This is a genomic window from Pseudomonas sp. D5(2026) (assembly GCF_057766845.1).
Window position 1 is genome coordinate 4552157 of sequence record NZ_CM173421.1, and the last position, 57671, is coordinate 4609827.

50 protein-coding genes, 1 other RNA gene and 1 pseudogene are annotated in these 57671 nt (G+C 61.7%); 15 read left to right on the forward strand and 37 right to left on the reverse strand.

All coding sequences use genetic code 11. The features are described 5' to 3' along the window. Positions 1–130 precede the first annotated feature (130 nt). Positions 131–1477 carry a 4-hydroxybenzoate transporter PcaK gene (gene pcaK / locus AC3B5Q_RS21050; RefSeq protein WP_021785789.1) on the reverse strand — a complete coding sequence of 449 codons (1347 nt, stop codon included), beginning with the start codon at positions 1475–1477 and terminating at the stop codon, positions 131–133. Between the two features lie 320 nt (positions 1478–1797). Further along, a complete protein-coding gene (gene pcaR / locus AC3B5Q_RS21055) occupies positions 1798–2673 on the reverse strand; it encodes a pca regulon transcriptional regulator PcaR (RefSeq protein ID WP_021785790.1) in 876 nt (291 codons plus the stop codon). A gap of 478 nt (positions 2674–3151) precedes the next feature. On the opposite strand from pcaR, the gene AC3B5Q_RS21060 reads away from it, so the two are divergent. After that, positions 3152–3352: a hypothetical protein gene (locus AC3B5Q_RS21060; RefSeq protein ID WP_021785791.1), complete on the forward strand. Its 201-nt coding sequence runs from the start codon at positions 3152–3154 to the stop codon at positions 3350–3352. Positions 3353–3665: 313 nt separating this feature from the next. Continuing rightward, positions 3666–5138 carry an inorganic phosphate transporter gene (locus tag AC3B5Q_RS21065; protein WP_028697497.1) on the forward strand — a complete coding sequence of 491 codons (1473 nt, stop codon included), beginning with the start codon at positions 3666–3668 and terminating at the stop codon, positions 5136–5138. Positions 5139–5259: 121 nt separating this feature from the next. Here the strand turns inward: AC3B5Q_RS21065 and AC3B5Q_RS21070 are convergent, their stop codons facing one another. Next, positions 5260–6735: a helicase HerA-like domain-containing protein gene (locus tag AC3B5Q_RS21070; RefSeq protein WP_084850839.1), complete on the reverse strand. Its 1476-nt coding sequence runs from the start codon at positions 6733–6735 to the stop codon at positions 5260–5262. Between the two features lie 169 nt (positions 6736–6904). On the opposite strand from AC3B5Q_RS21070, the pseudogene AC3B5Q_RS21075 reads away from it, so the two are divergent. The 5 genes and pseudogenes from AC3B5Q_RS21075 to gpgF all read left to right on the forward strand — a co-directional run. After that, positions 6905–7921, forward strand: a pseudogene (locus tag AC3B5Q_RS21075) (cache domain-containing protein); the annotation flags it as partial. A gap of 93 nt (positions 7922–8014) precedes the next feature. Continuing rightward, entirely contained in the window at positions 8015–8779 is a 765-nt protein-coding gene (locus AC3B5Q_RS21080; protein ID WP_373604725.1) for a methyl-accepting chemotaxis protein, read from the forward strand. A gap of 165 nt (positions 8780–8944) precedes the next feature. Further along, entirely contained in the window at positions 8945–10066 is a 1122-nt protein-coding gene (gene gpgS, locus AC3B5Q_RS21085; protein WP_488392731.1) for an N-acetylglucosaminyl phosphatidylglycerol synthase, read from the forward strand. Beyond that, complete coding sequence (gpgD, locus tag AC3B5Q_RS21090; RefSeq protein WP_274101206.1) at positions 10059–10823, forward strand: N-acetylglucosaminyl phosphatidylglycerol deacetylase; 765 nt, start codon at positions 10059–10061, stop codon at positions 10821–10823. The genes gpgS and gpgD overlap by 8 nt, the downstream gene beginning before the upstream one ends. After that, complete coding sequence (gene gpgF / locus AC3B5Q_RS21095) at positions 10820–11812, forward strand: glucosaminyl phosphatidylglycerol flippase (RefSeq protein WP_021785797.1); 993 nt, start codon at positions 10820–10822, stop codon at positions 11810–11812. The genes gpgD and gpgF overlap by 4 nt, the downstream gene beginning before the upstream one ends. Positions 11813–12043: 231 nt before the next feature. Here gpgF and purU read toward each other — a convergent pair whose 3' ends face one another. Then, positions 12044–12895, reverse strand: a complete 852-nt coding sequence (gene purU, locus AC3B5Q_RS21100; RefSeq protein WP_003251921.1) for a formyltetrahydrofolate deformylase — start codon at positions 12893–12895, stop codon at positions 12044–12046. A 284-nt stretch (positions 12896–13179) separates the two neighbouring features. Here purU and mvaT point away from each other — a divergent pair, with 284 nt between their 5' ends. Further along, a complete protein-coding gene (gene mvaT / locus AC3B5Q_RS21105) occupies positions 13180–13557 on the forward strand; it encodes a histone-like nucleoid-structuring protein MvaT (protein ID WP_003251920.1) in 378 nt (125 codons plus the stop codon). 72 nt (positions 13558–13629) lie between these two features. Here mvaT and sbcB read toward each other — a convergent pair whose 3' ends face one another. The 3 genes from sbcB to AC3B5Q_RS21120 all read right to left on the reverse strand — a co-directional run bounded on the left by sbcB (position 13630) and on the right by AC3B5Q_RS21120 (position 15990). Then, positions 13630–15063: an exodeoxyribonuclease I gene (gene sbcB / locus AC3B5Q_RS21110; protein ID WP_028697493.1), complete on the reverse strand. Its 1434-nt coding sequence runs from the start codon at positions 15061–15063 to the stop codon at positions 13630–13632. A gap of 57 nt (positions 15064–15120) precedes the next feature. Continuing rightward, complete coding sequence (locus AC3B5Q_RS21115; protein ID WP_012053641.1) at positions 15121–15480, reverse strand: PilZ domain-containing protein; 360 nt, start codon at positions 15478–15480, stop codon at positions 15121–15123. A gap of 123 nt (positions 15481–15603) precedes the next feature. Continuing rightward, positions 15604–15990, reverse strand: a complete 387-nt coding sequence (locus AC3B5Q_RS21120; protein ID WP_021785799.1) for a tol-pal system YbgF family protein — start codon at positions 15988–15990, stop codon at positions 15604–15606. Positions 15991–16170: 180 nt separating this feature from the next. Between AC3B5Q_RS21120 and pyk the strand changes: the two genes are divergently transcribed. After that, complete coding sequence (gene pyk, locus AC3B5Q_RS21125) at positions 16171–17625, forward strand: pyruvate kinase (RefSeq protein WP_021785800.1); 1455 nt, start codon at positions 16171–16173, stop codon at positions 17623–17625. Between the two features lie 126 nt (positions 17626–17751). Here pyk and groL read toward each other — a convergent pair whose 3' ends face one another. From groL to AC3B5Q_RS21150, 5 genes are all read right to left on the reverse strand, one after another. Then, positions 17752–19392, reverse strand: a complete 1641-nt coding sequence (gene groL / locus AC3B5Q_RS21130) for a chaperonin GroEL (RefSeq protein ID WP_021785801.1) — start codon at positions 19390–19392, stop codon at positions 17752–17754. Between the two features lie 50 nt (positions 19393–19442). Then, on the reverse strand, positions 19443–19736 hold the full coding sequence (locus AC3B5Q_RS21135; RefSeq protein WP_003251905.1) for a co-chaperone GroES: 294 nt from the start codon (positions 19734–19736) through the stop codon (positions 19443–19445). A gap of 243 nt (positions 19737–19979) precedes the next feature. After that, on the reverse strand, positions 19980–20441 hold the full coding sequence (locus AC3B5Q_RS21140; RefSeq protein ID WP_003251903.1) for an FxsA family protein: 462 nt from the start codon (positions 20439–20441) through the stop codon (positions 19980–19982). A 65-nt stretch (positions 20442–20506) separates the two neighbouring features. Then, on the reverse strand, positions 20507–21238 hold the full coding sequence (locus AC3B5Q_RS21145; protein WP_028697492.1) for a HugZ family pyridoxamine 5'-phosphate oxidase: 732 nt from the start codon (positions 21236–21238) through the stop codon (positions 20507–20509). 82 nt (positions 21239–21320) lie between these two features. Continuing rightward, complete coding sequence (locus tag AC3B5Q_RS21150) at positions 21321–22331, reverse strand: DUF481 domain-containing protein (protein ID WP_021785803.1); 1011 nt, start codon at positions 22329–22331, stop codon at positions 21321–21323. Between the two features lie 162 nt (positions 22332–22493). Here AC3B5Q_RS21150 and AC3B5Q_RS21155 point away from each other — a divergent pair, with 162 nt between their 5' ends. Together AC3B5Q_RS21155 and AC3B5Q_RS21160 are read left to right on the forward strand one after the other, a co-directional pair. Next, complete coding sequence (locus AC3B5Q_RS21155; RefSeq protein ID WP_014592266.1) at positions 22494–22847, forward strand: MGMT family protein; 354 nt, start codon at positions 22494–22496, stop codon at positions 22845–22847. Positions 22848–22890: 43 nt separating this feature from the next. Continuing rightward, positions 22891–24438, forward strand: coding sequence for an AmpG family muropeptide MFS transporter (locus tag AC3B5Q_RS21160; RefSeq protein ID WP_021785804.1), 1548 nt, complete (start codon positions 22891–22893; stop codon positions 24436–24438). Between the two features lie 465 nt (positions 24439–24903). On the opposite strand, the gene AC3B5Q_RS21165 is transcribed toward AC3B5Q_RS21160, so the two are convergent. The 3 genes from AC3B5Q_RS21165 to AC3B5Q_RS21175 form a co-directional block, all read right to left on the reverse strand. Then, complete coding sequence (locus AC3B5Q_RS21165) at positions 24904–26148, reverse strand: MFS transporter (RefSeq protein WP_084850847.1); 1245 nt, start codon at positions 26146–26148, stop codon at positions 24904–24906. 129 nt (positions 26149–26277) lie between these two features. Continuing rightward, complete coding sequence (locus AC3B5Q_RS21170) at positions 26278–27120, reverse strand: mechanosensitive ion channel family protein (protein ID WP_021785806.1); 843 nt, start codon at positions 27118–27120, stop codon at positions 26278–26280. A 115-nt stretch (positions 27121–27235) separates the two neighbouring features. Next, positions 27236–27721: a YajQ family cyclic di-GMP-binding protein gene (locus tag AC3B5Q_RS21175; RefSeq protein WP_003251890.1), complete on the reverse strand. Its 486-nt coding sequence runs from the start codon at positions 27719–27721 to the stop codon at positions 27236–27238. A gap of 100 nt (positions 27722–27821) precedes the next feature. Here AC3B5Q_RS21175 and AC3B5Q_RS21180 point away from each other — a divergent pair, with 100 nt between their 5' ends. From AC3B5Q_RS21180 to AC3B5Q_RS21190, 3 genes are read left to right on the forward strand one after another with little or no spacing between them, the layout of a single operon-like run. Next, positions 27822–28739: a putative 2-dehydropantoate 2-reductase gene (locus tag AC3B5Q_RS21180; RefSeq protein WP_021785807.1), complete on the forward strand. Its 918-nt coding sequence runs from the start codon at positions 27822–27824 to the stop codon at positions 28737–28739. 37 nt (positions 28740–28776) lie between these two features. Next, positions 28777–30807, forward strand: coding sequence for a sensor histidine kinase (locus tag AC3B5Q_RS21185; RefSeq protein WP_021785808.1), 2031 nt, complete (start codon positions 28777–28779; stop codon positions 30805–30807). A 1-nt stretch (position 30808) separates the two neighbouring features. Continuing rightward, the gene (locus AC3B5Q_RS21190) at positions 30809–31375 is read left to right on the forward strand and encodes a cob(I)yrinic acid a,c-diamide adenosyltransferase (RefSeq protein ID WP_021785809.1); all 567 of its coding nucleotides are present in this window, start codon (positions 30809–30811) and stop codon (positions 31373–31375) included. A 78-nt stretch (positions 31376–31453) separates the two neighbouring features. Here AC3B5Q_RS21190 and AC3B5Q_RS21195 read toward each other — a convergent pair whose 3' ends face one another. The 4 genes from AC3B5Q_RS21195 to secA all read right to left on the reverse strand — a co-directional run bounded on the left by AC3B5Q_RS21195 (position 31454) and on the right by secA (position 37318). After that, a complete protein-coding gene (locus AC3B5Q_RS21195; protein ID WP_021785810.1) occupies positions 31454–32398 on the reverse strand; it encodes a Nudix family hydrolase in 945 nt (314 codons plus the stop codon). Further along, positions 32395–33027 (reverse strand): glutathione S-transferase family protein, encoded by a 633-nt coding sequence (locus AC3B5Q_RS21200; RefSeq protein ID WP_103463041.1) that lies wholly within the window; start codon positions 33025–33027, stop codon positions 32395–32397. The genes AC3B5Q_RS21195 and AC3B5Q_RS21200 overlap by 4 nt, the downstream gene beginning before the upstream one ends. Before the next feature lie 155 nt (positions 33028–33182). After that, positions 33183–34400, reverse strand: a complete 1218-nt coding sequence (argJ, locus tag AC3B5Q_RS21205) for a bifunctional glutamate N-acetyltransferase/amino-acid acetyltransferase ArgJ (RefSeq protein ID WP_021785812.1) — start codon at positions 34398–34400, stop codon at positions 33183–33185. Positions 34401–34582: 182 nt separating this feature from the next. Next, on the reverse strand, positions 34583–37318 hold the full coding sequence (gene secA / locus AC3B5Q_RS21210) for a preprotein translocase subunit SecA (protein ID WP_021785813.1): 2736 nt from the start codon (positions 37316–37318) through the stop codon (positions 34583–34585). A 372-nt stretch (positions 37319–37690) separates the two neighbouring features. Here secA and AC3B5Q_RS21215 point away from each other — a divergent pair, with 372 nt between their 5' ends. Further along, on the forward strand, positions 37691–38146 hold the full coding sequence (locus AC3B5Q_RS21215; protein WP_021784159.1) for a DUF721 domain-containing protein: 456 nt from the start codon (positions 37691–37693) through the stop codon (positions 38144–38146). Between the two features lie 47 nt (positions 38147–38193). On the opposite strand, the gene lpxC is transcribed toward AC3B5Q_RS21215, so the two are convergent. The 18 genes from lpxC to rsmI all read right to left on the reverse strand — a co-directional run bounded on the left by lpxC (position 38194) and on the right by rsmI (position 57633). Then, positions 38194–39105, reverse strand: a complete 912-nt coding sequence (gene lpxC, locus AC3B5Q_RS21220; protein WP_003251873.1) for a UDP-3-O-acyl-N-acetylglucosamine deacetylase — start codon at positions 39103–39105, stop codon at positions 38194–38196. A gap of 112 nt (positions 39106–39217) precedes the next feature. Next, a complete protein-coding gene (gene ftsZ, locus AC3B5Q_RS21225; RefSeq protein WP_003251871.1) occupies positions 39218–40414 on the reverse strand; it encodes a cell division protein FtsZ in 1197 nt (398 codons plus the stop codon). A 55-nt stretch (positions 40415–40469) separates the two neighbouring features. Beyond that, positions 40470–41732, reverse strand: coding sequence for a cell division protein FtsA (gene ftsA, locus AC3B5Q_RS21230; RefSeq protein WP_003251867.1), 1263 nt, complete (start codon positions 41730–41732; stop codon positions 40470–40472). A 14-nt stretch (positions 41733–41746) separates the two neighbouring features. Then, complete coding sequence (locus AC3B5Q_RS21235; protein WP_103443782.1) at positions 41747–42616, reverse strand: cell division protein FtsQ/DivIB; 870 nt, start codon at positions 42614–42616, stop codon at positions 41747–41749. A 5-nt stretch (positions 42617–42621) separates the two neighbouring features. Beyond that, positions 42622–43578: a D-alanine--D-alanine ligase gene (locus AC3B5Q_RS21240; RefSeq protein WP_021784157.1), complete on the reverse strand. Its 957-nt coding sequence runs from the start codon at positions 43576–43578 to the stop codon at positions 42622–42624. Beyond that, positions 43575–45023, reverse strand: coding sequence for a UDP-N-acetylmuramate--L-alanine ligase (gene murC / locus AC3B5Q_RS21245; protein ID WP_016713564.1), 1449 nt, complete (start codon positions 45021–45023; stop codon positions 43575–43577). The genes AC3B5Q_RS21240 and murC overlap by 4 nt, the downstream gene beginning before the upstream one ends. Beyond that, a complete protein-coding gene (gene murG / locus AC3B5Q_RS21250; protein ID WP_021784156.1) occupies positions 45016–46095 on the reverse strand; it encodes an undecaprenyldiphospho-muramoylpentapeptide beta-N-acetylglucosaminyltransferase in 1080 nt (359 codons plus the stop codon). Before murG ends, murC begins: the two co-directional genes overlap by 8 nt. After that, positions 46085–47299, reverse strand: a complete 1215-nt coding sequence (gene ftsW, locus AC3B5Q_RS21255) for a putative lipid II flippase FtsW (RefSeq protein ID WP_021784155.1) — start codon at positions 47297–47299, stop codon at positions 46085–46087. The genes murG and ftsW overlap by 11 nt, the downstream gene beginning before the upstream one ends. Further along, the gene (murD, locus tag AC3B5Q_RS21260; RefSeq protein WP_028697489.1) at positions 47296–48642 is read right to left on the reverse strand and encodes a UDP-N-acetylmuramoyl-L-alanine--D-glutamate ligase; all 1347 of its coding nucleotides are present in this window, start codon (positions 48640–48642) and stop codon (positions 47296–47298) included. Before murD ends, ftsW begins: the two co-directional genes overlap by 4 nt. Before the next feature lie 6 nt (positions 48643–48648). Further along, entirely contained in the window at positions 48649–49731 is a 1083-nt protein-coding gene (gene mraY, locus AC3B5Q_RS21265; protein WP_016498046.1) for a phospho-N-acetylmuramoyl-pentapeptide-transferase, read from the reverse strand. Continuing rightward, positions 49731–51098 carry a UDP-N-acetylmuramoyl-tripeptide--D-alanyl-D-alanine ligase gene (locus AC3B5Q_RS21270; RefSeq protein ID WP_021784153.1) on the reverse strand — a complete coding sequence of 456 codons (1368 nt, stop codon included), beginning with the start codon at positions 51096–51098 and terminating at the stop codon, positions 49731–49733. Before AC3B5Q_RS21270 ends, mraY begins: the two co-directional genes overlap by 1 nt. Further along, positions 51091–52581 (reverse strand): UDP-N-acetylmuramoyl-L-alanyl-D-glutamate--2,6-diaminopimelate ligase, encoded by a 1491-nt coding sequence (locus AC3B5Q_RS21275; protein ID WP_373939364.1) that lies wholly within the window; start codon positions 52579–52581, stop codon positions 51091–51093. The genes AC3B5Q_RS21270 and AC3B5Q_RS21275 overlap by 8 nt, the downstream gene beginning before the upstream one ends. Then, entirely contained in the window at positions 52578–54317 is a 1740-nt protein-coding gene (locus tag AC3B5Q_RS21280; protein WP_162149598.1) for a peptidoglycan D,D-transpeptidase FtsI family protein, read from the reverse strand. The genes AC3B5Q_RS21275 and AC3B5Q_RS21280 overlap by 4 nt, the downstream gene beginning before the upstream one ends. Beyond that, on the reverse strand, positions 54317–54610 hold the full coding sequence (gene ftsL / locus AC3B5Q_RS21285) for a cell division protein FtsL (protein ID WP_021784150.1): 294 nt from the start codon (positions 54608–54610) through the stop codon (positions 54317–54319). The genes AC3B5Q_RS21280 and ftsL overlap by 1 nt, the downstream gene beginning before the upstream one ends. Next, positions 54607–55554 carry a 16S rRNA (cytosine(1402)-N(4))-methyltransferase RsmH gene (gene rsmH / locus AC3B5Q_RS21290; protein WP_021784149.1) on the reverse strand — a complete coding sequence of 316 codons (948 nt, stop codon included), beginning with the start codon at positions 55552–55554 and terminating at the stop codon, positions 54607–54609. The genes ftsL and rsmH overlap by 4 nt, the downstream gene beginning before the upstream one ends. After that, a complete protein-coding gene (gene mraZ / locus AC3B5Q_RS21295) occupies positions 55551–56006 on the reverse strand; it encodes a division/cell wall cluster transcriptional repressor MraZ (protein ID WP_021784148.1) in 456 nt (151 codons plus the stop codon). The genes rsmH and mraZ overlap by 4 nt, the downstream gene beginning before the upstream one ends. A 308-nt stretch (positions 56007–56314) precedes the next feature. Then, an RNA gene (gene rnpB / locus AC3B5Q_RS21300) (RNase P RNA component class A) lies at positions 56315–56690 on the reverse strand. Positions 56691–56757: 67 nt separating this feature from the next. After that, a complete protein-coding gene (rsmI, locus tag AC3B5Q_RS21305; RefSeq protein WP_330508508.1) occupies positions 56758–57633 on the reverse strand; it encodes a 16S rRNA (cytidine(1402)-2'-O)-methyltransferase in 876 nt (291 codons plus the stop codon). Positions 57634–57671 lie beyond the last annotated feature (38 nt).

Sequence of the window (57671 nt, forward strand, 5' to 3'; positions counted from 1 at the left end):
CGATTATCGAACCATTTGTTCTACAACTATTCCCCCACCACCAGGCAGTTGTGCGCCCTGATCGCAGCACAACACCGCTCCTGCCGGAGCAGCCTTGTGCTGCGAATGGGCCGCGACGCGGCCCTCGCCCTCAGGTTGCGTCGGAGTGGCTGACCAGCCCCTTGACGACCACACCCACGGTCGCCAGCGCCGCCGGTACGAGCAAGGCCGTCAGCACCTGCTCGAAGTTCCAGCCCAGGCCCAACAGCGTTGCGCCACTCCAGGCCCCTAGAATCGCACCAAAGCGGCCAATACCCAGCATCCACGATACACCTGTGGCCCGGCCCTGGGTGGGATAGAAGCGGGCCGCCAGCGATGGCATTGCCGACTGCGCACCGTTCACACACATACCGGCGACGAGTACCAGCGTGGCTAGCACGGTGATGTTACCCAGGCTCTGCCCCACTGCGTAGGCGAACACCCCGGCCAGCAGATAGAAAATGCCGATCACCTTGTGCGGATTGAAACGGTCCATGGCCCAACCCACGCCGACTGCGCTTAGCACTCCACCAAACTGGAACAGCGCGCCGATGAACGCGGCCTGCTCCATGCTCGCGCCGCTGTCACGCATCAGGGTTGGCAGCCAGCTGGTCAGGAGGTAGACGATCACCAGGCCCATGAAATAGGTCAGCCACAGCAGCACGGTGCCCAGGCCGTAGGTGCCAGAAAAGATCACCGCAAACACGTTGCGTGCAGCCACCGCCTTTTGCTCCGGCACACTGAAACTACCGGCCTCGGCCACCACTTGCGGCGCGATTGGCGACAAGGTCTTGCGCACCTTGTCGGTGCCGCGGTTGCGCACCACCAGGAACCGCGCCGACTCCGGCAGCCAGACCATCAGTACCAGCGCCAGCAGCAACGGCAGCACGCCACCGATGACCAGCAGGCTGTGCCAGCCGTAGGCCGGGATCATCTTGGCGGAAATGAAGCCACCACCGGCCATGCCCAGGTTGAAGCCACAGAACATGCTGGTCACCAGCAGCGACTTGAGGCGCTCCGGGGTGTATTCGGACAACAGCGTGGTGGCGTTGGGCATGCCAGCCCCCAGCCCCAGACCAGTCAGAAAGCGCAGCACCAGCAACTGGTCGACGTTGGAGGCATAGGCCGAGGCCAGACTGAAGCCACCGAACACCAGCACCGCCCCCACCAGCACGCCTTTGCGGCCGAAACGGTCAGCCAGCGGCCCGGACCCCAGCGCGCCGAATACCATGCCGATCAATGCAGCACTCATGACCGGCCCAAGGCTCGCGCGGTCGATCCCCCACTCTTGCGACAGTGCCGGGGCGATGAAACCCATGGCAGCGGTGTCCAGGCCATCGAGGAAGACGATCAGGAAGCACAGCAGCACAACCCGCCACTGATACCGGGATAGCGGCTGCTGATTGATGAAAGATTGAACGTCGAGGCTTTTGCCGACGTTGGTTTGCGCTTGGTTCATTATTGTTATCCAGAATGTAGGGCACAGTCAGGCCGTTGCACACGGGTAACCGGTACAAGGGCGATGATTGGGGTAAATGGCCTGGGTCAGCCTGGATATAACGTTACTGCATGCGGGTGCGGCCGCAGCAGCGAGGTGACAGTATTCATGAGTAAGTGCCTCTTATGTTTTTCTTGTTCGGTCGGCTGGCCGACCGTTGCGAGAGACATTAATCAGCGTGCCGAGGTGAAGCAATTCACTCGGCACGACACTGTGCGTTTATCGCACAAGAAACGGTTTTGCCTGTTCCGATCCGGGGCCGCAAAGTGCTCCCTGCGGACTCAACCGAACAACTGATGGCAAAGGTCCCGGCTGGCCGCCAGCAAAATCGGCAAGAACCGCTGCTCCAGCTCACTGCGGGTCACCCGCCCGACATGGGTACTTACATTCAACGCAGCCAATACCTGCCCCGAAGCGTCATACACCGGCACCGCAATCGATCGCAGCCCCTGTTCCAATTCCTGGTCGACCACGCACCAGCCCTGGGCGCGCACCTGCTGGATGCAGGCGAACAACGATTCAGGGTCATTCAGGGTACGGCTGGTGCGCGCCTTGAGGTCGGCACGTTCCAGGTACTCACGCAGGCTGGTGTCGTCCATGGCCGCCAGCAGAATGCGGCCCATCGACGTGCAATAGGCCGGCAGGCGCCCGCCCACTGACAGATCGACCGAGATCAGCCGCTCGACCGTGGCCGAACGGGCTATATAAAGAATGTCGTCACCTTCAAGGGTGGCCATGTTGGCCGCCTCATGTAACTGGTCGCTGATGCGATCCAGGTACGGCTGGGCAGAAATTGCCAGTGGTGTGGACGACAGGTAAGCATGCCCCAGCGTCAACACTTTGGGCAGCAGCGAATAGGTACGCCCGTCAGTGGTGGCGTAACCCAGCTTGATCAGCGTGTGCAGGCAGCGGCGCACCGCTGCGCGAGGGATTTCGGTACGGTGGCTGATCTGGGCGATGGTCAGGTGCCGCTTGCGCTCCTGGAAGGCCTGGATCACGGCCAGGCCACGTGCCAGAGAGGTCATGAAGTCAGGGTCACCGGTAAAGGCCTGGATGCGCTTGGCCGGGGAAGCCACGATCGGCGGCGCCATGGCAGCCGAAGCAGGTCGCGCCACCTCCGCATTGCCGGAATCGTTGTCCAGGGTTTCGTCACTCATCGCACACCTCAAAAAAAACACCGGTTCGTGCGATTATCGAACAAACGGCCGATAATCGCAATTGACCGCCGACACGTTTGCTTATACCTTTCCTCTGCCACTTGTGGCTTCTTTGGAGAGACTGGTCAGGTACCCACCGTAAGAAGTCCCCAGGCAACGGCCTCGCCTTTCGGCGAGGCCGTTTTTCGTTACGGCCCGCCCTGACATTGCAGCGAACTTCTATCCTTCATTCCTTTCAAACTTGTACGAAAGGTCCAAACTGTTGGTGAACAGATCCTGCTACTTGCGCCAGATGATGTCAGTGCTGAGTAAATAACGATGTTCGGCGAATTATCGGTTGCTATAATCGACTGCGCAGGCCCTCCGCTTACCGTGGTGATGGAACCTTCCGCTTTAACAAGCCGTTGCGGCCAGCAAGGCAATATGCATGTGGCACAATGCATGACAACAGTCATTACACTTATTTCAGGTACTGCATGTGACGAAAGATGAACTGCGCGCGGAACTCGAGCGCCAGGCTGAACGTTACAAGGAAGTTTATGGTGGCGAAGTCACCACCTACGCCGCACAACCGGATCCGGAACGCAAACCTTGGCGCAAGCGTGCCAGCGTTCGCGACCAGGCCTTCAGCCAGGAACTGGAACGCATCGAAAAAGAACTGCGCAGCGACAATCCCTGAGCCTCGGGGGTCCTCTGCGCGTCGTCGCCCGGTCAACCCGGGCGAGGTCGATCTTTACTGTCTGGCCGATGATGAAATGGAATTACACAAATTTCATACGGCCGTTTGAAATTTTGAGAAATGGACATTTCACAACATTTAGGCCATTTTTCGCCATGATTTTCGACTTTTAGCCGCAATTTACCCCACTGAACGCCCCCCTCTGCACGACACGCTTGCACCATGAAGACTGTCATCTGTCTGTTGCAGGTGCATCGATTGCCAAGGTTTTCTGGCATAATCCCGCCCCCCTATGACCCGCCAGACAACCTTCATGATCGATTTATTCAGCGGACTGGATGCCTGGGTATTGGTGAGCCTACTGCTCGCCTTGACCTTCGTACTCGCCTTCGAGTTCATCAATGGCTTTCATGACACCGCCAACGCGGTAGCTACCGTCATCTATACCAAAGCCATGCCACCGCACCTCGCCGTGTTCTTCTCCGGCGTGTTCAACTTCCTTGGCGTTCTGCTCGGCGGTGTAGGGGTGGCCTATGCCATCGTGCACCTGTTGCCGGTAGAGCTGCTGATCAATGTGAACACCGGACATGGCCTGGCCATGGTCTTCTCGTTGCTGGCCGCGGCCATCACCTGGAACCTGGGCACTTGGTACTTTGGCATTCCCGCCTCCAGTTCGCATACGCTGATCGGCTCCATTCTCGGTGTCGGCCTGGCCAACGCCCTGATCAACGACATTCCGCTGGGCGACGGTGTCAACTGGCAGAAAGCGATCGATATCGCCATGTCACTGGTGGTCTCGCCAATGGCCGGCTTCGCCGTTGCTGCGCTGGTGCTGATCGGCCTGAAATGGTGGCGCCCGCTGTCGAAGATGCACAAAACGCCGGAACAACGCCGCAAGCTCGACGACAAAAAGCACCCGCCCTTCTGGAACCGTCTGGTCCTGGTGGTTTCCGCCATGGGTGTGAGCTTCGTGCACGGCTCCAACGACGGCCAGAAAGGCATCGGCCTGATCATGCTGGTGCTGATCGGTATTGTGCCGGCCAAATTCGTACTCGACCTGAACAGCACCACCTACCAGATCGAGCGTACGCGCGACGCTACCCTGCACATGAGCCAGTTCTACCAGCGTAACGCCGCCACCCTGGGCGAGTTCCTGGCACTGGGCAAGGCCAAGGCCAGCGACCTGCCGGAGCAGTTCAGCTGCAACCCTCAGCAGACCGAACCGACCATTGCTGCGCTGCAGACCTCGCTGAAAGGCGTGACGGACTACCACAGCCTCGACGCCGATAAGCGCGTTGAAGTACGCCGCTACCTGTTGTGCCTGGATGACACCGCGAAGAAGGTTGGCAAGCTGCCAGGCCTGGACGCCCGTGAAAAATCCGACCTTGAAAAGCTGCGCAAAGACCTCACCGCCACTACCGAATACGCCCCGTTCTGGGTGATCGTGGCCGTCGCCCTGGCCCTTGGCCTGGGCACCATGGTTGGCTGGAAGCGCGTAGTGTTGACCGTAGGCGAGAAGATCGGCAAACAAGGCATGACCTATGCCCAAGGCATGTCGGCACAGATCACTGCAGCCTGCGCCATCGGCATGGCCAACGTATTCGCCCTGCCGGTGTCGACCACCCATGTGCTGTCATCCGGCGTGGCCGGCACCATGGTCGCCAACAAAAGTGGCCTGCAAGGCGGCACTGTGAAGACCATCCTGCTGGCATGGGTCCTGACCCTGCCTGCCTCGATGGGCCTGGCGGCCGGCCTGTTCTGGCTGGCGTCCAAAGCCATTGGCTGAGTGACACCGCAATGAATGAAGGCGCCCCCGGGCGCCTTTTTCATAGCCGTCATTCCTGTGCTGCCCTGTTCTTTGCCGGGGCAGCCTTGTGCTACCGAGGGTATGGGCCTGCGCAGGAAGACTACCTTTTCTTGCTCCCTAACAACGACCCCATCAACCCGCGCACCAACTGCCGCCCCAACTGGTTAGCTGCCTGGCGCACTGCCGACTTGATCGCCTGCCCCGCTGCACTCTGCAAGAACTCGCCAGCCTTGTCGGCAAAGCTCTCTTCATCCGCCTTCGGTTGTGGCGCCGGCTCTACCGGTTCGCCCTTGCGCTGGGTCAGCATTTCATAGGCAGATTCACGGTCCACCGGCTTGTCATAGCGCCCAGCCAATGGCGAAGCGGCAATCAGCGCACTGCGCTCAACCGCACTCAGTGGCCCAATACGCGACTGCGGCGGTGCAACCAGCACCCTCTGCACGATGGCCGGCGTGCCCTTTTCTTCCAACGTACCCACCAGCGCTTCGCCAATACCCAGTTCGGTCAGCACTGCCAGGGTATCGAACGCCGGGTTGGGGCGGAAACCATCGGCTACCGCCCGCAGCGACTTCTGCTCCTTGGCCGTGAACGCCCGCAAGCCGTGCTGAATGCGCAAGCCCAACTGGGCCAGCACCGCGTCGGGCAAGTCCCCCGGCGACTGGGTAACGAAATAGACACCCACCCCCTTGGAGCGGATCAGCCGGACCACTTGCTCAAGCCGCTCCTGCAACGCCTTGGGCGTGCCGTTGAACAACAAGTGTGCTTCATCGAAGAACAGCGCCAGCACCGGCTTGTCAGCATCACCGCGCTCGGGCAACTGCTCGAACAATTCGGCCAGCAGCCACAACAGGAACGTCGCGTACACCTTGGGAGCCTCGTGCACCAATCGGCTGGCATCGAGCAGGTGGATACGCCCACGGCCATCCGAATCAGGGCGCAGCAGGTCCTCCAGCTGCAATGCCGGCTCGCCGAACAGTGCCTCGGCGCCCTGCTGCTCCAAGGTAGCGAGCCGGCGCAGCAAGGCCTGGGTAGAAGCCGTGGTCATCAGCGCGCTGTCTTCGCCGAGCAGCTGCGGGTTATCCTTCAGATGCGCCAGCAGGGCCTTGAGGTCTTTGAGGTCCAGCAGCAGCAGGCCTTCGCGGTCGGCCACCTTGAATGCTGCATACAACGCCGCCTGCTGACTGTCGGTCAGTTCCAGCAAATTGCCCAGCAGCAGCGGCCCCATTTCACTGAGGGTGGTGCGCAGCGGGTGGCCAGACTGCCCGGCGATATCCCACAGGCTCACCGGATAGGCCCGAGGCGTATGCCCCAGCCACGGCATGCCAGCGATGCGCTCAGCCACCTTGCCTTGCGGCGCACCGGCAGCGCCCAAACCACAAAGGTCGCCTTTGACATCGGCGGCGAACACCGCCACCCCCGCGTCGCTGAACACCTCCGCCAGATGCTGCAGAGTGACGGTCTTGCCAGTACCCGTTGCGCCAGCCACCAGACCGTGCCGGTTGGCCAGGCGCATTGCTTGACCGACTGGCTGGCCATCCGGGCCCGCACCTACAACGATGGTCGAAAATTCCGACATCTTTTTAATCCTCTGCTCAAGCTTTAGCTTAATTCGGCCGATACCTGTGGGTGATATTCGCCTTAATAGAGAGGAACAACCGAAAAGGGACTTCTCGGGATGTTGCACAACCTACGGCTCCACTCGTGCGAACGCCTGATATAGAACCTTAGCGGAATCGATTACGCCCATGAACAAAAGCCTTCGTTTCAGCCACAAGATTCTTTTGGCGGCATCACTGATCGTGATACTCGCCTTCAGCCTTTTCACCCTCTACAACGATTACCTCCAGCGTAATGCGATCCGCGAGGACCTGGAAAACTACCTGGCTGAAATGGGCGCCTCCACGTCGACCAACATTCGCAACCTGTTCGAGGGCCGGATAAAACTGGTGGAAAACCTGGCGCAGAACATTGCCCAGAACCCAGCCAGCGCCGAAACCCTGATGGGTCAGAATGCGCTGACCTCCAGCTTCCTCACGGTCTACCTGGGCAAGGTCGACGGCAGTTTCAGCGTGCGCCCGGACGCGAAGATGCCCGACGGCTACGACCCGCGCACCCGCCCTTGGTACAAGGACGGCATGAACGCCAGCGGCGCGACCCTGACCGAACCGTACATCGACATGACCACCAACAAGATGGTCATAGGCATCCTCAACAAGGTCTCCAGCAGCGTTGGCGTGGTCGGCGGCGACCTGGCCCTGGACGGCCTGGTGCAGATCATCAACTCGCTGAACTTCGGCGGCATGGGATACGCCTTCCTGGTCAACGACCAGGGCAAGATCCTGGTGCACCCGGATAAAGACCTGGTCATGAAGTCGCTGTCGGACCTGTTCCCGCAGCACACGCCGAAACTGACCGGTGAGCTGACCGAAGTGCAAAGCGATGGCCAGACTCGCCTGCTGACCTTCAGCCCGATTACCGGCCTGCCGTCGGCAAACTGGTACATCGGCCTGTCGGTGGACAAGGACAAGGCCTTCTCGATGCTCAGCACCTTCCGCACCTCTGCGGTGATCGCCACGCTAGTGGCGGTGGTGATCATCATCGGCCTGCTCGGCCTGCTGATCCGCGTGTTGATGCAGCCGCTGCACACCATGACCCGCGCCATGGAAGACATTGCCGAAGGTGAAGGCGACCTGACCAAGCGCCTGCATATCCACAACCACGACGAATTCGGTGTCCTCGGCAACGCCTTCAACCGCTTCGTCGAACGTATTCACAGCAGCATTCGCGAAGTGTCCTCGGCCACCGAGCAGGTCAACGAAGTGGCCCTGCGGGTGATCAGTGCTTCGAACTCGTCGATGACCAACTCCGATGAGCAGTCCAACCGCACCAACAGTGTCGCAGCCGCCATCAACGAACTGGGAGCAGCTGCCCAGGAAATTGCCGGCAACGCCGCCCAGGCTTCGCAGCACGCAAGCTCCGCGCGCCTGCTGGCCGAAGAAGGCCAGCAAGTGGTCGAGCGCAACATTGCCGCAATGAACCGCCTGTCCGACCTGATCGTCACGTCCAGCGCGCACATCGAAACACTGAACAGCAAGACCGTGAATATCGGCCAGATCCTGGAAGTGATCACCAGCATTTCCCAGCAGACCAACCTGCTGGCACTAAACGCCGCCATCGAAGCGGCCCGCGCCGGTGAGGCCGGGCGTGGCTTTGCCGTGGTCGCCGACGAGGTGCGCAACCTGGCGCACCGCACCCAGGAATCGGCGCAGCAAGTGCAGACCATGATCGAAGAGCTGCAGGTCGGGGCCCGCGAGTCGGTCGATACCATGGACCAGAGCCAGCGCCACAGCCAGGACAGCATGCAGATCGCCAACCAGGCGGGTGAGCGACTGGACAGCGTTACCGTGCGCATTGGCGAAATTGACGGCATGAACCAGTCAGTGGCCACTGCCACCGAAGAGCAGACCGCCGTGGTCGAGGCGATCAACATGGACATCAGCGAGATCAACATGCTCAACCAGGAAGGCGTGGAGAACCTGCAAGCGACCCTGCGCGCGTGCTCCGACCTCGAGCAACAGGCTGGCCGCCTGAAGCATCTGGTGGGCAGCTTCCGTATCTGATAGCTGCTACACCTTCGCCTGGCGCAGCCTTTGTGCTGCTCCAGGCATTGCGCACTCCCCCTCTCAAACTGATCGAACAAACTATCCTTCTGATAGGTCCACCTTTAGGCGTGTCATCGCCGGCATTCAACGCCGGATGACAGACCCGAAGACGATCCCGGAGGGATGCTGATCGTGCACATCGCCGACATCACCATGTTCTACGCCCCAGCCAGCGGTGGCGTACGTACCTATCTTGATGCCAAACATCACCGTCTCGACGCCATTCACGGCGTACGCCACAGCCTGTTGATTCCCGGTGCCAGCGCCCGACACGCCGATGGTATCTACCAGGTACCTGCGCCGCCCTTGCCGTTTGGCAAAGGCTACCGCTTTCCGGTACGCCTGGCCCCCTGGTGCAACACACTGCGCACGCTCAAGCCCGACCTGATCGAAGTCGGCGACCCCTACCTGACCGCCTGGGCGGCGCTGGAAGCACGGCGCCAGCTCGACGTGCCAGTGATCGGCTTCTACCATTCCGACCTGCCGTTACTGGTCAGCAACCGCATGGGCAACTGGTTCGCCCCCAATGTCGAGGCCTACGTCAGCAAGTTATACGGCAATTTTGACCGGGTACTGGCCCCCAGCCAGGTGATGGCCGAAAAATTACGCCGTTTGGGCGTGCGCGATGTCCATGTGCAGCCGCTGGGCGTTGACCTTGCCACTTTCCACCCCGCCCGGCGCGACCCACATGTACGTGCCGAACTGGGCATTGCCGATACCAGCCGCCTGTTGATCTATGCCGGCCGAGGCTCGCGGGAAAAGAACCTACCGGTACTGCTTGACTGCATGCGGCAACTCGGCGACCCCTACCACCTGTTACTGGTAGGCTCGAGCATGCCGGCCAACGTGCCGCACAACGTCAGCGTCATCGATCACTTCTGCCCGGCTGCAGAGGTGGCCCGGCTGATGGCCAGCGCCGACTTGTTGGTACATGCTGGCGACCAGGAAACATTCGGCCTGGTCATTCTCGAAGCGATGGCCAGCGCCACGCCCGTGGTGGCCGTGCGCGCCGGTGCCTTCCCTGAAATCATCAACGAACAGTGTGGCCGTCTGTGCGCGCCCAACGATGGTCGGGCGATGGCGTCGGCCGTGCGCGAGGCGTTCGAGGCAGGTATACGCGAGCTCGGTGTGCAGGCCCGTCACCATGTAGAGCATCATTATTCGTGGGATAACGTGGTGGCTGGCCTGCTGCAGCACTACCAGGCCGTGCTCGGCCACCAGCCACAGGTGCGCGCCCATGCTTGAGCCCTCCGCGAGCCAGCGCAGCCTCATGCTGGTGCTGCATGATGTTGCCCCGGAAACCTGGCCGGACTATGAACCGTTCGTAGAGGCCGTTGACGCGCTGGGCAACGTGCCAATGACATGGCTGGTGGTCCCGGACTTCCATCGGCGTAATCCGCTGCACCGGGCACCTACGTTCTGCCGCCTTCTGGACGCACGCCTGGCCAAAGGCGACGAACTGGCGCTTCACGGCTATGCCCATGCAGACGAAGGACCCGCACCGCGCAACCCCGTCGACTACTTCATGCGGCGCATCTATACACATGAAGGCGAGTTCTACAGCCTTGATGAGAGCGAAGCACTTACCCGCCTACAGGAGGGCCTGGCACTGTTCGAGGGCCAAGGGTGGCCTGTGGCAGGGTTTGTCGCACCTGCCTGGCTCATGAGCCAAGGCACGCGGCAAGCGCTGTGCAGCCTGCCACTGAAATACACCAGCACACCGCAGCATTTGTACCGTTTGCCGGACTTTACGGCCATTGATGCGCCAGGCCTGGTCTGGAGCGCCCGAAGCGCATGGCGTCGCAAACTGTCCCGCACGCTGTGCGACTGGCAATGCCAGCGCTGGCGGGACGCAAGCACAATACGCATGGGGTTGCACCCTGTAGACATGCGCCATCGCTCATCCCGTGATTATTGGCTGCGAACACTGGAGAAACTGTTGAAGGATGGTCGCGAACCATTGACCAAATCTGCCTGGCTGGAGCGCCAGGGGGCAGCATGAAGCGTTGGGCCTGGTTGGCGCTGGCATTGCTGGGTGCAGCGCTGGTGCCAGCGTTGCTGGGTGGTAGCGAGCTGCTGCCGCGACTGAGCCGGTTCGACCCGCACTTGCTGCTCATGCTGCTAGGCATGATTCTGTTGTGCTGGGTCATCAATGCGCTGCGCCTGCGCCTGTTGCTGGGTGAGCAGGCAAAACAGTTGAGCCATGCTCGCAGCCTGGGCGTGGTCATGGCCACTGAATTTGCCATCTGCACCACCCCTGGCGGCAGTGGTGGGCCGCTGACCCTGATGGCCCTGCTGGCGCGAGACCGCATCAGCCCGGCACGCAGCGGCGCCGTTTTTGCCATGGACCAGTTGAACGACCTGGTGTTCTTCTTCTGCGCAATGCTGGCGATTACCGGCTACGCGCTGTTCCACAGCCTGGGCCACAGCCAGGAAAGCATGTTGCTGGGCAGTGCGTTACTGCTGTGCACAGCGTTGGCCGGGGTGATCGGGCTGTCGCGCTATCGGCGTCCGATAATGCGCATGAACGGCAGGTTGCTGCAGCGCATGGGGATGGGTCAGCCGCGCAAACGCCGCTGGGCGCGCAAACTGCTGCACTTCGTCGCAGCACTGGCGCAGACCTGGCGCCTGCCCAAGCGCACGTTGAGCCTGGTATTCACCCTGACTTGCGCCCACTGGGGGCTGCGCTACAGCGTGTTGTACCTGGTGCTGCGGGGCTTGGGGGTGGACCTGCAGTGGATTCCCAGCTTCCTGGTGCAGATGCTGTCGCTCAGCGCCGGCCAATTCAGCCTGCTGCCTGGCGGAGCCGGGGCCGCCGAGCTGACGTCGGCCAGCCTGTTGACGCCATTGGTGGGCAGTTCGACCGCGGCTGCGGCAATCCTGATATGGCGGGCGGTTACTTACTACTTTTATCTGCTGGCTGGGGGGCCGGTGTTTGTGTGCCTGCTTGGGCGTCCGCTGCTGGAGCGCTGGCGGCGTCAGGCGGGTTGAGCTGTTGCCAGAGCTCGGCGGCGCCGGGGAATTCGGTGCCATCCGTGTCATCCAGGGCTTCAGGGTCGTAGCGGGCCAGGCAGCCTTCGCCAAGGGTCGGTGGAGGTGAGGCGGCGGGGTTGTTGCGTTGCCTGGCCATTGGCGTTTCACCCAAGATTGCCGGGGCGCTGTGCACCCCTGTCGCGACAGGGCTGCACCGCAGCCCAGAATCTCACAGCAAACCAAGTGGTGTCAGTCGAACACCACAGTCTTGTTACCATGCACCAGCACGCGGTCTTCCAGGTGATAACGCAGGCCACGGGCCAGCACCATCTTCTCCACATCACGGCCAAAGCGGACCATGTCCTCGATGCTGTCAGCATGGCTGACACGTACCACATCCTGTTCGATGATCGGGCCGGCGTCCAGCTCTTCGGTGACGTAGTGGCAAGTCGCGCCAATCAGCTTCACGCCCCGCAGGGCGGCCTGATGGTAAGGCTTGGCGCCGACGAACGACGGCAGGAAGCTGTGATGGATGTTGATCACCTTCTCGGCATAGTCCCGGCACAGTTGTGGCGGCAGGATCTGCATGTAGCGGGCCAGTACCACGACGTCGGCGGCATGCTCCTGCACCAGGCGCGACACTTCGGCAAAGGCCGGGGCCTTGTCCTTGGGGTCGACCGGAACATGGAAGAACGGAATACCGTGCCACTCGACCATGCTGCGCAGGTCGTTGTGGTTGGAAATCACGCAAGGGATCTCGCAGTCCAGCTCATCGGTGTGCCAGCGGTGCAGCAAGTCTGCCAGGCAGTGCGACTCACGGCTGGCCATCAATACCACGCGTTTTTTCTGAGCCGAGTCGGTAATGCGCCAGGTCATAGAGAACTCTTCGGCGATCGGCGCAAACGCTTCACGGAAAGCTTCGATACCGAACGGCAGCGATTCAGCGCGGATTTCATGACGCATGAAGAACCAACCGCTCTGCTCATCGGAGTGGTGGCTGGCTTCGTTGATCCAGCCATTGTACAAGGCCAGGAAATTACTGACTTTCGCCACGATGCCTACACGGTCGGGGCAGGCGATCACCAGACGATAGGTGCGCATGAATGAGACTCCAGAACTTCGCAAAGGCGCCTATTCTAGCGGCCCGCCAGAAAAAACGCAGTATTGATCGCTGCCACGATGGCATATGCAGGCGCGAAAACGCAGCAGGGGCTCTGTCTGACAGACATGACGAATCGTCTGGGCCGTATGTAAAATTTTGTTCACGTAGAGAAATGCTGTCACAGCTTAATTAACAGTTAATTGCCCATTCTTATGTTTACTTGCGAGTATTGCCTGTCTATTATTGGCCCACACATTTCTGAACACGCATTAAGGAACACTCCATGTCCCTGATCAACGAGTACCGCGCTACCGAAGAAGCCATCAAGGAACTTCAGGCCCGCCTGGCCAATCTGTCGCAGGATGACAAGCTGAAGAAAGAACTGGAGTTCGAAGGCAAACTGCGCACACTGATGGGCGAATACTCCAAGTCGCTGCGCGACGTGATTGCCCTGCTCGACCCAGAGTCGAAACTGAGCAAGGCACCTCGTGGTTCGGTCAAGACTACCGCCACCAAGCGCGCACGCAAGGTCAAGCAATACAAGAACCCGCACAACGGTGAAGTGATCGAAACCAAAGGCGGCAACCACAAGACCCTGAAAGAGTGGAAAGCCACTTGGGGCGGCGATGTGGTTGAAAGCTGGGCAACCCTGCTGGACTGATTATCCGCATACGCCTCTTGCTTCGCACAACAAAAACGCCGGCACACTGCCGGCGTTTTTGTTTACCTGCCATCAGCCGATTGAATAGTTTTCCTGCAATTGTCGAGCATGCATTTGCCAGGCCTCCAACACCCGCCTGCCCGCCTCGTCGGCGCCCTCCCAGGCTTGCTGGCGAGCCTGTTCGAAGTCGCCCAAGGTATTCGGCGCGCCCCAGTGCGGGTCGCTCAGGCGTTGCTGGCAGAAGCCATACCAACGTTGCCGCTCTTCGCCGGTCAAGGTTTCAGGGAAGTTACGTGCCCGGTAGCGGAACAACAGCTCCGGCAAACGCGGATCATCGAACATCCAGTGGCCATGGCTCAACTGCGCCGGTTCCAGCGCACGAACTTGCTCGCATAAGCGCCGGTCGCGGTCACCTATAAAACCCTCATACAACTGCTGTTCCGGGTCCTCACTCGGGGCGAACTCGTCCTTGCCATAGATGTGCTCCAGCTTTTCTTGCCATTGCGCCTGTTGATTGGCCAATTGTTCGCCGCGCGATTGTAACAACGTCAAGTCCAGGCCCAATCGTTGTTGATCGACCGGGCGCAATACCGACAGCGGCGCCACTACCGGGCAACGATTGATCTGCACCAATTTGAGCGGTACCGGCAATTCACCTTCAGCCAATTCATCATGCCGGGTGTACAAACGCTGACGCAAAACTTCAGCACTTTCCCGTAGTAACGGTAGGGTTTCCTGATGCAGGTCGCAGACAATCAGTGCATTGCGATTACGCGGGTGCCAGGCCAGTGGCAATACGACACCCAGGTAATTGCGCGCCGCCGAAAAACGTCCGGATATATGCACCAGTGGCTGCAACAAACGGATCTGCTCCATCACTTTATGCTTGCTGCGCAGCTGAAACAGCCAGTCATACAACTTGGGTTGTTTCTGCCGAATCAGGCGGGCCAAGGCAATGGTTGCCCGCACGTCGGAAAGCGCTTCGTGGGCATGCCCATGGTCAATGCCATTGGCCTTGCTCAGCAGTTCAAGACGCAGACTGGTGCGCCCGTCCTGTTGTGGCCATTGAATACCCTCCGGGCGCAGGGCATAGGCGGTACGCACAATATCGATAAGGTCCCAGCGGCTATTGCCTCCCTGCCATTCACGGGCGTACGGATCGAAAAAGTTGCGGTAAAGGCTGTAGCGGGTCACTTCATCGTCGAAGCGCAGGGTGTTGTAGCCGGCACCACAGGTGCCCGGTTGCGCCAGTTGGGCATGCACACGGGTCATGAACTCGGCTTCGCACAAGCCCTGCTCCGCCAGCAGTTGCGGCGTGATGCCAGTCACCAGGCAGGCCGCCGGGTGCGGCAGGATATCGTCCGACGGCCGGCAATAGAGACTGATCGGCTCGTCGATCTCGTTGAGGTCGAAGTCAGTGCGCACGCCGGCCACCTGCAGCGGCCGATCGCAGCGCGGGTTGATGCCGGTGGTTTCATAGTCGTGCCAGAAAATGCTGGAGGTCACGGGGTCGTCCTGTATCGAGGTCGACCCGATTCTAGCGCGATTCTGAAAAATGAACGTTCAGACGGGCGCGTTGGCGGGGCGGAAACTGAAATAGTCGCGCAATGAACGAACGAAATCATCGTACTCGCGCGGAGACTGCAGCAGCATGAAGCCCGAATCGTAATGCCCAGGTGTCTGGTCCTCACGGCACCACAGGCAACTGGCAGTGAGGTTGACGAACTGGTGCCCGCCGCCAGGCAGGGGCATACGCAGTTGCAGCTCGTAATCGGGCCCGACCAACACAGGTAGCTGGCTGATGACCATCAGCCCATTTTCAGAGGCATTGCCTAGCTGACCGATCTCCTGACCGGTAAAGCGGTTGAATACCTTGAGGACACAAGGTAGCTGATGACGTTCGATGTGGCGCTTGTTGAACATGATCGCGAGTGTATTCCGTACCTGATGCCAGGAATACAAAGTACTGGCGGTTGTTGTAACAACTGAGTTACAGATTAGCGCAGCACGCGCAGCAAATCTCGTGAAATTAACCACACCTTTGTGTTAGCGCCAAGGTACGCTCGTCACCGGGTTGGCCACGGCTGTTCCCGCACCGCGCAAATGGCCGAGTTTTTCCAGGGTCTGCAGGCGCGCCTGGGCGCGATAGGCATACTCGTTGCCCGGGTACTGCTGGATCAGGTACTGATAGGTCTGCGCCGCATCCACGTACAACGCCTGGCGCTCCAGGCACTGGCCGCGCAGCAATGACACTTCGGGGTGGATGAACGGCCGGGCACGGCTGGTGCGATCAACCTGCGACAGTTCGAGCATGACCCGCGCGCAATCGCCGCGGTCGTAGGCGCGGTAGGCATTGTTCAGGTGGTGGTCCATGGACCAGCGGGTGCAGCCGACGGTGCTGGCGGCCAGGGCTAAAACGATCAGGGCTCGCATGGGGATCTCCTTTGATGCCAGTGTATCGGCGTTTGCCTGCAAATCTTCACACCCTTTTGCAAGGATACCCTGCCCCGTTCAAATGCCACCCTGCCCTGGGCGTAGGTAGTGCAACGGAACAATGACTACAGCGAGATTCAGGAGTAGCCTTTCGCTGCGCTTCACTATAGGAGTCTGTGCATGAGCATCCGCCGCACCAAAATCGTCGCCACCCTTGGCCCCGCCAGCAACTCGCCGGAAGTGATCGAACAACTGATCCTCGCCGGCCTGGACGTGGCACGTCTGAACTTCTCCCACGGCACGCCGGACGAGCACAAGGCCCGCGCGCGCCTGATTCGTGACATCGCCGCCAAGAACGGCCGCCATGTTGCACTGCTGGGCGACCTGCAGGGTCCGAAGATCCGCATCGCCAAGTTCGCCAACAAGCGCATCGAACTGAAGATCGGTGACAAGTTCACCTTCTCCACCGCCCACCCGCTGACCGAAGGCAACCAGGACATCGTCGGTATCGACTACCCCGACCTGGTCAAGGACTGCGGCGTTGGTGACGAACTGCTGCTCGACGATGGCCGCGTGGTCATGCGCGTCGAAACCGCCACTGCAGACGCCCTGCACTGCGTGGTGATCATCGGTGGCCCGCTGTCGGACCACAAAGGCATCAACCGTAAAGGGGGTGGCCTGACCGCACCGGCCCTGACCGAAAAGGACAAGGCCGACATCAAGCTGGCTGCGGAAATGGACCTGGACTACCTGGCCGTGTCCTTCCCGCGTGACGCCAGCGACATGGAATACGCGCGCAAGTTGCGTGACGAAGCCGGCGGCAGCGCCTGGCTGGTGGCCAAGATCGAACGCGCCGAAGCAGTTGCCGATGACGAGACCCTCGACAAGCTGATCGCCGCCTCCGACGCGGTGATGGTTGCCCGTGGTGACCTGGGCGTGGAAATCGGCGACGCCGAGCTGATCGCCATCCAGAAGAAGATCATCCAGCACGCCCGCCGCAACAACAAGGCAGTGATCGTGGCGACCCAGATGATGGAGTCGATGATCCAGAACCCGATGCCGACCCGCGCTGAGGTGTCCGACGTGGCCAACGCCGTGCTGGACAACACCGATGCGGTGATGCTGTCGGCCGAAAGCGCCGCCGGTTCCTACCCGATCGAAGCGGTCCAGGCCATGGCACGCATCTGCCTGGGTGCCGAAAAGCACCCGACCAGCCAGAAGTCCAGCCATCGCCTGCACACCACCTTCGAGCGCTGCGACGAAAGCATCGCCTTGGCGGCCATGTACACTGCCAACCACTTCCCGGGCGTAAAGGCGATCATCGCCCTGACCGAAAGCGGCTACACCCCGCTGATCATGTCGCGCCTGCGTTCGCATGTACCGATCTTCGCCCTGTCGCCGCGTCGCGCTACCCAGGCGCGCGCCTCGATGTTCCGTGGTGTGTACCCGATTGCCTTCGACCCGGCCGCGCTGCCGGCCGACAAGGTGAGCCAGGCAGCGGTCGACGAGCTGCTCAAACGTGGCCTGGTGGAGCAAGGTGACTGGGTGATCCTGACCAAGGGTGACAGCTACCACACCATCGGTGGCACCAACGGCATGAAGATCCTGCACGTCGGTGATCCGCTGGTCGGTTGATCCACTCTTTTCACAGCACAAGGCTCAAGAGCAGCCTTGTGCTGTGAAGAGGCCCCGACAGGAACAACAAAAAGCCCCGGTTCTCGCGAACCGGGGCTTTTTGATGGTGCAGGGGGTAAGGCTGGCTTACATCATGCCGCCCATGCCACCCATACCGCCCATATCAGGCATGCCAGCAGCTGGCTTGTCTTCCGGCAGGTCGGCAACCATGGCTTCGGTGGTGATCATCAGACCGCCGATCGAAGCAGCAGCTTGCAGCGCCGAGCGAGTAACCTTGGCTGGGTCCAGGATGCCCATCTCGATCATGTCGCCGTATTCACCGGTAGCAGCGTTGTAGCCGTAGTTGCCCGAACCTTGCTTGACCTTGTCAGCAACCACGCTTGGCTCATCACCGGCGTTGGCTGTGATCTGGCGCAGCGGGGATTCAACAGCGCGACGCAGCAGCGCGATACCGACGTTCTGGTCTTCGTTGTCGCCTTTCAGGTCGACGATGGCTGCCAGGGCGCGAACCAGGGCAACACCACCGCCAGGCACCACGCCTTCTTCAACGGCTGCACGGGTAGCGTGCAGGGCGTCTTCAACGCGGGCTTTCTTCTCTTTCATTTCAACTTCAGTGCCGGCACCCACCTTGATTACGGCAACACCGCCAGCCAGCTTGGCCAGACGCTCTTGCAGCTTCTCACGGTCGTAGTCCGAGGAAGTTTCTTCGATCTGGGCACGGATCTGCTTGACGCGTGCTTCGATCTCGGTGTCAGCACCAGCACCGTCGATGATGGTGGTGTTTTCCTTGGACAGGATGACGCGCTTGGCGTTACCCAGGTGCTCCAGGGTAGCGGTTTCCAGGGACAGGCCGATTTCTTCGGAGATGACCTGGCCGCCAGTCAGGACGGCGATGTCCTGCAGCATGGCCTTGCGGCGATCGCCGAAGCCCGGAGCCTTGACTGCAGCAACCTTGACGATGCCGCGCATGTTGTTGACTACCAGGGTAGCCAGCGCTTCACCTTCAACGTCCTCGGCAACGATCAGCAGTGGGCGGCCGGCCTTGGCAACGGCTTCCAGAACTGGCAGCAGCTCACGGATGTTGGAGATTTTCTTGTCGACCAGCAGCAGCAGCGGGCTTTCCAGCTCGGCAACCATGGTGTCCGGCTTGTTGACGAAGTACGGCGACAGGTAGCCACGGTCGAACTGCATGCCTTCTACGACGGACAGTTCGTTTTCCAGGCCCGAGCCTTCTTCAACGGTGATCACGCCTTCTTTACCGACTTTTTCCATGGCTTCGGCGATGATTTCACCGATGGAGTTGTCGGAGTTGGCAGAGATGGTACCAACCTGGGCGATGGCCTTGGAGTCGGCGCATGGCTTGGACAGGTTCTTCAGCTCGGCAACAACGGCAGCAGTGGCCTTGTCGATACCGCGCTTCAGGTCCATCGGGTTCATGCCGGCAGCGACGGCTTTCAGGCCTTCGTTGACGATGGCCTGAGCCAGAACGGTAGCGGTGGTGGTGCCGTCACCGGCAGCGTCGTTGGCCTTGGAAGCAACTTCCTTGACCAGCTGGGCGCCCATGTTTTCGAAAGCGTCTTTCAGCTCGATTTCTTTGGCGACGGAAACGCCGTCCTTGGTGATGGTCGGCGCGCCGAAGCTCTTGGCCAGTACCACGTTACGGCCTTTCGGGCCGAGGGTCGCTTTTACCGCGTCAGCCAGAACGTTGACACCAACCAGCATTTTCTTACGAGCGGAATCACCAAATTTTACGTCTTTAGCAGCCATGATCGTTTAATCCTTGAAAAACTTTGGAGTAACGGGAAGTCGGGGGGAAATCAGCCTTCGACAACGGCGAGGATTTCGTTCTCGGCCATGACCAGCAGGTCTTCGCCATCGACTTTCACGGTGTTGCTGCCCGAGTACGGGCCGAAAACCACTTTGTCACCCACTTTCACGGCCAGCGCGCGAACTTCGCCGTTGTCCAGAACGCGACCGGTGCCGACGGCTACAACTTCGCCGCGGTTTGGTTTTTCAGCGGCCGAACCCGGCAGGACGATACCGCCAGCGGTTTTCGATTCTTCTTCGCTGCGACGGATGACTACGCGGTCATGCAGAGGACGAAGTTTCATTGTCGATCTCTCCCAAATTGTGGTTTTCATCGGCCGGTTCGACACCGGCGGTTTTGATGCTGTCCGGCGTTGCCGGGGGTGGCCCGCTGTGAGCGAACCACCTGTGTAATGTCTGGTGTTGCCACCAGAAACCTTGCGGTGACCACATACATGAGGCCGCCACATCCAATTACAAGGCTCGAGATAGAAAAATTTTCATCAGGCCAAAAAAAACCGGGGCCGCTTGCGCGGCCCCGGTCCTTTTTACTTGTCGCGGCGCTCGTACTCGCCTTCGATCACGTTCGGGCGGTGGCCGCCATCACGCGGCTGCGCCTGGAAGGGGTCGTCCTGGAATGCACGCTGGCGCATGGCCTGGGCCTCGGCACGCTCGCGCATCTTGCGCGCAGCCAGGCGACGGGTGAACGGCAGCAGGCACAGCACCCCCAACACGTCGCTGATGAAGCCGGGCAGCAGCAACAGGCCACCACCCACGGCCAGCATCATGCCCTGGAACATGTCCTCGGCGGGCAATTCACCGCGCTGCAGGCTTTCACGGGCGCGCAATGCAGTCGCCAGGCCGGCCACCCGCATGACCAGTACGCCCAAGGCGGAGCCGGCGATGATCAGCAGCAACGCCGGAAAGAAACCGATTGCCGCGCTGACCTTCACGAAGACGAACAGCTCCAGCACAGGAAAAATCAGAAACAGCAGTAGAAAAGCACGCATCAAGGGTTCCTCGACGGAAGATAACCTTCCAATAAGACCTCAGATGGATGCCTGCGCTCCGGATTTCAACCCTCGGTTTGCATCACAACCGGCCATTTGTCAGCGCGAGCCAGCAAAACCAAGGCCTCGCGGACTTGTGTCGGCGTGTTGCAAGTAGTGGGGAAAGGCAACCAGTGCACGGCCTGGCCGATGCGCAGGTGCATGCCTTCGCTGTCTACCCCGACCAACTGCGCCGGTACGTGCCGTGGCAACCCGGTCAATTCGACGTAGTGGGCAATGGCACTGGCGTGATCGCTGTTCATGTGTTCGATCATGCTCCCCTCGGCCTTGCCGGCGAACGGGTTGGCCAAGGTCACATGGTCCAGCCAGTGGATCGCACCGAAGCCGCCGATGTAGCGGTGGCGCACCGGTTGCAGCACCCAGAAATCGAAGTCGTGGGCCTTGTGGTAGTTGGCCGCGTCCGGGAAATAGCGGTAATAGCGTTCGGCGGCGGCCTCGATGACGGCCTCGTCGACCAGCTTGTGCGCTTCGGCCATCACCGTCAGGCGCCCTACCGCCTGCACATCCTCAGCCTCGCGCTCACCCACCAACAGCGAACACTTGGGGTCCTTCAGCAGGTTGTGGGTGTGCTGGGCAATGCGGCTGATCAGGATCAGCGGGTTGCCCTGGGCGTCCAGGCAGTACGGCACGACCGAACCAAAGGGGTAGCCAGGCATCGACCTGGAATGGGTCGAAAGCACGCCTCGATATTCCTTGAGCAGCAGTTCCCGGGCGGGGCGGATGGCGTTGGTACTCACTTGAAGGCAGCTCCTGGCGGACGGGTTGGGGACAAGATAAGCATTATCAGCTGCCTGTGCCACTGACCTGCATCCTGATGCCTTACCAGGTAACGCCAAAGCCCGCGGTATAGCGTGTCTTGTCCAGGTCACTTTCACGCGTGCCGGTGATGATATCCTTCTCCGCCTTGAGGTTGAGCGAGGCCCACTCGGTGACCTTGTAGCGCAGGCCAACCTCGGCATCCAGCGAGTAGTCGGCCACGCCACCCAGCGGCTTGGCGAACTCGCCGTTGGTGAACAGCTGCACGTTCTTGCCGATCAGGTATCGGGTGTAATCCCACTTCACGGCCGCAGAATAGAAATTATCCTTGCCGCCGTCCTGATACTCGAAGTCAGTACGGTTGATCAGTGAGCCCAGCGAGAACGCGCCCAGTTCATCGTCCCAGAACTGGTAACCCGGGCCGGTACCCACGGTGCGCTGGCGGGCCAGGTCTTCGATGTGATCGCGCTTGTATTCCGCACGCCCCTGCCAGAACCACTTCTCGGTCATGAAGCGGTCCAGAGCGTACTCGGCGCTCCAGTTGTCGGTGGTGGTAACGTCGTCCTTGGTCTCGCGGTTGTACTCACCCTCGGCGTTGTGACGCCAGCGGCCATGGCGGGCAGTGGTCTTGAAGCCCACGTCGTAATCGTCGGTGTCGTTCTCGGCGCGCTTGTAGTCCAGCGCCACGTCGACATTGCCTTTCCACACGAAATCCTCGACCAACGGCTTGGGCTTCATGATCTGCTCGATGCTGGCCAGCTCCACCGTCTTCGGTGAATCGCCATTGGCCAAGGTCACCTTGCCTGGCTCGGCGGCCTTGAGCGACTTGGCTTTCTCTCCGCTGTAGGCGTCCTGCTTGACCAGCATCTCCTGATCGCTTTCCAGCGTCTGGACCTGTTTCCAGTCCAGGGCGATTGACCCGCCATAAGGGGTTTCCAGCAGCAGCTTGCCGCCGTCGAAGACCTTGATCTTGCCACTCAGCCGGTCACCGTTCTTCATCCACACAGTGTCGGCGAACACCGGAGAGGCGCACAGGGAAACAGCAAGAAGGCACAACAAGGATCTAGAATTCATAAACAGGCTTTGTTTGCGGACTAAGGTTCGATTTGACGAAAAGCCGGGCATTATCCAGATACCCACGACCAGAGCAAGGACAGACCGGGAGCATGCCGTTGAGTTCAACTCTCATTTGCCGGACCACCGGTCCGGTTTCATCTGCAGCCCAAGGCGGGCGAGATGTCTGATGGATATGAGCACGCCCTTGATTCGGCCGAGGGCCGACGAACGGCGCTGTATTCCGTACTTGGCCAAGTACCACCTGGCAAGGTGGTGAGCTATGGCCAACTGGCCGAGCTGGCTGGGCTTGGCCGTGCGGCGCGCTGGGTTGGGCGCACTCTGGGGCAGTTGCCTGCAGACACTCGTCTGCCTTGGCATCGGGTGCTCGGCGCGGGTGGCCGGCTGAGCCTGGCGCTGGGTACCCCGTCAGGCGATGAGCAAAGGGCGCGGTTACGCGGGGAAGGTGTGAATGTAAGCAACAATCGTGTGGATATGACGCGCCATGGCTGGCGCCCAATGGAGCACAGCGGTTAGAGTGCGCGCTTTGTTTTCGAAAACTTGAGGCAGATGTTGGCCCATGCCCCGTAAAACCTGGCGCGCTGCGCTTGCTGCCTATGCCAGCCCGTCAACCTTGGTACTTTTGCTACTCGGTTTCGCCGCCGGCCTGCCGTACATGCTGGTGTTCTCGACCCTGTCGGTATGGTTGCGCGAAGCCGGCGTTGCCCGTGAAACCATCGGTTATGCCAGCCTGATTGGCTTGGCCTACGCCTTCAAGTGGGTCTGGTCACCGCTGCTCGACCAATGGCGCCTGCCGTTGCTTGGCGGCCTCGGGCGCCGGCGCTCGTGGCTGCTGTTGTCGCAAGCGCTGGTGGTGATCGGGCTGGTCGGCATGAGCCTGTGCGACCCGCAACAACACCTCTCCTGGCTGATTGCCATGGCCGTACTGGTGGCCTTCGCCTCGGCTACCCAGGACATCGCTGTCGACGCCTACCGCCTGGAAATCGCTGACGACCAGCGCCAGGCCGCGCTCGCTGCCAGCTACATGGCCGGCTACCGGGTGGCTGCCTTGCTTGCCACGGCCGGTGCCCTGTTCTTCGCCGAGTGGTTCGGCTCTACCGGCTTCAGCTACCTGCACAAGGCGTGGGCCGGCACGTATGTGATGTTCGGGGTGATGATGCTGCCCGCCCTGTTCACCACTTTGGTCATGCGCGAACCGCCAGTGCCCATGCGCACCCAGTTGTCGGCAGCGCGCTACGGGCTGGTGCACCAGATGGCCTCGGTGTTCGTGCTGATCATCCTGCTGGTCTCGGTACCGGCCAGCTTCACCCAGATGTTCAACACCGGCTGGTCCAGCGTGATCTCCGGTGATGCCACGCCGCTCGACCTGCTGCTGGAAGACCGCGCCTTCCTGCGCCTGATCCTGTACGTGCTGCTGTCCTGGGCCTGCCTGTCGAGCCTCGGTCGTCGCGGCCTGGCCCCCGTGCTGACCCCGATCAACGACTTCATCACCCGCTACCGCTGGCAGGCTCTGCTGCTGCTAGGCCTGATCGCCACCTATCGCATGTCGGACACGGTGATGGGGGTGATGGCCAACGTGTTCTATATCGACATGGGCTTCACCAAGGACCAGATTGCCAGCGTCAGCAAGATCTTCGGTCTGATCATGACCCTGGTCGGCGCCGGAGTTGGGGGCCTGCTGATCGTACGTTTCGGCATCATGCCCATCCTGTTCATCGGCGGCGTAGCCTCTGCCGGCACCAACATCCTGTTCCTGATGCTGGCTGACATGGGTCCGAACCTGGAAATGCTGGTGGTGACCATCTCACTGGACAACTTCAGCTCCGGCATGGCTACTTCGGCCTTTGTGGCCTACCTGTCAAGCCTGACCAATCTGAAGTTCTCGGCGACCCAGTACGCACTGCTCAGTTCGATCATGCTGCTGTTGCCGCGGCTGATCGGCGGGTATTCGGGCGTTATTGTGGAGAAGTTCGGCTACCACGACTTCTTCCTGATCACTGCTTTGCTGGGTGTGCCTACGCTGATCCTGATCGCCCTGCAGTGGCATCAGGAAGCCGGGCGGGGAACCCCGGTGGCGGAGGAACACTCCGCAGCTGAGCGGCCCTGAAGGTTTGTGTTGCCTGTGCAGGCCTCTTCGCGGGTGAACCCGCTCCTACACCGGGCCGCGTCGCCTTGTAGGAACGGGTTTACCCGCGAAGAGGCCGGGCCGCGTTGCCTTGTAAGAGCGGGTTTACCCGCGAAGAGGCCGGGCCGCGTCGCCTTGTAGGAACGGGTTCGCCCGCGAAGAGGCCGGGCCGCGTCGCCTTGTAGGAGCGGGTTTACCCGCGAAGAGGCCGGGCCGCGTCGCCTTGTAGGAGCGGGTTTACCCGCGCAGAGGCCGGGCCGCGTCGCCTTGTAGGAGCGGGTTTACCCGCAAAGAGGCCGGGCCGCGTCGTCTTGTAGGAGCGGGTTTACCCGCGCAGAGGCCGGGCCGTGTCGCCTTGTAGGAGCGGGTTTACCCGCGCAGAGGCCGGGCCGCGTCGCCTTGTAGGAGCGGGTTTACCCGCGAAGAGGCCGGCACAGGCAATACCGATTATCGAGCTACAGCCCCTTCCCCGGGCCGCCCACCCACCACAAACCACAGCGGCCACAGCGCCAACGCCCCTGCTACGCCCGCCGCCAGGGCAAAATGCAGCAAGCTGGCACCAGCGCCAATCATCGCCAGCAGCGCCCCGCCGAGCCCAAGCAAGGCAATGGTGATCATCCCCAGCATGGCCGAAACCAGCCCCTTGCTCTGTTCACTGGAGAACAGCGTCATGCGGTACAGCACCGCATTGGCCACGCCTAACCCCAGCGCGTACAGCGACATGCCGGCCACCACACTGGTCACGCTGGGCCAGTACCAGGTCGCCAGCACCATCAGGCACAGGCCGGCCAGGTATGGCCAGAGCGCACCACGCACCAAGGCTGGCAGCGGGTAGCGATCAGCAATACGGTTGATGATCAGGTTACCGAGGATCAACCCGCCAAACACAGGCAACTGCCACAACGCATACTCCAGGGTACTCAACCCCTCATCATGAATCAGCAGCACCGGCGACAGACCGATCCAGCCAATCAGCGGTAAACCGACCAACCCAAGGGCGGCGCTCCCTGCAACGAAGCGGCGGTTGGCCAGCAACTGGCCATAGCCCGCCAACAGTGGCAGCAGGTGAATCGGCGTGAACGCCAGCCGCGAGCCGTCACGGCGTTCCACACCCAGGGTTTCCGGCATCAGGCGATACAACAGCAGCCAGGCCAGCACTGCGCCGATGGCGAACGCCACGAACAGCCAGCGCCAGTCCAGCCATTGCAGCAGCAAGGTGCCCACCAGCGGCCCGAGCAGGGGCGACAGCAAGGCGATGTTGGCCAGCAGGGCCATCATGCGTACGGCATCAGCCTCGCTGAAAGCCTCGTTCAGGGCCGGGTAGCTGACAGTGACCACAAAACCCAGGCCAATGCCCTGCAACAGGCGCAACAGGTTGAACAGGCCGATGTCCTGGACCCAGAAAGTCGCCAGGCACGCCAAGCCAAAGAACGCGCAGCCGACCAGCAGCAGCGGGCGCCGTCCATAGCGGTCGGCCAGCGGGCCGATCAGCCATTGCAGTACCACGCCCCCCAGCAGGTAAAGGTTGAGGGCATGGGGAATGTACTCAGGGCTGGCGTCGAGGTCGCCGACCACAATCGGCATGGCCGGCATGACCGCGTCGCTGGCCAGGTAGGTCAGTAGCTCGAACAGGGCCAGCGTCAGGCCGAACAGCAAGGCGCGCAGAGGGGTGATATACAGCAGTGGTTTCATGATGGCGTATCGGGTGTGGCAGGCGGGGTCAGGCTATATGCCAGAAATGGTCGGAAATTGCTGTGAACAAGTGTAATCAGGGCAGGAAAAAAGTCGGGGCCGCTTTGCGGCCCCGGCTTTGACGCGGTATTACTGCGTTGCAGTCTCCTGCACCACGCGAATAACCCGCTGCGGAAACGGAATGTCGATCCCTTCGGCCTTCAACCGGTCACGCGCATACTCGTTGAGCATGAACATCACGTCCCAGTAATCGGAGGTCTTGGTCCACAAGCGCAGCGATACGGTGATCGAGCTGTCGCCCAGCGTCGACACGACCGCCTGCGGTGCCGGGTCTTGCAGAACACGTGGGTCCTTCGCCAGCTCCAGCAACACATTGCGGGCAGTCTGCAGGTCGGCCTCGTAGTCAACGCCCACATCGAACACCACCTTGCGCGTCGGCTGGCGGTTGGTGTTGGTAATGATGCCGTTGGACAGGCTGCCATTGGGCATGATGACTGTCTTGTTGTCAGCGGTGCGGAGCACGGTGTGGAAGATCTGGATACTGTCGACGGTGCCGGCAACGCCCTGCGCCTCGATCCAGTCACCGATACGGAACGGGCGGAACATCAGAATCAGCACACCACCGGCGAAGTTCGCCAGGCTGCCCTGCAAGGCCAGGCCGATGGCCAGGCCTGCGGCACCGATGGCTGCGACGAACGAGGTGGTCTCGATGCCGATCATCGAGGCCACGCTGACCAATAGCAGCACCTTCAGCACGATGTTCGCCAGAGAGCTGATGAAGCCCTGCAGCGCCAGGTCGGCGTTGCGCAGGCCAACCAGCTTGCCGAGGCGGGCGCTGACCTTGTTGATGATCCACCAGCCAACCGCCAGGGTCAGCAGTGCCAGCAGCACACGGCTGCCGTATTCCATGATCAAAGGGATCCACGTCTGGGATTGGCGGACGAGCTGATCGACCTCAGCGTTCAAATCCATATTCATCTCCTGATGCCGAGCGGCAAGTACACGGTAGAACAGGCCGCGCGTGTTATTACGCAACCCCGGCCCCCATGGACATCATTTGGCCATCGGGGTTCCGGGCGACCCCACATCAGTCGCGGAAGTTGTTGAACTGCAGCGGCATGTCGAATTCCTTGGTGCGCAGCAGGGCAATGGCTTCCTGCAGGTCGTCACGCTTCTTGCCGGTTACCCGTACCTGCTCACCCTGGATGGCGGCCTGTACTTTCAACTTGCCATCCTTGATGGTGGCAACGATCTTTTTCGCCAGGTCCTTGTCGATGCCTTCGCGGAACTTGGCTTCCTGTTTCTTTTCCTTGCCGGAGGCGTACGGGTCCTTGGTTTCCAGGCACTTCACGTCGATCTTGCGCTTGACCAGCGCCAGGCGCAGGATCTCCAGCATCGCCTCGAGCTGGAACTCTTCCTCGGCGGTGAGCATCACGGTCTGCTCTTTGTCCTTGAACTCGAAGGTGCCTTTGCCCTTGAGGTCGTAGCGGCGGTCCAGTTCCTTGATGGCGTTGTCGACCGCGTTCTGCACTTCGTGCTTGTCCAGTTCCGATACCACGTCGAACGAAGGCATGGTTGTTCTCCCAAAATAAAAGCGCGCTCAGGCTGAAGATGGAGCGCGCTGGGTTTGAAGGTTAAAATGCGGGCTCATTATAACGGGTTGCGAAACGCATATGAGCAGCACCTGGCATATTCTCGGCGCCGGTAGCCTGGGCAGTCTGTGGGCCTGCCGCCTGGCACGCGCAGGCAAGGCTGTGCGCCTGATCCTGCGTGACGGGCAACGGTTGCAGGCTTATCAGCAGGCTGGCGGCCTGACCTTGGTCGAGCAAGAGCAAACACGGCACTACGCCATACCTGCCGAAACCGCCCAGGCGCAAGGCCCGATCCACCGCCTGCTGGTGGCCTGCAAAGCCTATGACGCAGCCCCGGCGATTGCCGGTGTAGCGCCGCGGCTGGCCGAGAGCGCGGAAGTGCTGCTGTTGCAGAATGGCCTGGGCAGCCAGGATGAAGTCGCCGACGTTGTGCCGCACGCTCGCTGCATCTTCGTCTCCAGCACCGAAGGCGCCTTCCGCGAGGGGGACTGGCAGGTGCGTTTTGCCGGCCATGGCTTCAACTGGCTGGGCGACCCACGTAACCCCATGATCCCCGCCTGGTTCGATGACCTGCACGAAGCCGGTATCCCTGCTGAATGGACAGTGGACATACTCACCCGCCTGTGGCGCAAGCTGGCGCTCAATTGCGCCATCAACCCGCTGACCGTGCTTCACGATTGCCAGAATGGCGGGCTGCTGGGGCACCTGGGTGAAGTTCAGGCCCTGTGCGTCGAGCTGGCCCGGCTGCTGCACCGTTGCGGCCAGCCGCAAGCAGCCGAGGGGCTGGACGAAGAAGTGCAGCGGGTAATCCTCGCCACCGCAGGCAACTATTCTTCCATGTACCAGGACGTGCATGCAGGACGGCGCACCGAGTTGCACTACCTGCTCGGCCATGCTTGCCGCGCGGCCACACGTCATGGCCTGCAGCTGCCGCAGCTGGAACACCTGCTGCAGCGCTTGGTCGAAAACCTGCGCGTGCGTGGTTTGCCCTGCGACTGACGCGGCCCTTCAACCGGATACGGACATTGCCTTGCCCATGACCTTGCGCCAACGCCTGGAAAACCTCCCGGTCGGGCAGAAGCTACTGGCGGCCCTGCTGGTACTGCTGGTGACCATCTTGCTGGTGGCCAACCTCACCTTCATCAGCGCCGCCTACTGGATTACCCAGGAAAGCATGGCGCCGCAGGCGTTGCAGACCATCGGCCGGCTGGTGGCCAATCCACAGCTTGCAGCCCGCGCCGGCGACACCCCGGACACCGCCCGTGCCCTGCTCAAGGAACTGGACAATTACACACCGCTGCGTGCCGCCGCCGTCTACGGTGGCGATGGGCAGATGCTGGCGCAGTTGCAGCATGGTGAGCCGCTGGCCCTGCCCAAGCGTTTTCGAAACATCGACGGCTGGCGCCTGATGGAGTTTCGCAGCACTCAGTTGATCCGCATCCCCCGCGATGCCAACCCACCGGCACACTTGCTGCTGGTAGCCAGCAGCGAACTGCCCATGGCCTTCTACACCGGCACACTCAGCGCCAGCCTGGGTATCCTGGTATTCAGTGTCCTGCTATGGATCGTCATCGCCCGGCAGATCAAGCGCCTGATCACACAACCGATCAACCAGCTTGAGGAACTCAGCCGCCAGGTTACCCGTGAAGAGAGCTACGCCTTGCGCGCCCAGCGCGGCAACGACGATGAAATCGGCAGCCTGGCCGAGGCCTTCAACACTATGCTGTCGCGCATCGAGGCCCGCGAGCAGCAGCTCAAGAGCGCCCGCGATGAATTCCAGAGCGCCTACGACCAGGCTCAGGGCCTTGCTGAGGAAACCCGCCACACCAACCGCAAGCTGGAACTGGAAGTGCAGGTACGCAGCAAGATCGAGAAAAAACTCACCGGTTTCCAGAACTACCTCAACAGCATCATCGACTCGATGCCCTCGGCGCTGATTGCCCTCGACGAACAGCTTTACGTGACCCAATGGAACCACGAAGCCACGGTGCTTTCCGGCACGCCACTGGACGAGGCACTTAACCAGCCCGTGTTCATTGCTTTCGAACCGCTGAAGCCGTTCCTCCCGCAGCTGAAGGAGACCGTGGAAAAACATCGAGTGGCGAAGATCGAGCGGGTAACCTGGCCCAAGGGCGACGACCTACGCCACTACGCCCTGACCTTCTACCCACTGACCGGCGGCGGTGGGCGCGGCGTGGTCATTCGTATCGACGACATCACCCAGCGTCTGTCATTGGAAGAGATGATGGTGCAGTCGGAAAAAATGCTCTCGGTCGGTGGCCTGGCTGCCGGCATGGCGCATGAAATCAACAACCCGCTGGGCGCTATCCTGCACAACGTGCAGAACATTCGCCGGCGCCTGTCGTCCGACCTGCCGCGCAACCAGGAACAGGCCGAAGAGCTGGGCATCGACCTGGCCACGATCAACCGCTATCTGGACAGCCGCGAGGTGCCGCAACTGCTCGACGGCATTCAGCAGGCCGGAGCCCGGGCGGCGAAGATCGTCACCCACATGCTCAGTTTCAGCCGCCGCAGCGACCGCCAACTGGTGCCATGTGAGCTGCCGGCACTGATCGATCAGGCCCTTGAAATTGCCGGCAATGACTTCGACCTGGCCATCGGCTTCGACTTCAAGGGTCAAGCCATCGTGCGCCAGTTCGACCCCAACCTGGGGCCGGTGCCCTGCACCGCCAACGAGCTGGAACAAGTACTGCTCAACTTGCTGAAGAATGCGGCCCAAGCCATCCACCAGCGTCCGCAACCCAGCGAGCCCGGGCGCATCACACTGCGCACCCGGCTGAACCCGCCATGGGCGGAAATCCAGGTCGAGGACAATGGCGTCGGTATGCCCGAGGCAGTGCGCAAGCGCACCTTCGAGCCGTTCTTCACCACCAAGGAAATCGGCCAGGGCACCGGGCTGGGCCTGTCAGTCTCGTACTTCATCATCACCAACAACCACAAGGGGCAGATGGAAGTGCAATCCACGCCAGGCCAAGGCACCTGCTTTACCCTGCGCCTGCCCCTCAGCCAGCCGGCAGCGGCGGTGCCGGCCAGAACGGAGCAATGACATGGGCTACCGCCTTTCGAAGATCTATACCCGCACCGGCGACAAAGGCGAAACCGGCCTCGGCGACGGCCGTCGGGTGCCCAAGGACCACCCGCGGATCGAAGCGATTGGCGAGGTGGACAGCCTGAACAGCCAGTTGGGGTTGCTGCTGGCGGGGCTTGCCGAGCACGGGCTGAATGAAGTGACCGAGGTGCTGGCGCCGTGTCAGCACCGCTTGTTCGACCTGGGTGGCGAGCTGGCGATGCCCAGTTACCAGGCGTTGAACCTGGCGGAAGTGGAACGCCTGGAGGCGGCCATCGATGTGTGGAACGAAGAGCTGGGGCCGCTGAAGAACTTCATTCTGCCCAGTGGTTCGGCGCTGGTGGCGCAGGCGCATGTGTGCCGCAGCCTGGCGCGCAGTGCAGAGCGCCGGTGCCAGCAGTTGAATGCCATGGAGCCGCTGGAAGGCGTTGGGATGACATATATCAACCGGCTTTCCGATCTATTGTTCGTGGCGGCGCGGATCATCGGGCGGCGCCAAGGGGTGGCTGAGGTTTTGTGGCAGCCCGCCGAGAAACCCCAAGGCTGATACTTCTGGGGCTGCTTTGCAGCCCATTCGCGGGCTTGCCCGCGAATGGGCCCCGCAGCGGCCCCTGTTACAGGGGACTCAAACCTCGGGCCAGAACGCCCGGATGCCGGCCACACCCTGTGCACCCGCTTCCCAAGCCTGCTCGCGCTCACTCGGCCCTACCCCACCCAGCAGATACACCGGTTTGTTGAACCCGGCAATCACGCGCTGCGCCTCATCCCAGCCCAGCGGCACCGCATCCGGATGAGTCTGGGTTGCCTGCACTGGCGACAGGGTGACAAAGTCCACGCCCATCTGCTCAGCCAGCGCCAGCTCCTCGGCACTGTGGCAGGACGCGGCCAACCAGCGTTCCTTGGGGAACGGCCGGCCCCTGGCAGCGTACTTGCGCAGTTGCGCGGCCGTCAGGTGCCAACCTGCCGCTGGGAAATCACCCAGCCATTCCAGTGGCCCTTTAAGCATCAACTGCGCCTTGCCCGCACACAGCCCGACCGCATCCACCGCCACGTCGCGGTACTTGGGGTCGTACATGTCCGGAGCACGCAACTGGATAAGGCGAATGCCGTTGGCCACCGCCTTCTGGATGCCCTTGAGCAGCTGCGGCACCTCCAGGCCATCCGGGGTGATCAGGTACTGGTCCGGCAGGCGCGCAGCGGCGACGATCGGCTTGTTGGCCTCGGGGAATTCGTACTGCGGCAAATCGCGCGGGGCAACCCACTCCAGCGGCTGGCCTTCGGCACCATGGGGTTCGCCAGTGAACGCTTCGACCTCGCGCACATCCAGCAGCACCTGCTTGTCCGGGTAGTCATGGCTGACCTTGATCAGCGCACGCGACCGGGTTACCTCAATGCCCAGCTCCTCGCGCAACTCGCGGGCAAGCGCCGCTTCGACGCTCTCGCCTTCCTCCACCTTGCCACCGGGAAACTCCCACAAGCCGCCCTGGTGCTGGGTATCGGCACGACGTGCGATCAGAATACGGCCATCAGCACCGCGAATGACGGCCGCTACTACATGAATCCGTTTCACGCTTCACGCTCCTCCAGGCCTGCCTGTTGCCATGCCTGGAAGGCTGGCCACTGATAAATGGTCTCGATGTAGGCTGCCGCCTCAGCGGGGACTTCTACGCGGTAGGTGCGCAGGCGCACGGCCACCGGGGCAAAGAAGGCATCGGCCAGGCTTGCCTTGCCGAACAGGAACGGGCCGCTGTCCTTGGCCACCAGACGGCATTCGGACCACAGCGCAACGATACGGTCGATGTCGATTTGCACGTCCAGCGGCACGTTGTCCAGCGCCTGGTCGCGCGACAAGTCGAACGGCATGGCGCCGCGCAGGGCAAAGAAGCCGCTATGCATCTGCGCACAGGCCGAACGGGCCTGGGCTCGCGCCGCCACATCGGCAGGCCACAGCTGGGCTTCGGGGTGGCGTTCGTTGAGGTATTCGGCAATGGCCAGCGAGTCCGCGATCACACCGTGCTCGGTCTTGAGCAGCGGTACCTTGCCGGTGGCGGAGTAGGCGAGAATGCGCTGACGGGTATCAGGCTGGTTCAGCTTGATCAGGGTTTCTTCGTAGGGCATGCCGGCCAGCTCGAGGGCCAGGGCGCCACGCAGCGACCAGGAGGAGTACAGCTTGTCGCCGATGATCAGGTGATAGCTCATGGTTCGGCTCCATCAGGTTTGTATTGCAAAACCCGCAGGCCGCTGCGCGGCCTTTCGCGGGCAAGCCCGCTCCTACAGGGAGCGCACCGCTCCTGCAGGCATTGCAACACCTGTGGGAGCGGGCGTGCCCGCGAAGAGGCTTTCGGATCAGTAGATCAGGTACGGTACTCGGCGTTGATCTTCACGTACTCGTGGGACAGGTCGGTCGTCCAGATGGTTTCGCTGCACTGGCCACGGCCCAGCTCGATACGGATGGTGATCTCTTCCTGGGCCATCACTGCCGAACCCTGCGCCTCGGTATAGCTCGGGCTGCGGCCGCCTTGGCTCGCAATGCAAACGTTGTCCAGGTAAACGTCGATCAGGCTCACATCCAGCTCCGGCACACCGGCACGGCCAACCGCGGCGAGGATGCGGCCCCAGTTCGGGTCGGAGGCGAACAGCGCGGTCTTGATCAGCGGCGAGTGGGCCACGGCGTAACCGACGTCCAGGCACTCTTGGTGGTTGCCACCACCGTTGACCTGCACGGTCACGAACTTGGTCGCGCCTTCGCCGTCACGGACGATGGCCTGGGCCACTTCCATGCACACCTCGAACACGGCCTTTTTCAGCGCTTCGAAGAGCGCGCCGCTGGCTTCGGTCACTTCCGGCAGGTCGGCCTTGCCGGTAGCGATCAGCATGCAGCAATCGTTGGTCGAGGTGTCACCATCGATAGTGATGCGGTTGAACGACTTGTTGGCGCCGTCGAGCATCAGGTCCTTGAGTACCTTTGGCGCCACCTTGGCGTCGGTGGCGATGTAACCCAGCATGGTCGCCATGTTCGGGCGGATCATGCCTGCCCCCTTGCTGATGCCGGTGACGGTAACGGTCACGCCATCGTGCTGGAACTGGCGGCTGGCCCCCTTGGGCAGGGTGTCGGTGGTCATGATGCCGGTAGCGGCCTCAGCCCAGTTGTTTTCCGACAGGTTGTCGAGCGCGGCCTGCAGCGCGCCTTCGATCTTCTCGACCGGCAGCGGCTCACCGATCACACCGGTGGAAAACGGCAGTACCGACTCGGCCGGTACGCCAGCCAGTTCGGCCAGCTTGGCGCAGGTACGCTCGGCGGCGGCCAGGCCCGGCGCGCCGGTGCCGGCGTTGGCGTTACCTGTGTTGGTCAGCAGGTAGCGCACGGTGCCCTGTACACGCTGCTTGGACAGGATCACCGGCGCGGCGCAGAAGGCGTTGAGGGTGAACACACCCGCCACGCTGGAGCCTTCGGCACAGCGCATGACCACCACATCCTTGCGCCCCGGGCGCTTGATACCGGCAGAAGCGATACCGAGTTCAAAACCCGGAACCGGGTGCAGGGTGGGCAAAGGACCAAGACCAACAGCCATTAGAGCGCTCCTAGAAAAAACGATGATTTCGAAAAAGGGGCCGCTTCGCGCCCCATCGCGACACAAGGCCGCTCCCACAAGGATCGCGCCCGTTGATGGACGAGCGCGGTACCTGTGGGAGCGGCCTTGTGTCACGAAAGGGCCGCAAAGCGGCCCCAGGCTTGTACAACGTACGGTTCAGATCACTCGATCTGACCATGGCAATGCTTGAACTTCTTGCCCGAGCCGCACCAGCACGGCTCGTTGCGGCCCAGCTTCTGGTCATTGCGTACTGGCGCCGAGGCTACCGCTACTTCGGCCCCCTCCTCGCTCAGTTGCTCACTTTCCAGGCCCGATACAGCGGCGTGCTGGAATTGCATGCGGCTAGCCAGCTCTTCGGCCTCGCGGCGCAGGCGGGCTTCTTCTTCGGCTGGGTCTTCGCGGCGAACCTGTACGTGCGACAGCACACGGATGGTGTCGCGCTTGATCGACTCCAGCAGTTCCTGGAACAGGCTGAACGACTCGCGCTTGTACTCCTGCTTCGGGTTCTTCTGCGCATAACCACGCAGGTGAATACCGTGACGCAGGTGGTCCATGGTCGACAGGTGGTCTTTCCACAGGTCGTCCAGCACGCGCAGCAGAATCTGCTTCTCGAAGGTTCGCAGGGCTTCGAGACCAGCCTGGTCTTCCTTCTCGGTGTAGGCAGCGGTGATCTCGCTCAGCAGCTTCTCGCGCAAGGTCTCTTCGTAGAGGTGATCGTCCTCGTCGAGCCATTGCTGGATTGGCAACTTGATGGCGAAATCGCTGGCCAGCGAAGCCTCCAGGCCGGCAACGTCCCACTGCTCTGGCAGCGACTGCGGCGGAATGTGCTGGCTGATGGTAGCGTCCAGTACTTCCTTGCGGAATTCGACGATGGTGTCACCAATGTTCTCGGCGGCCAGCAAGCTGTTGCGCATGTGGTAGATCACCTTGCGCTGTTCGTTGGCGACGTCGTCATATTCGAGCAATTGCTTACGAATGTCGAAGTTGCGGCCTTCGACCTTGCGTTGGGCTTTCTCGATAGCGTTGGTGACCATGCGGTGCTCGATGGCCTCGCCCGACTGCATGCCCAGTGCCTTCATGAAGTTCTTCACCCGGTCAGAGGCGAAGATGCGCATCAGGCTGTCTTCCAGCGACAGGTAGAAGCGGCTGGAGCCCGGGTCGCCCTGACGACCGGAGCGGCCACGCAGCTGGTTGTCGATACGGCGCGATTCGTGGCGCTCGGAAGCGATTACATGCAGGCCACCCGTTTCGATCACTTGCTGGTGACGCTTCTGCCAGTCGGCCTTGATCTGGGCGATCTGCTCGGCGGTCGGGTTTTCCAGGGCAGCCACTTCGGCTTCCCAGTTACCGCCCAGCAGGATATCGGTACCACGGCCAGCCATGTTGGTGGCGATGGTCAGTGCACCGGGCGCGCCTGCCTGCGCAATAATCTCGGCTTCCTTCTCGTGATACTTGGCGTTGAGCACCTTGTGGTCGATACCTTCCTTTTTCAGGAGGTTGGACATGTGCTCGGAAGTTTCAATGGTCGCGGTACCCACCAGCACCGGGCGGCCCAGCTTCATGCTTTCCTTGATGTCGGCGATGATCGCGGCGTATTTCTCGTCAGCGGTCAGGTACACCAGGTCGTTGTAGTCCTTACGCGCCAGTGGCTTGTTCGGCGGAATGACCATCACGTTCAGGCCGTAGATCGACTGGAACTCGAACGCTTCGGTGTCGGCGGTACCGGTCATGCCGGACAGCTTGGTGTACAGGCGGAAATAGTTCTGGAACGTGGTCGAAGCCAGGGTCTGGCTCTCGGCCTGGATGTTCAGGTTCTCTTTTGCTTCGATGGCCTGGTGCAGGCCCTCGGAGAGACGACGACCTGGCATGGTACGGCCGGTGTGTTCGTCAATCAGCAGGACCTGGCCGTCCTGAACGATGTACTCGACGTTGCGGTGGAACAACTTGTGTGCACGAAGACCGGCGTAGACATGTGTCAGCAAGCCCAGGTTGTGCGCGGAGTACAGGCTCTCGCCTTCGGCGAGCAGGCCCGCCTGGGCCAGCATCTCTTCGATGAACTGGTGGCCGGCTTCGTTCAATTCCACCTGGCGACTCTTCTCGTCGATGGTGAAGTGGCCTTCCTGGGTGACCTGGCCTTCGACCTCTTCGATGTGCTGGGTGAGGCGCGGGATCAGGCGGTTGATCTCGATGTACAGCTTGGAGCTGTCCTCGGCCTGACCGGAAATGATCAGCGGGGTACGCGCTTCGTCGATGAGGATGGAGTCGACTTCGTCGATCACGGCGAAGTTCAGTTCACGCTGGAACTTCTCGTCCTGGCTGAACGCCATGTTGTCGCGCAGGTAGTCGAAACCGAATTCGTTGTTGGTGCCGTAGGTGATGTCGGCGGCATAGGCAGCGCGCTTTTCTTCCGGCGGCTGGAAGGCCGAGACGATACCGACCGACAGACCGAGGAATTCGTACAGCGGGCGCATCCAGTTGGCGTCACGGCGCGCCAGATAGTCGTTGACGGTGACCACGTGCACGCCCTTGCCGGACAATGCATTGAGGTAAACGGCCAGGGTACCGACCAAGGTCTTGCCTTCACCGGTGCGCATTTCTGCGATCATACCCTCGTGCAGGGTCATGCCGCCGATCAACTGCACATCGAAATGGCGCATGCCCATTACGCGCTTACCGGCCTCTCGGGCCACGGCGAAGGCTTCGGGCAGCAATTGGTCCAGTGTCTCGCCTTTGGCCAGGCGCTCCTTGAACTCTACGGTCTTGCCCCGCAGTTGCTCGTCGGAGAGGGCCACCATCTTCTCTTCGAAGGCATTGACGATACTCACCGTCTTGAGCATGCGTTTGACTTCACGCTCGTTCTTGCTTCCAAAAAGTTTTTTTAACAAAGGCGCAAACATATCGGCAGGATCTTCCACACGTAGGGATGGAGGGCGGCCCCATGAGTCGCCCGTGCAGCCCATAGGCCGCATGCGAACGAGCATTCTACCCGGAAACGATGGTGAGGAAAGTGGTGGTTTTCCACGATGCTGATACAGCGTTTTGGCAGGGGCCTGTTTTAGATAGGGGCATTTTCACTGAGTTCAAGGCTTGGCAACATGAAAGCTATCGAGAACCAGTCTTGTCTTTGGCTGCCTGTGCCGGCCTCTTCGCGGGTGAACCCGCTCCTACAAGATATCGATAACCCTGGTAGGAGCGGGTTCACCCGCGAAGAGGCCGGCACAGGCAACGGAGATGTTAGACTGTGCCCACGTCACCTCACGCGTACCCCCATGGCCTATAAACCTTCCCCCGCCCAGCCGCCCTCCGCCCTGTTGCGCCAGGTGCGCCCGCTGCGCCTGCTGCTGAACCAGGCCGAGCGCCTGGAGCATTTGCAGCGCCTGCTGGAAAGCCAGTTGCAACCGGCCGCCCGCGAGCACTGCCATGTGGCGTCCTGGCGCGATGGCACTTTGTTGCTGGTGGTAACCGACGGCCATTGGGCAACCCGCCTGCGCTACCAGCAGAAGCGTTTGCTGGCGGCACTGCAGGCCATGGAAGCATTCGGCAACCTCAGGCGCATCCTGTACAAAGTGCAGCCGCCGCTGGTGCCGGCCAAGCGTGGTGGGCATGCTGCCGAGCTTTCGAACAGCGCGGCCGAGAGCCTGCGCGACACCGCCGAGGGCATTACCGACCCCAAACTGCGCGCAGCACTGGAACGCTTGGCCGCCCACGCTCAGGACAAGCCATAAAAAAGGCCACCCGAAGGTGGCCTTAATGAACTAGAGAGTGTTCGAACTTACACGGCCGCAACAGGGCGCATGTACGAGATCGGTGCCGTACTGGCATCTTCGAAAGTGACCACTTCCCAGGCATCGGTTTCAGCAATCAGCTTGCGCAACAGCTGGTTGTTCAGCGCGTGGCCGGACTTGAAGCCCTTGAACTCGCCGATCAAGCTGTTGCCCAGCAGGTACAGATCGCCGATGGCGTCGAGGATCTTGTGCTTGACGAATTCGTCTTCGTAACGAAGGCCGTCTTCGTTGAGCACGCCGTCCTCATCGACCACGATGGCGTTCTCGACACTGCCACCCAACGCAAGGTTGTGCTTGCGCAGGTACTCGATGTCACGCATGAAGCCAAAAGTACGCGCGCGGCTGACTTCCTTCACGAACGAGGTGCTGGAAAAGTCGACGCTGGCGCTCTGGGTCCGGTTGCGAAGCACCGGGTGATCGAAATCGATCTCGAAGCTCACCTTGAAACCTTCGAAAGGCAGGAACGTGGCGCGCTTGTCGCCCTCTTCCACGGTTACCTCACGCAGGATGCGGATGAACTTCTTGGCTGCGTCCTGTTCTTCCAGGCCGGCAGACTGAATCAGGAATACAAAAGGACCGGCGCTGCCATCCATGATCGGCACTTCCGAGGCGGAGAGCTCGACGTAGGCGTTATCGATGCCCAGGCCCGCCATGGCGGAGAGCAGGTGCTCGACCGTATCGACCTTGACGTCACCGTTGACCAACGTCGTCGACATGGTTGTCTCGCCGACGTTGGCCGCACGCGCAGGGATTTCGACCACAGGGTCGAGGTCGGCGCGGCGGAAGACGATGCCGGTGTCAACAGGTGCAGGCTTGAGGGTCAGGTAAACCTTCTCCCCGGAGTGCAGACCGACACCTGTGGCACGGATGGTATTCTTCAGGGTGCGTTGTTTAATCATGGCATTGGCCGCTTCAGCGCAAATTGCGAACAGGTATCAACAAAGGCTGGGGATGATAACAGACCCAACCTTTGATGAATACCAATCACCTTTATACCCCTGATAAATTCCATTAATCAGCCTGACGACGCAGGAATGCCGGGATATCGAGGTAGTCCAGGTCATCCTGAGGGTTCAGTTTAGCGGCTGCGGCAGCACCTGCATGCGCCTGGTTGCGCATGACGGTCGGGCGCTCCAGGTCACGGTAGTTGACCGCTGGCTGCTCCTGGCGCACCGGCGCAGGATTGGACGCCTCGTATGCCTGCTGGGCAGTCTGCAGGGTATTGTCGACCACCTTCACAGGCTTCTCGATGCGTGCGCCCAGACCAGTGGCCACCACGGTCACGTGCAATTCGTCGCGCATGTCCGGGTCGATCACGGTGCCGACCTTGACCATCGCGTGGTCGGAGGCGAAGGCTTCGATGATGCTACCCACGTCGGAGTACTCACCCAGCGACAGGTCCGGGCCTGCGGTGATGTTCACCAGGATACCGCGGGCGCCCTGCAGGTTGACGTCTTCCAGCAGCGGGTTACGGATAGCTGCCTCGGTGGCTTCGCGCGCACGGTTCGGGCCGCTGGCGCAGCCAGTACCCATCATGGCCATGCCCATTTCACCCATCACGGTACGCACGTCGGCGAAGTCGACGTTGATCATGCCGGGGCGCTTGATGATGTCGGAGATACCGCGTACGGCACCAGCCAGTACATCGTCAGCCTTGGCGAAGGCGGACAGCAGGCTGGCATCCTTGCCCAGGATGGTCAGCAGCTTCTCGTTGGGGATGGTGATCAACGAGTCGACGCTTTCAGCCAGCATGCGGATGCCTTCATCGGCGATCTGCATGCGCTTGCGGCCTTCGAACGGGAACGGACGAGTCACCACTGCAACGGTGAGGATACCCATTTCCTTGGCCACTTCGGCAATGATTGGCGCAGCACCGGTACCGGTACCGCCACCCATGCCGGTGGTGATGAACACCATGTTGGTGCCCTGCAGCACTTCAGCGATGCGCTCACGGTCTTCCAGCGCGGCCTGACGGCCGACCTCCGGATTGGCACCGGCACCCAGGCCCTTGGTCACGCCAGTGCCCAATTGCAGGATGGTGCGCGCGCCAATGTTTTTCAGCGCCTGGGCATCGGTGTTGGCGCAGATGAATTCCACGCCTTCGATGCTGCTCTTGACCATGTGATTGACGGCGTTGCCGCCACCACCACCAACGCCGATCACCTTGATGACCGGGCTTTGCGGGACGTTGTCTACGAGCTCGAACATTTTCCCTCTCCTTACAGTTCTCTAGTTGTTGCGCCTACCACTACTGCTTTGAAACTTAGAAGTTGCCCTGGACCCACTTCTTGAAGCGTTCAAGCACTGGGGCCTTCGGTTCATCGCCATAGCTGTTGCTGCTGCTGTTGCTGTTACCGGTCAGGGCCAAGTCCTCGGACTGCTTGAGCAGGCCGTAGGTGAGCAAGCCCACACCAGTGGAATAGATCGGGTTGCGCACCACGTCGCTCAGCCCCCGAACGCTGTGCGGCACGCCCAGGCGTACCGGCATGTGGAAGATTTCCTCGGCCAGTTCCACGGCACCTTCCATCTTCGCGGTGCCACCGGTGAGGACGATGCCGGCGGGCACCAGGTCTTCGTAGCCGCTGCGGCGCAGTTCGGCCTGGATCAGGGTGAAGAGCTCGTCGTAACGTGGCTCCACCACCTCGGCCAGGGCCTGGCGCGACAGCTCGCGCGGTGGGCGATCGCCCACGCTCGGCACCTTGATGGTCTCGCCCGCGCCAGCCAGTTTGGCCAGGGCACAGGCGTAGCGGATCTTGATTTCTTCGGCGTACTGGGTCGGGGTACGCAGGGCCATGGCGATGTCGTTGGTCACCTGGTCGCCAGCAATCGGGATGACCGCCGTGTGGCGGATGGCGCCCTCGGTGAAGATGGCGATGTCGGTGGTGCCACCACCGATGTCCACCAGGCACACGCCCAGCTCTTTTTCATCATCGGTCAGTACCGAGTAGGCCGAAGCCAGCTGTTCGAGGATGATGTCGTCGATTTCCAGGCCGCAGCGGCGCACACACTTCTCGATGTTCTGGGCGGCGTTGACTGCGCAAGTGACCACGTGAACCTTGGCTTCCAGGCGCACGCCAGACATGCCCAGCGGCTCGCGCACGCCTTCCTGGTTGTCGATCACGTAGTCCTGCGGCAAGGTGTGCAGCACGCGCTGGTCCGCCGGAATCGCCACGGCCTGGGCGGCGTCGAGTACGCGCTCCAGGTCGGCCAGGCTGACCTCGCGGTCACGGATGGCGACAATGCCGTGGGAGTTCAGGCTGCGGATGTGATTACCGGCCACACCGACGAACGCCGAGTGGATACGGCAGCCGGCCATCAGTTGCGCCTCTTCCACGGCGCGCTGGATCGACTGCACGGTGGACTCGATGTTCACCACCACGCCTTTTTTCAGGCCACGGGACGGATGAGTGCCGATCCCGACGATTTCCAGGGTGCCGTCTTCGCCCACTTCGCCCACCAGCGCCACCACCTTGGAGGTGCCAATGTCCAGCCCGACGATCATTTTGCCGCTATGCGCGTTTGCCATGGTCCTGTCTCTCTCTAATTCTTCGCAACGGCGGGTTGGGCCGTCGTCGGTGCAATCGGTTCCCGCCAACCAACGGCAAGTCCGTTGGAATAACGCAGATCAATGCGGGCGATAGTGGTGATCTGGTCTTTGAGTGTCTTGTCGTAAATGGCAATGAAACGGCGCATCTTCTCCACCAGATGATCGCGCCCCAGCAGCAACTCGATGCCTGGCCCGGCACTGCTCGCACCGGTGGTCAGGAACCAGCTGCCTCGCTCGCGCAGCTCCAGGCGAGCGATGGAAAAGCCCAGGGGGCGCAGCATCTGGCTCAATACCTGATACTGCTGCATGACTTGTTGCTGAGCACGCTGCGGCCCGGCCAGCTGCGGCAAATGCTCATAATTGGCCAGCTCGCGCGGGGCGAAAGCCTGACCCTGGTTGTTGAGCAGGGCTGCATCACCCCAGCGTGCCACCGGCAGCTGTTCTTCAAGGCGGATTACCACCTCGTCGGGCCATACCCGGCGCACTTCGGCGTGGGCGATCCACGGCATCTGCTCCAGCTCGGCCCGCATCGCCGGAAGGTCGACGCTGAAGAAGCTCGCCGCCACATAGGGCGCGATACGCTGCTGCACCGACTGCTGACTGATGTAGCTGAGGTCGCCCTGCACATCGATCTTGGTGATCGGGCGGTCGGCGTAAGGCATCAGGCGAACGGCGCCCTCGTAGGCACCAAAGCCGGCCGCCACCAGCAACACCGGCCACAGCAAGCGCTTGAGGCCGCCCAGGCTTGGCCTGGGCAGGCGCCCCGATACGGGCTCGTCGGCCACCAGCCGGCTGGCACCACGCGGCACCGGCTTGCTACGGCCGGTAACGGGTTGCTGCTGACGTATCATCGCGCCTTGCATGGTTATTAGCCTCGCGTCGCCACGCTTTCGGCCAGGATTGCCAGCACCAGTTGCTGGAAGTCCAGGCCAGCCGCGCGGGCCGCCATGGGCACCAGGCTATGATCTGTCATGCCCGGTGCAGTGTTGACTTCGAGCAGCCAGAACCGGCCCTGCTCGTCCTGCATCACGTCCAGCCGCCCCCAGCCCTCAATGCCAATGGCATTGCAGGCGCGCGCGGTCAGGTCGATCAGCTCTTGTTCCTTGACGCTATCCAGCCCGCAGGGGATGCGGTACTGGGTGTCGTTGGCGATGTACTTGGCGTCGTAGTCGTAGAACACATGCGGCGTACCCAAGGCGATCGGCGGCAGCACCTGGCCGCGCAGTACCGCGATGGTGAACTCCGGGCCGTGGATCCACTGCTCCACCAGTACCTGGGAATCGTATTTGGCGGCGTCCTGCCAGGCGGCGACCAGTTCCTGGGCGCTGTTCACCTTGGCCATGCCGATGCTAGAGCCTTCATGGGCGGGTTTGACGATAAGCGGGAAGCCCAGTTCCGTACTGGCCTGCAAACAATCGCTTTCGCTCGCCAGCACCGCGTGGCGTGGTGTGGGAATGCCCAGGCTCTGCCACACCTGCTTGGTGCGCAGCTTGTCCATCGCCAGCGCCGAAGCCAGGATGCCGCTGCCGGTGTAAGGGATGCCCAGGCACTCCAGCAAGCCTTGCATGCTTCCGTCTTCACCGCCACGGCCGTGAAGGATGATGAAGGCGCGGTCGATCTTCTCGCTTTGCAGGCGTGCGAGCAGGTCATCACCGACGTCGATGGCGACCACGTCGACGCCGGCAGTGCTCAGCGCATCTATCACTGCGGCGCCGGATTTCAGCGACACTTCACGCTCGGCGCTCTTGCCACCGTACAGCACGGCGACGCGTCCGAACGCCTTGACGTCCAGGGTCGAGTGCAGCTTGTCGTAGGCGCTGGTCATTTCGACTTCTCCTGCTTGGCGCCTGCGAACAGCGGGCTTTTCATCAACTGCGGGGCCAGGCCGCCGACATCACCGGCACCCTGGCAGATCAGGATGTCGCCAGCGCGCAGCAGTGGCTTGACCAGCGGTGCCAGCTCGGCGCCGCGCTCGATGTAGATCGGGTCCAGCTTGCCGCGCTGGCGGATGCTGTGGCACAGCTGACGGCTGTCGGCACCGGGGATCGGCTCTTCGCCGGCCGGGTAGACCTCCATCAGCAGCAGCACGTTGGCATCACCCAGCACCTGGACGAAATCGTCGTACAGGTCGCGGGTGCGGCTGTAGCGGTGCGGCTGGTAGACGATCACCAGGCGGCGGCTTGGCCAGCCACCGCGCACAGCCTTGATTACCGCCGCCACTTCGGTCGGGTGATGGCCATAGTCGTCGACCAGCATCACACTGCCGCCTTCGACCGGCAGCTCGCCGTACACCTGGAAGCGACGGCCGACACCCTGGAAGCCGGACAGGCCCTGGATGATGGCCTCGTCAGTAATGCCTTCGTCAGTGGCGATGGCAATGGTGGCCAGGGCGTTGAGCACGTTGTGGTTGCCGGGCATGTTCACCGAAACCTCCAACGGCTCGCGATCACGGCGCAGCACGGTGAAGTGGGTCTGCATGCCCTGCTGACGCACATTGATGGCGCGGATGTCGGCCTCTTCGCTGAAGCCATAGGTCACGGTCGGGCGCTTCACCTGCGGCAGGATCTCGCGAACCACCGGGTCGTCCAGGCACATCACCGCCAGGCCATAGAACGGCAGGTTGTGCAGGAACTCGACGAAGGTTTTCTTCAGCTTGTTGAAGTCACCTTCGTAGGTCGCCATGTGGTCGGCATCGATGTTGGTGACCACCGCCACCATCGGCTGCAGGTGCAGGAAGCTGGCATCGCTTTCGTCTGCTTCGGCGATCAGGTAGCGGCTGGTGCCCAGCTGCGCATTGGTACCGGCAGCGGTAAGGCGGCCACCGATGACGAAGGTCGGGTCCAGGCCACCGGCGGCGAACACCGAAGCCAGCAGGCTGGTCGTGGTGGTCTTGCCGTGAGTACCGGCAACGGCCACGCCATGGCGGTAACGCATCAGCTCGGCGAGCATCTCGGCACGCGGCACCACCGGAATGCGTCGCTCGAGGGCGGTGGCAACTTCCGGGTTGGCCGGGTTGATGGCGCTGGATACCACCAGCACATCGGCGGTGGCGGCGTTCTCGGCGCGGTGGCCGACGAAGATCTCAGCGCCGAAGGACTCCAGGCGCTCGGTAACTGGCGAGGCTTTAAGGTCCGAACCGGACACTTCATAGCCCAGGTTCAGCAACACTTCGGCAATACCGCACATACCCACGCCGCCGATGCCGACGAAGTGAATGCGGCGAATACGGCCCATCTTCGGCTGGGGCATGGCTTTCTGGCTCTCAACCATGGGCCACCTCCAGGCAGATATCGACCACGGTGCTGGTTGCAGCAGGTTTGGCCAGGCGCCGTGCGGTGCCTGCCATGACGTTGAGTTTCTCGGGTTGCATCAGCACCTCGTTCAGGCGTTCAGCGAGTTGCGCTGCGCCAGTTGTCGCTTGTGGCATCAGGAAGGCAGCGCCTTCGCGGGCCAGATATTGGGCGTTGTGGGTCTGGTGATCGTCGATCGCATGGGGCAAAGGCACCAGCATCGAAGGCAGGCCTGCTGCCGCCAGTTCGCTGACAGTCAGGGCACCGGCCCGGCACACCACCAGGTCGGCCCAGCCATAAGCCTGGGCCATGTCTTTGATGAAAGGCTCTACCTGAGCCGCGACGCCCGCCTCGTGATAACGCTCGGCGGTGATCGGCGCGTGTTGCTTGCCGGCCTGGTGGAATACCTCTGGCCGCAGCGCGGCGGGCACTTCGGACAGGGCCTTAGGCAACAATTTGTTCAATGGTTCCGCACCCAGGCTGCCACCCAGTACCAACAGGCGTGCACGGCGCTCGCCCAAGGGCGCGCGTTGCTCCTCCATGAAGAGCTCCGGGCGCACCGGGTTACCGGTGGTGCGACGTTTGTCGCTGGCCTCGAAGGTGTTCGGGAAAGCTTCGCAGACCCGCGCCGAGAGTGGCACCAGCAACCGATTGGCGGTACCGGCCCTGGCGTTCTGCTCATGGATCACCAGTGGCACGCCGCACAGCCGCGCGGCCACGCCGCCGGGGCCGGTCACATAGCCGCCAAAGCCCAGGACACATACGGGCTTGAGCTGGCGAATGATGCGCCGTGCCTGCAGCACGGCCTTGACCAACGTGAACGGTGCCTTGAGCAACGACAGCTTGCCTTTGCCGCGCAAACCGCTGACCTGGATCAGATGCAGTGGCAAACCCGCCTGTGGCACCAGCTCGTTCTCAATGCCACGCGGGGTACCCAGCCAGTGCACGCTGTAACCGCGCTTCTGGAACTCACGGGCGCAGGCCAGCGCCGGGAATACGTGCCCCCCGGTACCGCCGGCCATGATCAGTACATTTTTGCCTTCAGCGGCCATGACTGGTCTCCTCGGCAAAATCGCTTTCGCTAAATTCGTGCTCCTCACTGCCCAGGTGCGTGCGGCTCTCCCACTCGATGCGCAGCAACAGCCCTACGCAGGCGCAACAGATCACCAGCGAACTCCCCCCGTAACTGAGAAACGGCAGGGTCAGGCCCTTGGTCGGCAGCAGGCCGACGTTCACACCGATGTTGATCAGGAACTGGCCAATCCACAGGAAAGCCAGGCCGAACGCCATGTAGGCGGCAAAGAACTGTTTGGCTTTCTCGGCCCACAGGCCGATGTACAGGGCGCGCACGGTAACGAACACGAACAGTGCTACGGTCACCAGCGAGCCGACCACGCCCAGTTCTTCCGCCAGTACCGAGAACACGAAGTCGGTGTGCGCTTCAGGCAGGTAGAACTGCTTCTGCACGCTGTTGCCCAGACCAACACCCAGCCACTCGCCACGGCCGAAGGCAATCAGTGCCTGGGTCAGCTGGTAGCCCGAACCGAACTGGTCGGCCCAGGGGTCGGTGAACGTAATAAGGCGCGCCATCCGGTACGGCTGCGCCTGTACCAGGACAAATACCGCCAGCACCGCCAGCGCCACCATCAGGCTGAAGCGGAACAGCCCCACCCCACCCAGAAACAACATGGCCGCCGCCGCGCCCATCATCACCACGGTGGCGCCAAAGTCCGGCTCCATCAGCAGCAAGGCGGCCATGGGCAGCAGCACGATGAACGGCTTGAAGAAGCCCATCCAGGTTTCGCGCACCTCAGTCTGTCGGCGTACCAGGTAGCCGGCCAGGTAGATGACCACGAACACCTTGGCGATTTCTGAAGGCTGCACGTTGAAGAAGCTGAAACCGATCCAGCGCATGGAGCCGTTGACTTCACGGCCGATGCCCGGCACCAGTACCAGTACCAGCAGGCCGAAGGCACCAATCAGCATCATGAAACCCATGCGCTGCCAAGTGGCGATCGGCACCAGCAGGGTCGCACCACAGGCCACCAGGCCAAGGAACACGTACACCAGGTGGCGGAACATGTGATACAGCGGGTTGCCCGACTGTACAGCAGCCACTTCCGAGGATGCCGAAGTGATCATCACCAGGCCCAGGCCCAGCAAGGCCAGGCAACCGGCGAGCATCGGGAAGTCCAGGTCGACGCCACGGCCGCTGATCAGCGGCGACGGATAGGGTTTGAAGATGCCGAAGATCATGCAAGACCTCCCGCTGCCTGGGCGAACAGGCGTCCACGCTCCTCGAAGTTCTTGAACATGTCGAGGCTGGCGCATGCAGGCGACAGCAGCACGGCATCGCCGTCCTGGGCCAGCTCGGCGCATCGCTGCACGGCATCGTCAAGGGTCTTGACCCGAACCAGCGGCACGGCATCGCCCAAGGCCTCGGCCAGGCGCTCGGCATCACGGCCAAGCAACACCACGGCGCGGCAGTAACGCTTGACCGGTTCGCGCAACGCAGTGAACTCGGCACCTTTGCCATCACCACCCGCGATTAGCACCAGCTTGCCTTCGATATCGGCGCCCAAGCCTTCAATGGCGGCCAGGGCAGCACCGACGTTGGTGGCCTTGGAGTCGTCGTACCAGTTGACGCCGTTACGCTCGCGCACCCACTGGCAACGGTGGGCCAGGCCACCAAACTCGCGCAGGGCCTCGAGCATCGGCTCGAACGGCAGACCGGCAGCATGGCCCAAGGCCAGTGCCGCCAGGGCGTTGCTCTGGTTGTGGGCGCCACGAACCTTCAGTTCACGCGCCGGCATCAGTGCCTGGAACTCGAACGCCAGGTATTTTTCACCGCCCACTTCGCGCAGGCCGAAGGCCTTGAAGTCCGGCTGGCTGAGGCCAAAGGTCCAGCATGGGCGGCCTTCCACAGGCAATGGCCGGCTGAGGGCATCCTGACGGTTCACCACCACCTGCCTGGCCCCGCGGAAGATGCGGTGCTTGGCCAGGTGGTAGGCCGGAAGGCCGCTATAGCGGTCCATGTGGTCTTCGCTGATGTTCAGAACGGTCGCCACTTCGGCGTTGAGCTGGTCAGTGGTTTCCAGCTGGAAGCTGGAAAGCTCCAGCACGTACAGCTCGATGTCATCGGCCAGCAGGTCGAGCGCCGGAGTACCGAGGTTACCGCCCACGGCCACACGTTTACCGGCCTTGGCGGCCATTTCACCGACCAGCGTCGTGACGGTGCTCTTGGCGTTGGAACCGCTGATGGCAATGATCGGCGCCTTGGCATGGCGAGCAAACAGCTCGATGTCGCCAGACAGCTTCACCCCTCGCGCGGCCGCCTGCTGCAAGGCCGGCGTGGCCAAGGCCAGACCGGGGCTCACATACAACTCGTTGGCACGGCACAGGAAGTCCACGTCCAGCTCACCACAGCGCACTTCCACCTGCGGGTAATCACGGCGCAGGGTTTCCAGTTCCGGCGGTTGCTCGCGGGTATCGGCGACCGCAAAGGCAATGCCCCGGCTCGCCAGGAAGCGAACCAGGGACATGCCGCTCTTGCCGAGGCCGACAACGATGCGGAATTGGTCGGAAGCGATCAAAGACACGCTCATCTACCTCAATTTCAGGGTTGCAAGGCCAATCAACACCAGGATTACAGTGATGATCCAGAATCGGACGATCACCCGAGGCTCTGGCCAGCCCTTGAGTTCAAAGTGGTGGTGGATCGGCGCCATGCGGAACACGCGCTTGCCGGTCAGCTTGAAGGAGGCGACCTGTATCACCACCGACAGGGTTTCCACCACGAAGATGCCGCCCATGATGAACAGCACGATTTCCTGGCGCACGATGACGGCAATGGTGCCCAGCGCGGCGCCCAGCGCCAGCGCGCCGACGTCACCCATGAACACTTGCGCCGGGTAAGTGTTGAACCACAGGAAGCCCAGGCCGGCACCGATCAGCGCGCCGCAGAACACGATCAGCTCGCCCGACCCCGGCACGTAGGGGATCAGCAGGTACTCGGCAAACTTCACGTTACCCGACAGGTAGCAGAAGATGCCCAGCGCGCCGCCGACCATTACCGTCGGCATGATTGCCAGGCCGTCGAGGCCATCGGTGAGGTTGACCGCGTTGCTCGAACCGACAATGACGAAGTAGGTCAGTACGACGAAGCCAACGCCCAGCGGAATGGTGACATCCTTGATGAACGGCAGGATCAGCGTGGTCTCGACGCTGGTTGGCGCGGTCTTGTACAGGAACACCGCCGCCGCCAGGCCGAACACCGACTGCCAGAAGTACTTCCAGCGGCTCGGAAGGCCACGGGAGTTCTTTTCGATCACCTTGCGGTAGTCATCGACCCAGCCAATGGCACCGAACGCCAGGGTGACGATCAGCACAACCCATACATAGCGGTTGCTCAGGTCGGCCCACAGCAAGGTGCTGATGGCAATGGCCGACAGAATCAGCGCACCGCCCATGGTCGGGGTACCGGACTTGGACAGGTGCGATTGCGGGCCGTCGTTACGCACGGCCTGGCCGATCTGGCGAATTTGCAGGGTACGGATCATCCAGGGGCCCAGCCACAGCGCCAGGGACAACGCGGTCAGTACACCAAGAATCCCGCGCAGGGACAGGTACTGAAAGACCGCGAAGCCTTTGTGGAACTGTTGCAGATACTCGGCCAACAGCAGCAGCATTAATGTTTCTCCCCGCTGGCACCGCACAATGCCGCCACGACGTTTTCCATCGCAGCGCTGCGCGAGCCCTTGATCAAGATAGTGGTGTCACTGGCATTCTCGGCGCTAACCGCATCGATCAGCTCAGCTTGAGTAGCGAAATGGCGGCCATTGGCGCCGAACGCCTTGACCGCATGTGTCATGTTGGAACCCACTGCGTACAGGGCGTCGACCTTGCCACGCGCGTAGTCACCCACCTGACGGTGGCCTTCTTCCGCCCATTGCCCCAATTCGCCGATATCCCCAAGCACCAGAACGGTGCGCCCGGAAAAGCCGGCGAGTATATCAATGGCTGCGCACATAGAGGTGGGATTTGCGTTGTAACTGTCGTCGATAACCCGTACCCCGTTCGGCGCGATCTGCGCCACGGTGCGCCCCTTGACCGGTTGCACGGCCGCCAGGCCTGCGGCAATGCCGCTCAGGCTCAGACCAACGGCATGTGCAGCGGCGGCGGCGGCCAGGGCGTTGCTGACGTTGTGTTCACCCAGCACATTGAGTTGTACGGCTACCGTTTCCGTGGCGCCATGCAGGGTGAACGACGGGCAGCCGCGGGCATCGCGACCAATGTCTGAAGCGTGGAAATCGGCCTTCGGGTTGCTGCGTGCGAAACTGACGACTTTGTGCGTACCGGCACGCGCCTTCCAGATGTCAAAAGCTTTGTCGTCCAGGTTGAGGATGGCAATACCGCCCTCGCCCAGGCCTTCGAGAATTTCGCCCTTGGCTTCGACGATCTTGTCCGGGCCGCCGAACTCGCCAACGTGGGCAGTACCGGCGTTATTGATGATGACCACCTGCGGTTGTGTCAGGCCTACGGTGTAGCGGATTTCGCCAATGCGCGAGGCGCCCAGCTCGATCACTGCCGCGCTGTGCTCCGGGGCGATCTCCAGCAGTGTCAGCGGCGCCCCGAGGTCATTGTTCAAGTTGCCGCGGGTGGCGTGAACCAGGCCACGGGTGCGCAGGATACTGGCGAGCATTTCCTTGACCGTGGTCTTGCCGCTGGAACCGGTAATGGCCACTACAGGCTTGTCGAAAGCGGCGCGGTTCAGGGCGCCGAGCTGACCCAGTGCTGCCCGGCAATCCTTGACCAGCAACTGCGGCAGGTCGACACCGGCCACTTCACGCTCGACCAGGGCAGCTACTGCGCCTTTGGCTTTCACGTCTGCCAAGTAGTCATGGCCATCGAAACGCGGGCCGGCCAGGGCGACGAACAGTTGCCCGGCGCTGACACTGCGGCTATCGATGCTGACACCGGTAAACGTGGCGTCGGCACCGATGTGTTGACCATTCAGGGCAGTGGTCAGCTGGCTGAGTGACAGCGGCTTAAGCATGTGGAGCCTCCCAGGCTGCAAGTGCCTTTTCGGCTTCGGTCAAATCGGAGAAATCATGGCGCTCGCCATTGATCTCCTGATAATCCTCGTGCCCCTTACCAGCCAGCACGATCACATCGTTGGCAGCGGCAGTGGCGATCAGGTGCGCAATGGCTTCGCCACGGCCGGCGACGAACTCGACGTCGTCAGGCCTGGCGAAACCGGGGCGGATATCATCGAAGATGCGCAACGGGTCTTCAGTACGCGGGTTGTCGTCGGTGACCAGTACGCGGTCAGCCAGGCGCTCGGCCACTTCGGCCATCAGCGGGCGCTTGCCGCGATCACGGTCACCGCCGCAGCCGAACAGGCACAACAGCTTGCCACGAGCGTGCGGGCGCAGCGCCTCGAGTACTTTTTCAAGTGCATCCGGTGTGTGCGCGTAGTCGACCACCACCAGCGGTTTGTCGCCGCCACCCAGGCGCTGCATACGACCTACCGGGCCCTGCAGTTGCGGCGTGACCTTGAGGATCTCGTCCAGCGCATAGTCCAGCGCCAGCAGGGTCGCCACAGCGGCAAGCATGTTGCTCAGGTTGAAGCGGCCCAGTAGTTGACTGCGCAAGATACGCTCACCTTGGGCAGTGACGATTGTGGCGCGCACGCCATCGTCACTGAACACGGCTTCGCGACAGAACAGCGAGGCCTCAGGGCGTTCCAGGCTGTAGCTCAGCAGTCGGGTTTCGATATGGTCGACACTCGGGCGGCGCGCAAAGTCGGCGGCCAGACGACGACCAAAGGCGTCATCCAGGTTGACCACCTGGCAACGCAGGCTCGGCCAGGCGAACAGCTTGGCCTTGGCGGCCTCATAGGCTTCCATGCTGCCGTGATAGTCGAGGTGGTCGCGGGACAGGTTGGTCATTACCGCGATGTCGAATTCCAGTGCGGCAACACGGCCTTGCTCCAGGGCATGGGAAGACACTTCCATGGCCACGGCCTTGGCGCCGCCTTTCTTGAGGTCGTTGAGGGTTGATTGCACGGCAATCGGGTCGGGCGTGGTCAGGCGACCGCTCTGCAACTCGCCGAAGAAGCCAGTACCCAGGGTGCCAATCAGGCCGCAGCGCTGGCCAAGCAGGTCGAGCGCCTGGGCTACCAGCTGGGTAACGCTTGTCTTGCCGTTGGTGCCGGTCACGCCGACCAGATTCAACTGGCGGCTCGGTTCACCATAGAAGCGCCCGGCGATATCTGACAACTGAGCGATCAGCCCTTTGACCGGAATCAGCGGCACATCGGTCAGCGGCAGCACGTTGGCACCCTGCTCTTCATAGGCCACGGCGGCAGCGCCACGGGCCAGGGCGTCGGCAATATGCTCGCGACCATCGACCTTGGCGCCCGGTACGGCCAGGAACAAGTCACCCGGGCGCACACTGCGGCTGTCCAGGGTCAGCTCACGAATCAACGGATCACGGCTGGCGTGGGCGAAAAGTTTGCTTAATGGCATTGTCATCATCCACGCCCTCCCTTGGCGGCTGCTGCATTGACTTGCGATTGCACCGCGGGTGCAGGTGGCGGCAGGTTGTCTGGCGGCACGTTCATCAGGCGCAGGGTGCCGGACATGACCTTGCTGAATACAGGTGCCGAAACCAGGCCACCGAAGTACCCCCCCTTTCTCGGCTCGTCGATGACCACGACGATGGCGTAGCGCGGGTCACTCATTGGCCCGAAGCCGGCGAACAGCGAGCGGTAGGCGTTTTCGGTGTACCCCTTGGCACCCACGGTGGCCTTACGCGCGGTGCCGGACTTGCCGGCCACGTGATAGAACGGCACCTGGGCACGGAAGACGCCGCGCGGGGCTTCGATCACCTGCTGCAGCATGCCCTGAACGGTTTCGGCGACTTCTTTCGGGATGGCCTGCACCGCTTCTGGTGTCTTGTCTAGCTTGATGATCGACAGCGGCACCATCTTGCCGTCGTTGGCCAGCGCCGCGTAGGCATGCACCAGCTGCAGGGCGGTGACCGATACGCCGTAGCCATAGGACAGGGTCGCGGTCTCGGCCTTGCGCCACTCACGGTGGTTGGGCAGGTTGCCGACACGCTCGCCCGGGAAGCCAAGGCCGGTGTACTGGCCCAGGCCGACCTGGGACATGACCCGGTAGATGGCCTCGCCGCCGATGTCGAAGGCGATCTTGCTCATGCCAACGTTACTGGAGTTGATCAGGATGCCGGTCAAATCAAGAATCGGACCCTCGCTGCGCGACACATCCCTGATGGTGTAACGACCGATCTGAAGGCTGCCAGGGTAAACCTCGACCTTGTCGCTCGGCTTCCAGCGGCCGCTCTGCAGCGCTGCACTCATGGAGATCGGCTTGACCGTGGAGCCCGGCTCGAACACGTCGATGATCGCCCGGTTACGCATGGCCGACGGGAACATGCTACGGCGGTTGTTGGGGTTGTAGGTCGGCTGGTTGACCATGGCCAGGACCTCACCGGTCTTGACGTCCATGATCACCAGGCTGCCGGCCTTGGCGTCCTGCTCGGCAATGGCGTTGCGCAGCTCGCGGGTAGCCAGGTACTGCAGGCGCAGGTCTATGGACAACGCCAAGGTCTTCCCGGCCTTGGCGTTCTTGGTTACCTGAATGTCCTTGATCAGCCGGCCGCGCCGGTCCTTGATTACCTGGCGCTTGCCGGGCACACCGGCCAGCCACTCGTCATAGGCCAGCTCCACCCCTTCGCGACCGTGGTCATCGAGGTCGGTAAAGCCGACCATATGCGCAGTCACATCACCGGCCGGATAGAAGCGGCGGAATTCTTCCAGGCCATACACACCCGGCACTTTGAGGTCGAGCACGTGCTGGCCTTGCTCGGGGGTCAGACCCCGGACCAGGTAGATGAACTCTTTGTTGGCCTGCTGGGTCAGGCGCTCGGTCAACTGCTGCGGGTTTTGCCCCAGCGCTGCGGCCAATTGCGGCCAACGCTCCTTGGAGGCCTGCATCTCTTTGGGGTTGGCCCACAAGGTGGTGACCGGGGTGCTCACGGCCAATGGCTCACCGTTGCGGTCAGTAATCAAACCGCGGTGCGCCGGGATGGGGATGTGACGCAGGCTGCGCGCATCGCCCTGGCCCTTGAGGAAGTCACGGTCAACTACCTGCAGGTCGATGATGCGCCAGCAAATGGCACCGACCATGATCGCCAGCAAGCCGATCACTACACGGAAGCGCCACGGGTAGAGTGCGCCTTCGAGCTTCATCATGGCGCCACCATCCGGACTTCGTCAGCTGACGGCACGCGCATGTTCAATTGCTCGGAGGCCAGGCTCTCGATGCGACTGGCAGCGGTCCAGGTACTCTGCTCAAGAATCAACCGGCCCCATTCGGCCTGAGCCTTGTCGCGCTCGTTCAATTCACCGTACAGGGTGTTGAGCAGCTGACGGTTCCAGTGCGCACTGTAGGACACGGCAATGGCCGAAACCAGTACGCTGATGAACAGCAGAAGCATCAGGAAGCTTCCGCCTGGCAAGGGTTTGGCAAATAGCCTGCTCACCGCAGCTTCTCCGCCACGCGCATTACGGCGCTACGCGAGCGTGGGTTGGCCTTGAGCTCGGCCTCGGAAGCGAACTGGGCCTTGCCGATGAGCTTGATTTTCGGCTCGAAGACCTTGTGCTGAACCGGCAGGTTCCGCGGCAGGTTGTCGGCCTCCCCCTTCACCAGCTTGCGCATGAACAGCTTGACGATACGATCTTCCAGCGAGTGGAAACTGATGACCGCCAAGCGACCACCGACTTCGAGCGCATCCAGCGCAGCCTCAAGGCCAGCCTCCAGATCACCCAGCTCGTTGTTGACGTGAATACGAAGGCCCTGGAAGGCACGGGTAGCCGGATTCTTGCCCTTTTCCCAGGCCGGGTTGGCCACTTTGAGCACCTCCGCCAGGTCGGCGGTACGGGTGAAGGGCTGTTTTTCGCGGCGCTCGACCACTGCACGCGCCATGCGCCCGGCAAAGCGTTCCTCACCGTACTCCTTGAAGACCCGGGCGATTTCTTCCACAGGCGCAGTGGCGATGAACTCGGCGGCACTGATGCCTTGGTCCGGGTTCATGCGCATGTCCAGCGGGCCATCATTGAGGAAGCTGAAGCCACGCTCTGGGTCATCCAGCTGCGGGGAGGACACGCCCAGGTCCAGCAATACACCACTGACCTTGCCGTGCAGGCCGCGCGCTGCCACTTCCGTGCCCAGTTCGGCAAAACTGCGCTGCACAATGACAAAGCGGCCGTCTTCGGCCGCCAGCGCTTGCCCCGTGGCAATCGCCTGTGGATCTTTGTCGAAGCCCAAGAGCCGCCCTTGCGGCCCGAGCTTGCTGAGGATCAGACGACTGTGTCCGCCACGGCCGAAAGTGCCGTCCAGATAGCAACCGTCGGGGCGCAGGGCCAATGCCTCGACAGCTTCGTCGAGCAGGACGGTAATGTGGTTGAAGCCGCTATCTATGGTCACAGGATCAGGTCACGCAATTCGTCGGGCATGGCGCCCGGTTGTTGAATAGCTGCAAGGTCGGCTGCCGAAACCACGTTCCAGGCATCTTCATCCCACAGCTGGAATTTGTTCAGTTGCCCCACCAGCATCGCCTTCTTGTCGAGCTTGGCGTACTCACGCAGGCGGGGCGGCACCAGGAAACGCCCGCTGCCATCGAGCTCCAGGTCAACCGCATTACCGATCAGCAAACGCTGCAGGCGGCGGTTTTCCTCACGCAACGATGGCAAGGCACGCAACTTGGCTTCTATCTGTTCCCACTCATCGAGGGGATAAACACACAAGCAGGGGTCTACGGCGTCAATGGTCACGATCAGTTGGCCATTGCAACGTGAGTCGAGCTCGTCACGGTACCGGCTCGGCATGGCGAGACGGCCCTTGGCATCGAGGCTGACGGCGTTGGCTCCGCGGAACACGGCTGTGATTCCCCACAATGTTAGCTTTTTTGTGCCAGAAAACCCACTTCATCCCACTTTCTGCCACTTGCGCACACTATAGGAATCCGCCCGCAGCACCGTCAAGGCACGTTCATAAGGAAAAGCCTTACAGGACCGAGATTTAGCGCAACAACAGAATGTGGAAGGACTGCCAGAGAGAAAAAAACACGAGAAAAATCAAACCCACGCAAGCAAATGGAGTTCGAAGTTAAAGTAATTTATTAAGAGTAAGATTTTTTCGGTATTACCAGAGGGGTTCTGCTATCGATTCAAGCAGGGGAAGAAAGGTGGAGAGTCGATCTGTAAGCCGGGTTTTGTCGAGGACAGTCATTCCTCTACGACGGCCATCACTGGACGCCTCTAGCAACCTACCCGGTTCCGACGCGGGCCACGCCTGATGGAACCCTATTTGGTCTTGCTCCGAGTGGGGTTTACCTAGCCACGAACTGTTGCCAGCCGTGCGGTGCGCTCTTACCGCACCTTTTCACCCTTACCGGCACCGAAGTGCTTAGGCGGTTATTTTCTGTGGCACTTTCCGTAGGCTCACGCCTCCCAGGCGTTACCTGGCACTCTGCCCTATGGAGCCCGGACTTTCCTCCCCCTGCTGCTCACACAACAAAAAGTTGCGGAACAAAAACAGGCAGCGACTGTCCGATCGACTCTCCGCCGCCAAGGTTACCGGCACGCGCGCGCAAGAACAAGCGATACCGACATCTATGTCAAACTGCCACTACTCAGCTTTCTGCTTTTCCAGGGCAAGTTGATACAACAGGTTCTTGCGCACCCCGGTAATTTCCGCTGCAAGCGCCGCGGCCCGCTTCAGTGGCAACTCCGCCAATAGCAGGTCGAGCACTCGCTGAGCTTCGGCACTGATGGCCTGCTCGCCCTCCGGCGCGCTCCAACCGCCGACCAGCACCACGCATTCACCGCGCTGCTGGTTGCTGTCGCCAGCTACGAAAGCCCGCAACTCAGCCAGCGGCAAGCCCTTGAGGGTCTCGAAGGTCTTGGTCAGTTCGCGCGCCAGCAACGCCGGGCGATCGCCACCAAATACCGCCTCCATGTCTTCAAGACACTCCTGGATTCGATGCGGGGCTTCATAGAAGATCAACGTGCGCGGCTCTTCCCTCACTTGCTCCAGGCGCGCCCGGCGCCCTGCCTGCTTGGCCGGCAGGAAGCCTTCGAAGATGAAGCGGTCCGACGGCAGGCCTGCCGCCGATAGTGCGGCGATCAAGGCACAGGCGCCAGGCACCGGCACCACGCTCACCCCTGCGGCACGCGCCTGACGCACCAGGTGGTAGCCTGGGTCGGAAATCAGAGGTGTGCCGGCATCGGAGACCAATGCCACATTTTCACCCGCCAGCAGTTTGGAGAGAAAACGCCCGCCTTCGTCGCGCTCGTTGTGCTCATGACAAGCGGCCAACGGCGTGTCGATGCCAAAGTGTTGCAGCAGGCGGATCGAATGACGGGTGTCTTCGGCGGCGATCAGGGCCACGTCCGCCAGCACTTTCAGCGCCCGGGCGCTCATGTCGTCGAGGTTGCCGATGGGAGTTGCCACCACATAAAGCGTCCCCACCGTGGATTTCGAAGCCCCTGCCACATCAGTCACTGCGCACACCTGTCATTCGGATCAAAGGCGCCATTGTA

What these genes read in the sequence shown, in the direction of transcription:
- pcaK (WP_021785789.1), bottom strand. Translation starts at nt 1,477, where the DNA reads ATGAACCAAGCGCAAACCAACGTCGGCAAAAGCCTCGACGTTCAATCT.
- pcaR (WP_021785790.1), bottom strand. Translation starts at nt 2,673, where the DNA reads ATGAGTGACGAAACCCTGGACAACGATTCCGGCAATGCGGAGGTGGCG.
- AC3B5Q_RS21065 (WP_028697497.1), top strand. Translation starts at nt 3,666, where the DNA reads ATGATCGATTTATTCAGCGGACTGGATGCCTGGGTATTGGTGAGCCTA.
- AC3B5Q_RS21070 (WP_084850839.1), bottom strand. Translation starts at nt 6,735, where the DNA reads ATGTCGGAATTTTCGACCATCGTTGTAGGTGCGGGCCCGGATGGCCAG.
- AC3B5Q_RS21080 (WP_373604725.1), top strand. Translation starts at nt 8,015, where the DNA reads ATGACCAACTCCGATGAGCAGTCCAACCGCACCAACAGTGTCGCAGCC.
- gpgS (WP_488392731.1), top strand. Translation starts at nt 8,945, where the DNA reads ATGCTGATCGTGCACATCGCCGACATCACCATGTTCTACGCCCCAGCC.
- gpgD (WP_274101206.1), top strand. Translation starts at nt 10,059, where the DNA reads ATGCTTGAGCCCTCCGCGAGCCAGCGCAGCCTCATGCTGGTGCTGCAT.
- gpgF (WP_021785797.1), top strand. Translation starts at nt 10,820, where the DNA reads ATGAAGCGTTGGGCCTGGTTGGCGCTGGCATTGCTGGGTGCAGCGCTG.
- purU (WP_003251921.1), bottom strand. Translation starts at nt 12,895, where the DNA reads ATGCGCACCTATCGTCTGGTGATCGCCTGCCCCGACCGTGTAGGCATC.
- mvaT (WP_003251920.1), top strand. Translation starts at nt 13,180, where the DNA reads ATGTCCCTGATCAACGAGTACCGCGCTACCGAAGAAGCCATCAAGGAA.
- AC3B5Q_RS21115 (WP_012053641.1), bottom strand. Translation starts at nt 15,480, where the DNA reads ATGTTCAACAAGCGCCACATCGAACGTCATCAGCTACCTTGTGTCCTC.
- AC3B5Q_RS21120 (WP_021785799.1), bottom strand. Translation starts at nt 15,990, where the DNA reads ATGCGAGCCCTGATCGTTTTAGCCCTGGCCGCCAGCACCGTCGGCTGC.
- pyk (WP_021785800.1), top strand. Translation starts at nt 16,171, where the DNA reads ATGAGCATCCGCCGCACCAAAATCGTCGCCACCCTTGGCCCCGCCAGC.
- groL (WP_021785801.1), bottom strand. Translation starts at nt 19,392, where the DNA reads ATGGCTGCTAAAGACGTAAAATTTGGTGATTCCGCTCGTAAGAAAATG.
- AC3B5Q_RS21135 (WP_003251905.1), bottom strand. Translation starts at nt 19,736, where the DNA reads ATGAAACTTCGTCCTCTGCATGACCGCGTAGTCATCCGTCGCAGCGAA.
- AC3B5Q_RS21140 (WP_003251903.1), bottom strand. Translation starts at nt 20,441, where the DNA reads ATGCGTGCTTTTCTACTGCTGTTTCTGATTTTTCCTGTGCTGGAGCTG.
- AC3B5Q_RS21150 (WP_021785803.1), bottom strand. Translation starts at nt 22,331, where the DNA reads ATGAATTCTAGATCCTTGTTGTGCCTTCTTGCTGTTTCCCTGTGCGCC.
- AC3B5Q_RS21155 (WP_014592266.1), top strand. Translation starts at nt 22,494, where the DNA reads ATGTCTGATGGATATGAGCACGCCCTTGATTCGGCCGAGGGCCGACGA.
- AC3B5Q_RS21160 (WP_021785804.1), top strand. Translation starts at nt 22,891, where the DNA reads ATGCCCCGTAAAACCTGGCGCGCTGCGCTTGCTGCCTATGCCAGCCCG.
- AC3B5Q_RS21165 (WP_084850847.1), bottom strand. Translation starts at nt 26,148, where the DNA reads ATGAAACCACTGCTGTATATCACCCCTCTGCGCGCCTTGCTGTTCGGC.
- AC3B5Q_RS21170 (WP_021785806.1), bottom strand. Translation starts at nt 27,120, where the DNA reads ATGGATTTGAACGCTGAGGTCGATCAGCTCGTCCGCCAATCCCAGACG.
- AC3B5Q_RS21175 (WP_003251890.1), bottom strand. Translation starts at nt 27,721, where the DNA reads ATGCCTTCGTTCGACGTGGTATCGGAACTGGACAAGCACGAAGTGCAG.
- AC3B5Q_RS21180 (WP_021785807.1), top strand. Translation starts at nt 27,822, where the DNA reads ATGAGCAGCACCTGGCATATTCTCGGCGCCGGTAGCCTGGGCAGTCTG.
- AC3B5Q_RS21185 (WP_021785808.1), top strand. Translation starts at nt 28,777, where the DNA reads ATGACCTTGCGCCAACGCCTGGAAAACCTCCCGGTCGGGCAGAAGCTA.
- AC3B5Q_RS21190 (WP_021785809.1), top strand. Translation starts at nt 30,809, where the DNA reads ATGGGCTACCGCCTTTCGAAGATCTATACCCGCACCGGCGACAAAGGC.
- AC3B5Q_RS21200 (WP_103463041.1), bottom strand. Translation starts at nt 33,027, where the DNA reads ATGAGCTATCACCTGATCATCGGCGACAAGCTGTACTCCTCCTGGTCG.
- argJ (WP_021785812.1), bottom strand. Translation starts at nt 34,400, where the DNA reads ATGGCTGTTGGTCTTGGTCCTTTGCCCACCCTGCACCCGGTTCCGGGT.
- secA (WP_021785813.1), bottom strand. Translation starts at nt 37,318, where the DNA reads ATGTTTGCGCCTTTGTTAAAAAAACTTTTTGGAAGCAAGAACGAGCGT.
- AC3B5Q_RS21215 (WP_021784159.1), top strand. Translation starts at nt 37,691, where the DNA reads ATGGCCTATAAACCTTCCCCCGCCCAGCCGCCCTCCGCCCTGTTGCGC.
- lpxC (WP_003251873.1), bottom strand. Translation starts at nt 39,105, where the DNA reads ATGATTAAACAACGCACCCTGAAGAATACCATCCGTGCCACAGGTGTC.
- ftsZ (WP_003251871.1), bottom strand. Translation starts at nt 40,414, where the DNA reads ATGTTCGAGCTCGTAGACAACGTCCCGCAAAGCCCGGTCATCAAGGTG.
- ftsA (WP_003251867.1), bottom strand. Translation starts at nt 41,732, where the DNA reads ATGGCAAACGCGCATAGCGGCAAAATGATCGTCGGGCTGGACATTGGC.
- AC3B5Q_RS21235 (WP_103443782.1), bottom strand. Translation starts at nt 42,616, where the DNA reads ATGCAAGGCGCGATGATACGTCAGCAGCAACCCGTTACCGGCCGTAGC.
- AC3B5Q_RS21240 (WP_021784157.1), bottom strand. Translation starts at nt 43,578, where the DNA reads ATGACCAGCGCCTACGACAAGCTGCACTCGACCCTGGACGTCAAGGCG.
- murC (WP_016713564.1), bottom strand. Translation starts at nt 45,023, where the DNA reads ATGGTTGAGAGCCAGAAAGCCATGCCCCAGCCGAAGATGGGCCGTATT.
- murG (WP_021784156.1), bottom strand. Translation starts at nt 46,095, where the DNA reads ATGGCCGCTGAAGGCAAAAATGTACTGATCATGGCCGGCGGTACCGGG.
- ftsW (WP_021784155.1), bottom strand. Translation starts at nt 47,299, where the DNA reads ATGATCTTCGGCATCTTCAAACCCTATCCGTCGCCGCTGATCAGCGGC.
- mraY (WP_016498046.1), bottom strand. Translation starts at nt 49,731, where the DNA reads ATGCTGCTGCTGTTGGCCGAGTATCTGCAACAGTTCCACAAAGGCTTC.
- AC3B5Q_RS21270 (WP_021784153.1), bottom strand. Translation starts at nt 51,098, where the DNA reads ATGCTTAAGCCGCTGTCACTCAGCCAGCTGACCACTGCCCTGAATGGT.
- AC3B5Q_RS21275 (WP_373939364.1), bottom strand. Translation starts at nt 52,581, where the DNA reads ATGATGACAATGCCATTAAGCAAACTTTTCGCCCACGCCAGCCGTGAT.
- AC3B5Q_RS21280 (WP_162149598.1), bottom strand. Translation starts at nt 54,317, where the DNA reads ATGAAGCTCGAAGGCGCACTCTACCCGTGGCGCTTCCGTGTAGTGATC.